At 61.6% G+C, this 56787-nt stretch carries 51 protein-coding genes and 4 tRNA genes (1 of these 55 only partly in view); 32 read left to right on the top strand and 23 right to left on the bottom strand.

The window, feature by feature from the left end; genetic code table 11:
- Positions 1–1290, bottom strand: the 5' portion of a protein-coding gene (locus LQ215_RS16655; protein WP_003205612.1) for an acetolactate synthase 3 large subunit. Its footprint begins 435 nt before the window's first position; the window shows 1290 of its 1725 coding nt (coding positions 1–1290); its start codon is at positions 1288–1290; its stop codon lies beyond the left edge, outside the window.
- A gap of 401 nt (positions 1291–1691) precedes the next feature.
- Here LQ215_RS16655 and LQ215_RS16650 point away from each other — a divergent pair, with 401 nt between their 5' ends.
- The gene (locus tag LQ215_RS16650) at positions 1692–2114 is read left to right on the top strand and encodes a DUF4124 domain-containing protein (RefSeq protein WP_230151507.1); all 423 of its coding nucleotides are present in this window, start codon (positions 1692–1694) and stop codon (positions 2112–2114) included.
- A gap of 6 nt (positions 2115–2120) precedes the next feature.
- Here the strand turns inward: LQ215_RS16650 and LQ215_RS16645 are convergent, their stop codons facing one another.
- From LQ215_RS16645 to mrcB, 3 genes are read right to left on the bottom strand one after another with little or no spacing between them, the layout of a single operon-like run.
- Complete coding sequence (locus LQ215_RS16645; protein WP_003205615.1) at positions 2121–2450, bottom strand: YqcC family protein; 330 nt, start codon at positions 2448–2450, stop codon at positions 2121–2123.
- Positions 2450–3169 carry a hypothetical protein gene (locus LQ215_RS16640; RefSeq protein ID WP_230151505.1) on the bottom strand — a complete coding sequence of 240 codons (720 nt, stop codon included), beginning with the start codon at positions 3167–3169 and terminating at the stop codon, positions 2450–2452. Before LQ215_RS16640 ends, LQ215_RS16645 begins: the two co-directional genes overlap by 1 nt.
- Positions 3170–3185: 16 nt before the next feature.
- On the bottom strand, positions 3186–5504 hold the full coding sequence (mrcB, locus tag LQ215_RS16635; RefSeq protein ID WP_003205618.1) for a penicillin-binding protein 1B: 2319 nt from the start codon (positions 5502–5504) through the stop codon (positions 3186–3188).
- Positions 5505–5622: 118 nt separating this feature from the next.
- Here mrcB and LQ215_RS16630 point away from each other — a divergent pair, with 118 nt between their 5' ends.
- The 3 genes from LQ215_RS16630 (at position 5623) to LQ215_RS16620 (ending at position 8115) form a co-directional block, all read left to right on the top strand.
- Entirely contained in the window at positions 5623–7179 is a 1557-nt protein-coding gene (locus LQ215_RS16630; RefSeq protein ID WP_230151503.1) for an AAA family ATPase, read from the top strand.
- Positions 7180–7269: 90 nt separating this feature from the next.
- Entirely contained in the window at positions 7270–7611 is a 342-nt protein-coding gene (locus tag LQ215_RS16625; protein ID WP_003205621.1) for a pentapeptide repeat-containing protein, read from the top strand.
- Positions 7612–7842: 231 nt separating this feature from the next.
- A complete protein-coding gene (locus tag LQ215_RS16620) occupies positions 7843–8115 on the top strand; it encodes a TfoX/Sxy family protein (protein WP_003205623.1) in 273 nt (90 codons plus the stop codon).
- A gap of 222 nt (positions 8116–8337) precedes the next feature.
- Here LQ215_RS16620 and LQ215_RS16615 read toward each other — a convergent pair whose 3' ends face one another.
- The 4 genes from LQ215_RS16615 to LQ215_RS16600 are packed head-to-tail and all read right to left on the bottom strand — an operon-like array spanning position 8338 to position 11888.
- Positions 8338–9186, bottom strand: a complete 849-nt coding sequence (locus LQ215_RS16615) for a ChaN family lipoprotein (protein ID WP_230151501.1) — start codon at positions 9184–9186, stop codon at positions 8338–8340.
- Positions 9187–9208: 22 nt separating this feature from the next.
- Complete coding sequence (locus LQ215_RS16610; protein WP_230151499.1) at positions 9209–9976, bottom strand: heme ABC transporter ATP-binding protein; 768 nt, start codon at positions 9974–9976, stop codon at positions 9209–9211.
- Positions 9976–10959 carry a FecCD family ABC transporter permease gene (locus LQ215_RS16605; RefSeq protein ID WP_230151511.1) on the bottom strand — a complete coding sequence of 328 codons (984 nt, stop codon included), beginning with the start codon at positions 10957–10959 and terminating at the stop codon, positions 9976–9978. The genes LQ215_RS16610 and LQ215_RS16605 overlap by 1 nt, the downstream gene beginning before the upstream one ends.
- A gap of 50 nt (positions 10960–11009) precedes the next feature.
- Positions 11010–11888, bottom strand: a complete 879-nt coding sequence (locus LQ215_RS16600; RefSeq protein WP_230151496.1) for a heme/hemin ABC transporter substrate-binding protein — start codon at positions 11886–11888, stop codon at positions 11010–11012.
- Between the two features lie 255 nt (positions 11889–12143).
- On the opposite strand from LQ215_RS16600, the gene LQ215_RS16595 reads away from it, so the two are divergent.
- Entirely contained in the window at positions 12144–12461 is a 318-nt protein-coding gene (locus LQ215_RS16595) for a Rieske (2Fe-2S) protein (RefSeq protein ID WP_003205632.1), read from the top strand.
- Here LQ215_RS16595 and sfsA read toward each other — a convergent pair.
- A complete protein-coding gene (sfsA, locus tag LQ215_RS16590; RefSeq protein WP_230151494.1) occupies positions 12417–13163 on the bottom strand; it encodes a DNA/RNA nuclease SfsA in 747 nt (248 codons plus the stop codon). The two genes, LQ215_RS16595 and sfsA, sit on opposite strands and share 45 nt — an antisense overlap.
- Positions 13163–14335, bottom strand: coding sequence for a pyridoxal phosphate-dependent aminotransferase (locus LQ215_RS16585; RefSeq protein WP_230151492.1), 1173 nt, complete (start codon positions 14333–14335; stop codon positions 13163–13165). The genes sfsA and LQ215_RS16585 overlap by 1 nt, the downstream gene beginning before the upstream one ends.
- Positions 14336–14686: 351 nt before the next feature.
- Here LQ215_RS16585 and dksA point away from each other — a divergent pair, with 351 nt between their 5' ends.
- From dksA to LQ215_RS16515, 14 genes are all read left to right on the top strand, one after another.
- Complete coding sequence (dksA, locus tag LQ215_RS16580) at positions 14687–15130, top strand: RNA polymerase-binding protein DksA (protein WP_058542230.1); 444 nt, start codon at positions 14687–14689, stop codon at positions 15128–15130.
- A gap of 222 nt (positions 15131–15352) precedes the next feature.
- On the top strand, positions 15353–16243 hold the full coding sequence (gluQRS, locus tag LQ215_RS16575) for a tRNA glutamyl-Q(34) synthetase GluQRS (RefSeq protein ID WP_230151491.1): 891 nt from the start codon (positions 15353–15355) through the stop codon (positions 16241–16243).
- 77 nt (positions 16244–16320) lie between these two features.
- Positions 16321–16497: a hypothetical protein gene (locus tag LQ215_RS16570; RefSeq protein ID WP_003176118.1), complete on the top strand. Its 177-nt coding sequence runs from the start codon at positions 16321–16323 to the stop codon at positions 16495–16497.
- Positions 16481–19435 (top strand): sensor histidine kinase, encoded by a 2955-nt coding sequence (locus LQ215_RS16565; protein ID WP_230151490.1) that lies wholly within the window; start codon positions 16481–16483, stop codon positions 19433–19435. Before LQ215_RS16570 ends, LQ215_RS16565 begins: the two co-directional genes overlap by 17 nt.
- 22 nt (positions 19436–19457) lie before the next feature.
- Complete coding sequence (locus LQ215_RS16560; RefSeq protein ID WP_230151489.1) at positions 19458–20891, top strand: sigma-54-dependent transcriptional regulator; 1434 nt, start codon at positions 19458–19460, stop codon at positions 20889–20891.
- A gap of 716 nt (positions 20892–21607) precedes the next feature.
- Complete coding sequence (locus LQ215_RS16555) at positions 21608–23005, top strand: polynucleotide adenylyltransferase PcnB (protein WP_018609287.1); 1398 nt, start codon at positions 21608–21610, stop codon at positions 23003–23005.
- Positions 23006–23008: 3 nt separating this feature from the next.
- Positions 23009–23494: a 2-amino-4-hydroxy-6-hydroxymethyldihydropteridine diphosphokinase gene (folK, locus tag LQ215_RS16550; protein WP_230151488.1), complete on the top strand. Its 486-nt coding sequence runs from the start codon at positions 23009–23011 to the stop codon at positions 23492–23494.
- A gap of 363 nt (positions 23495–23857) precedes the next feature.
- The gene (panB, locus tag LQ215_RS16545) at positions 23858–24658 is read left to right on the top strand and encodes a 3-methyl-2-oxobutanoate hydroxymethyltransferase (protein WP_230151487.1); all 801 of its coding nucleotides are present in this window, start codon (positions 23858–23860) and stop codon (positions 24656–24658) included.
- Positions 24655–25515, top strand: coding sequence for a pantoate--beta-alanine ligase (panC, locus tag LQ215_RS16540; protein ID WP_092225307.1), 861 nt, complete (start codon positions 24655–24657; stop codon positions 25513–25515). The genes panB and panC overlap by 4 nt, the downstream gene beginning before the upstream one ends.
- Before the next feature lie 377 nt (positions 25516–25892).
- A complete protein-coding gene (pgi, locus tag LQ215_RS16535; RefSeq protein WP_230151486.1) occupies positions 25893–27557 on the top strand; it encodes a glucose-6-phosphate isomerase in 1665 nt (554 codons plus the stop codon).
- A gap of 203 nt (positions 27558–27760) precedes the next feature.
- Positions 27761–29698: an acetate--CoA ligase gene (acs, locus tag LQ215_RS16530; protein ID WP_230151484.1), complete on the top strand. Its 1938-nt coding sequence runs from the start codon at positions 27761–27763 to the stop codon at positions 29696–29698.
- 242 nt (positions 29699–29940) lie between these two features.
- Positions 29941–30957 (top strand): class I SAM-dependent rRNA methyltransferase, encoded by a 1017-nt coding sequence (locus tag LQ215_RS16525; RefSeq protein ID WP_230151482.1) that lies wholly within the window; start codon positions 29941–29943, stop codon positions 30955–30957.
- Positions 30958–31077: 120 nt separating this feature from the next.
- The gene (locus tag LQ215_RS16520) at positions 31078–34011 is read left to right on the top strand and encodes a DUF748 domain-containing protein (RefSeq protein WP_230151479.1); all 2934 of its coding nucleotides are present in this window, start codon (positions 31078–31080) and stop codon (positions 34009–34011) included.
- Positions 34012–34308: a DUF2845 domain-containing protein gene (locus LQ215_RS16515; protein WP_230151477.1), complete on the top strand. Its 297-nt coding sequence runs from the start codon at positions 34012–34014 to the stop codon at positions 34306–34308.
- A 328-nt stretch (positions 34309–34636) separates the two neighbouring features.
- Here LQ215_RS16515 and LQ215_RS16510 read toward each other — a convergent pair whose 3' ends face one another.
- Together LQ215_RS16510 and LQ215_RS16505 are read right to left on the bottom strand one after the other, a co-directional pair.
- Positions 34637–34990 (bottom strand): BON domain-containing protein, encoded by a 354-nt coding sequence (locus LQ215_RS16510; RefSeq protein WP_025215523.1) that lies wholly within the window; start codon positions 34988–34990, stop codon positions 34637–34639.
- Between the two features lie 320 nt (positions 34991–35310).
- Entirely contained in the window at positions 35311–35742 is a 432-nt protein-coding gene (locus LQ215_RS16505; protein WP_230151475.1) for a pilin, read from the bottom strand.
- Between the two features lie 224 nt (positions 35743–35966).
- Here LQ215_RS16505 and pilB point away from each other — a divergent pair, with 224 nt between their 5' ends.
- From pilB to yacG, 5 genes are read left to right on the top strand one after another with little or no spacing between them, the layout of a single operon-like run.
- On the top strand, positions 35967–37667 hold the full coding sequence (gene pilB, locus LQ215_RS16500; protein WP_230151473.1) for a type IV-A pilus assembly ATPase PilB: 1701 nt from the start codon (positions 35967–35969) through the stop codon (positions 37665–37667).
- Between the two features lie 2 nt (positions 37668–37669).
- A complete protein-coding gene (locus LQ215_RS16495) occupies positions 37670–38887 on the top strand; it encodes a type II secretion system F family protein (protein WP_230151471.1) in 1218 nt (405 codons plus the stop codon).
- Position 38888: 1 nt separating this feature from the next.
- The gene (locus LQ215_RS16490) at positions 38889–39758 is read left to right on the top strand and encodes a prepilin peptidase (RefSeq protein WP_230151469.1); all 870 of its coding nucleotides are present in this window, start codon (positions 38889–38891) and stop codon (positions 39756–39758) included.
- Positions 39758–40381 carry a dephospho-CoA kinase gene (gene coaE, locus LQ215_RS16485; RefSeq protein WP_230151467.1) on the top strand — a complete coding sequence of 208 codons (624 nt, stop codon included), beginning with the start codon at positions 39758–39760 and terminating at the stop codon, positions 40379–40381. The genes LQ215_RS16490 and coaE overlap by 1 nt, the downstream gene beginning before the upstream one ends.
- A complete protein-coding gene (yacG, locus tag LQ215_RS16480; protein ID WP_230151465.1) occupies positions 40378–40578 on the top strand; it encodes a DNA gyrase inhibitor YacG in 201 nt (66 codons plus the stop codon). The genes coaE and yacG overlap by 4 nt, the downstream gene beginning before the upstream one ends.
- A gap of 147 nt (positions 40579–40725) precedes the next feature.
- On the opposite strand, the gene LQ215_RS16475 is transcribed toward yacG, so the two are convergent.
- A complete protein-coding gene (locus LQ215_RS16475) occupies positions 40726–40941 on the bottom strand; it encodes a hypothetical protein (RefSeq protein WP_013694234.1) in 216 nt (71 codons plus the stop codon).
- A gap of 63 nt (positions 40942–41004) precedes the next feature.
- Positions 41005–41691: an energy-coupling factor ABC transporter permease gene (locus tag LQ215_RS16470; RefSeq protein WP_214512607.1), complete on the bottom strand. Its 687-nt coding sequence runs from the start codon at positions 41689–41691 to the stop codon at positions 41005–41007.
- A 143-nt stretch (positions 41692–41834) separates the two neighbouring features.
- Between LQ215_RS16470 and LQ215_RS16465 the strand changes: the two genes are divergently transcribed.
- From LQ215_RS16465 to LQ215_RS16450, 4 genes are read left to right on the top strand one after another with little or no spacing between them, the layout of a single operon-like run.
- The gene (locus LQ215_RS16465; RefSeq protein ID WP_003205682.1) at positions 41835–42461 is read left to right on the top strand and encodes a DUF1780 domain-containing protein; all 627 of its coding nucleotides are present in this window, start codon (positions 41835–41837) and stop codon (positions 42459–42461) included.
- Entirely contained in the window at positions 42458–42985 is a 528-nt protein-coding gene (locus LQ215_RS16460; RefSeq protein ID WP_230151464.1) for an MOSC domain-containing protein, read from the top strand. Before LQ215_RS16465 ends, LQ215_RS16460 begins: the two co-directional genes overlap by 4 nt.
- Positions 42986–43037: 52 nt before the next feature.
- Complete coding sequence (locus LQ215_RS16455) at positions 43038–43211, top strand: DUF3094 domain-containing protein (protein ID WP_003205686.1); 174 nt, start codon at positions 43038–43040, stop codon at positions 43209–43211.
- Between the two features lie 60 nt (positions 43212–43271).
- The gene (locus LQ215_RS16450; protein WP_230151461.1) at positions 43272–44570 is read left to right on the top strand and encodes an NAD(P)/FAD-dependent oxidoreductase; all 1299 of its coding nucleotides are present in this window, start codon (positions 43272–43274) and stop codon (positions 44568–44570) included.
- Positions 44571–44699: 129 nt separating this feature from the next.
- Here LQ215_RS16450 and LQ215_RS16445 read toward each other — a convergent pair whose 3' ends face one another.
- From LQ215_RS16445 to rluD, 8 genes are all read right to left on the bottom strand, one after another.
- A complete protein-coding gene (locus LQ215_RS16445; RefSeq protein ID WP_230151458.1) occupies positions 44700–46325 on the bottom strand; it encodes a methyl-accepting chemotaxis protein in 1626 nt (541 codons plus the stop codon).
- A gap of 146 nt (positions 46326–46471) precedes the next feature.
- Positions 46472–46548, bottom strand: a tRNA-Pro gene (locus tag LQ215_RS16440).
- A 93-nt stretch (positions 46549–46641) separates the two neighbouring features.
- Positions 46642–46717, bottom strand: a tRNA-Lys gene (locus LQ215_RS16435).
- A 5-nt stretch (positions 46718–46722) separates the two neighbouring features.
- Positions 46723–46799: transfer RNA gene (locus tag LQ215_RS16430), tRNA-Pro, on the bottom strand.
- A 7-nt stretch (positions 46800–46806) separates the two neighbouring features.
- A tRNA-Asn gene (locus LQ215_RS16425) sits at positions 46807–46882 on the bottom strand.
- 300 nt (positions 46883–47182) lie between these two features.
- Positions 47183–49747: an ATP-dependent chaperone ClpB gene (gene clpB, locus LQ215_RS16420; RefSeq protein WP_230151455.1), complete on the bottom strand. Its 2565-nt coding sequence runs from the start codon at positions 49745–49747 to the stop codon at positions 47183–47185.
- 130 nt (positions 49748–49877) lie between these two features.
- On the bottom strand, positions 49878–50603 hold the full coding sequence (pgeF, locus tag LQ215_RS16415) for a peptidoglycan editing factor PgeF (RefSeq protein ID WP_230151452.1): 726 nt from the start codon (positions 50601–50603) through the stop codon (positions 49878–49880).
- Entirely contained in the window at positions 50600–51562 is a 963-nt protein-coding gene (rluD, locus tag LQ215_RS16410; RefSeq protein ID WP_003205696.1) for a 23S rRNA pseudouridine(1911/1915/1917) synthase RluD, read from the bottom strand. Before rluD ends, pgeF begins: the two co-directional genes overlap by 4 nt.
- Before the next feature lie 150 nt (positions 51563–51712).
- Here rluD and LQ215_RS16405 point away from each other — a divergent pair, with 150 nt between their 5' ends.
- The 4 genes from LQ215_RS16405 (at position 51713) to LQ215_RS16390 (ending at position 56009) form a co-directional block, all read left to right on the top strand.
- Positions 51713–52729 carry an outer membrane protein assembly factor BamD gene (locus LQ215_RS16405; RefSeq protein ID WP_072346113.1) on the top strand — a complete coding sequence of 339 codons (1017 nt, stop codon included), beginning with the start codon at positions 51713–51715 and terminating at the stop codon, positions 52727–52729.
- Positions 52730–52853: 124 nt separating this feature from the next.
- A complete protein-coding gene (locus LQ215_RS16400) occupies positions 52854–53087 on the top strand; it encodes a PP0621 family protein (protein WP_230151451.1) in 234 nt (77 codons plus the stop codon).
- A complete protein-coding gene (locus LQ215_RS16395; protein WP_230151449.1) occupies positions 53077–54666 on the top strand; it encodes a two-component system sensor histidine kinase NtrB in 1590 nt (529 codons plus the stop codon). Before LQ215_RS16400 ends, LQ215_RS16395 begins: the two co-directional genes overlap by 11 nt.
- Entirely contained in the window at positions 54663–56009 is a 1347-nt protein-coding gene (locus LQ215_RS16390; protein WP_230151448.1) for a sigma-54-dependent transcriptional regulator, read from the top strand. The genes LQ215_RS16395 and LQ215_RS16390 overlap by 4 nt, the downstream gene beginning before the upstream one ends.
- A 186-nt stretch (positions 56010–56195) precedes the next feature.
- Here the strand turns inward: LQ215_RS16390 and LQ215_RS16385 are convergent, their stop codons facing one another.
- Entirely contained in the window at positions 56196–56513 is a 318-nt protein-coding gene (locus tag LQ215_RS16385) for a DUF6124 family protein (protein ID WP_230151447.1), read from the bottom strand.
- Positions 56514–56787: the final 274 nt, after the last annotated feature.

Here is a 56787-nt window from a genome sequence, read left to right as displayed (position 1 = left end):
CGGAAAACCGAAGCCCATGGTGCCCAGGCCGCCGGAGTTGATCCAGCGATTGGGCTTGTCGAACTTGTAGTACTGCGCAGCGAACATCTGGTGCTGGCCCACGTCGGAGGTCACAAAGGCATCGCCTTTGGTCACTTCGCACAGGGTTTCGATCACGGTCTGCGGCTTGATCACGCTGCCGTCACCCTTGTCATAAGGGAACAGGCCACGATCGCCGCGCCATTCATCAACCTGCTTCCACCAACTGGCCACGGACTCCTTGTTTGGAACCTCGCCGATTTCCTTGAGGATGGCGACCATTTCGGTCAGCACGCTCTCTACAGGACCGACAATCGGCACGTCTGCCTTGATGGTCTTGGAGATGGACGCCGGGTCGATGTCGATGTGGATGATCTTGGCGTTCGGGCAGAATTTCGCCGGGCCATTGATGACGCGGTCGTCGAAACGTGCGCCGACCGCCAGGATCACATCGGCGTGGTGCATCGCCAGGTTGGCGGTGTAGCTGCCGTGCATGCCGAGCATACCGATGAACTGACGGTCGGTGCCCGGGAACGCGCCCAGGCCCATCAGTGTATTGGTGACCGGCAGGTTGAGCATTTTCGCCAGCTCGGTCAGCGGCGCGGAGCCACCACCGAGGATCACGCCACCACCGGAGTACAGCACAGGGCGCTTGGCCGCCAGGAGCATTTCGGCTGCCTTGCGGATTTGCCCGGAGTGGCCGCGTACGGCCGGGCTGTAGGAACGCAGCTTGGCTTTTTTCGGGAAGATGTATTCGAACTTCTCGGCCGGGTTGGTCATGTCTTTCGGGACATCGACCACGACCGGGCCCGGACGACCGGATTCTGCCAGGTAGAAGGCCTTCTTCATGACTTCCGGGATTTCCGACGCGTGCTTGATCATGAAGCTGTGCTTCACGATCGGCCGGGAGATACCGATCATGTCGGTTTCCTGGAATGCGTCGGTACCTACCATGGTGCTGGGCACCTGGCCGGAAATGATCACCATCGGGATGGAGTCCATGTACGCGGTGGCGATACCGGTGATGGCGTTCGTGGCGCCTGGACCGGAAGTCACCAGTACCACGCCGGCCTTGCCGGTGGCACGGGCATAGCCGTCAGCCATATGGGTGGCCGCCTGCTCGTGACGAACCAGGATGTGGGTCACTTCCGGTTCTTTGAACAGGGCATCATAGACATGAAGAAGAGCACCACCAGGGTACCCGTAGATATATTTGACGCCTTCGTCACGCAAAAAGCGGACGAGCATCTCACCGCCAGATAAAAGCTCCACGTTGTTCACCTCTAAAACGCCAGAATACCGACCCACAAGAAAGGGACGGGTCTTAATAGGTTTACTTCTCGGCAGAGCATGAGCGACGGTGGTCGCCGACTACGTCAGCACTGACTGAGCAAGTATTGGGATCGTCCCAAGTGTTGCGGGCCTTTCCCACCCAGCGCGAGGTAACGCGTTGCGGGTGTAACAGGTCGGCGCGGATGTGCGCCTCATGATCTGCTGAGTGGGTCTGCTTCTGGCAGTCCCTCTACAGCGGACTTTGGATTCTTCTGTTTCGCCTCCTTCAAGTCAAGTCGTCTATGTGCTTTATTCGAAGTAAGCGCATGAGAACGCAAGAAAAAACCTATAAACGGCAACTGTGTTAGCTTCAATTGCGCAACCCATGACAAGGAAACAGCATGCGAATGATCTTCTTGACGGCCAGCCTGCTGGTTGGCCTGAGCCCGATGTGCATGGCCGGTCAGGTCTACAAATGGGTGGACGCCCAGGGCGTTACCCACTTCGGCGCCCAGCCGCCCGAAGGCACGGAGGCCACGACCGTGATCAAGTCCACCCCGCCGCCCGCCAAACCGGCGGCACCGCCGTCTGGCGGAGTCATCGGCGACCAAAAGGCCATCGACCAACAGGTGAAGAAACAGATTGCCGAGCAGGAAGCCCAACTCAAGGCGTTCTGCGAACAGGCCCGGACCAACCTGGCGCAATTGCAGAACAACCCCAGGGTACGCGAAGACGTGGAGGGGGAAATGCGCCGCCTCACCGATGAGGAGCGGCGCCAGCGGATCGACGAGACCCGCAAGCAAATCGAGGAGAACTGTCAGTAACGCCGGTCAGCCGGCGTTGCTGATCAACTGATCGAACTGCGCCAGCAGCCGCTGCAACTCGATGCCCTGCCCTGGCCGCTGGGCATAGACCATCTCGGCCATGGCAAGGATGCCCGAGGCGTTGGGAAGCGGCAGGTCGTTTTCCAGGATGGCTTTCATCCTGGGCAGGAAAATCCACTGCAGCCATTGCTCGAAGTCCAGGGTGTCGACCGCGAACGGCTCGACACTGGCCAATGCCTGCGCCGAAGGCGACACATCGCTCCACCAGCCCTGAACCCGCAGCTCCCGCTCGATCAACAGCAACTGATCGGCGATCTGAGGAAAACGCGTATCCATCAGAGCGAAACCTTGGCCTTCTGACGGGCCAATGCTGCGCCCGCGGAATCGCCTTGTTTCTCACGGGCCTGGCCGATCAATTCCCACAGGCTGGCCTGAAGTGCCGGGCGACCACTGGAGAATGTCAGGCCACGACGGGCCAGCTGTTCGGCTTGCGGCGCATCGCCCTGGGCCATGCGCACCTGGGCCAGGCGATAAAGCACCTGGGGTTCGCGCGGCGCGACACGCTGGGCACGCTCCAGGCTGGAGGACGCACCGTTGAGGTCACCGCCGGCCTGTTGCTGTTGCGCCGTGGTCAGCAGGGCCAGCACCGGGCCGTCCAGTTGTTCATCGGCGGACAAACCACCGGAACTTGCCGAAGGAATGCGGCTCGGCGTCGAAGGCATGCTGTAGCTGCCCTGGTCGATCGGCGAGGTTTCGATTGGCCCGGGGGTAATCGGGCCCGGCGTGATCGGCGTGCTGCTGATCGGCGCCGAAGTCGTCGCGCCACCACCGGGCACCATCACGACGACACCGGTGTCGCCCTGGGGGATTGCCTGGACCTGGCCCTGCACCGGCCGTTTCACTGTCGTTTGACGGAAGCCGCCATTGGCCGAGACCCGCTCGCTGTTGGAAACAGCGGTGCCGGAATCAACGACCGGAATCGAACCGCGTTGTACGGTAGAGCAACCACTGAGCAAAGCCACGGCCGTTACCGCTGGAATCAACCACTTGTTCACTTGAAACCCTCTTTGCTTAATTCATCCAGTCCTTGACCCAATCCATCACCGATTCGGCGGGATTCGTGCCGCCACAGGCTGCACCGGGTGGCGGTTCGCTGCCGCGAATATACGGCATCTGCACGGCGCCCGGGCAATTGGCGTCGGAGCCTTGCCCCGTGCGCGAATCGACCCACGCCTGGACGATGTTGTCCGGTTGCGGCATGTCCAGCGGCAACGGGTCGGCCTTGCGCATGAAACTGGTCCAGACCTGCAGCGCACCGGTGGCACCGGTAAACGGGGTCTTGCCGTTGTCATCACGGCCGAGCCAGACCACCGCCAGCAGGTCCTGGCTGAAGCCGGCGAACCAGCTGTCGCGCGAGTCGTTACTGGTGCCGGTCTTGCCCGCCAGGGTCAAGGTCCGAGGCAGCACGTTATAGACCGAGCTGCCGGTGCCTTCACGCATGACCCGTTGCATCGCGCTCTGGATCAGGTAAATGGAGGCCGGATCGAAACGCTGCTGGATCTGGAACGGATAACGCTTGAGCGGCTCGCCATCGGCGGTCAGCACGCTGCGGATCCCGCGCATCGGCGTATTGAAACCGCCGTTGGCCAGCGTCTGGTACATGGCCGCCACTTCGATCGGCGTAAGGCCACCGGCCCCCAACAGCATCGATGGGAACGCCGGGAATTCGCGACTCACCCCCAGGCGCGCCAAGGTCTTGAGTACGTTCGGCACGCCGACTTCCAGCCCGAGACGAGCCGTCGACAGGTTGTAGGAATGCGCCAGCCCCTGGTACAGGAACACCGTGCCGTGGGAACGACGATCATAGTTCTGCGGTTTCCAGACCTGGCCATCGGCGCCCTTGACCGAGAACGTCTCGTCCGACAGCCAACTGGTCAGCGTGTATTGGCTCGGCTTCTCCAGGGCGGTGAGGTACACCGCCGGCTTGATCAGCGAGCCAATCGGGCGCACCGCATCCAGGGCCCGGTTGAAACCGGCGAAACTGGCTTGCCGGCTGCCGATCATGGCCTGGACTTCGCCGGTTTCCGGGTTGGTCACCACCATCGCCGCTTCAACTTCGTCAGCGCCCTTGCGCCCACCCAGCCGCTTGAAGGTGTCCTCGACCGAGGCTTCGGCCTTCATCTGCAGGATCGGGTCGAAACTGGTGAAGATGCGCAGGCCTTCTTCGGTCAAGTCTTCGTCGCGGTAGTCTTCCCGCAGCTGACGCTTGACCAGGTCCATGAAGCCGGGGAACGAACTGTCTGCCAGGCTGCCACGCTTGGTCACGCCCAACGGCATCTTTTTCGCTGCCTCGACTTGCTCGGCCGTCGCCACACCCTGTTGTTGCAGCAGGTCGAGCACCAGGTTGCGCCGTTCGAGGGCGCGCTCCGGATTACGACGCGGGTTGTAGGAAGACGGTCCCTTGACCATGCCCACCAGCAACGCCACTTGATGCAGCTTGAGCTCGGACAGCGGTTGGCTGAAGAAGAACTGGCTGGCGAGGCCGAAACCGTGCACCGCCCGTTGACCGTCCTGGCCGATAAATACCTCGTTGAGGTAGGCCTCCAGGATCTCCTGCTTGTCGTAGTGCAGCTCCAGCAACAACGCCATCATGGCTTCGGTCAATTTGCGGGTCAGGCTGCGCTCGTTGGTCAGGTAGAAGTTCTTGACCAACTGTTGGGTCAGGGTACTGCCACCCTGGCGCATGTGGCCCGAGGAGGTGTTGACCCAGATGGCCCGGGCAATCGACTTGGGCGAGACGCCGAAGTGATGGTAGAAGTCGCGGTCTTCGACGGCGATCAGCGTATCGAGCAGGAACGGCGGCACCTGGTCGATCTTGATCAGGATCCGGTCTTCGAGGTTCTTGGGGTACAGGCCACCAATGAGCAGCGGCTCAAGGCGCACCACCGACAGGCTTGCGTTGTTGGCGCCGGTCAGCGCAGCGACATAATCGCCGGAAAAACGCACCCGCACCGGTTGCGCCTGCTCCATGCCTTCATAGAACTGGAAGCCACGGGTATTGAGGTCGATGGTATTGCCATTGACCGAGGCCGCCCCCGGGCCATTGGCCACGCTTTCACGGCGATAACCCAAGGCATCGAGTTCGGTCAGGAAATCGTCCTTGCTCAGCTTTTGTCCGACGAACAGCTCCAACGGCCGGGCATAGACCTTGGCCGGAATGGTCCAGCGCTTGCCGGAGAACTTCTCCTGGACCACGGCATCGAGATAGACCGCAAAACCGGCGAGCACGACGAGGCCCACCAGGCTGAGTTTAAGGGCCCAGCCCAGCCAGGGCCGCAGGCGGCTGGCGGGTGGTTTCTTGGGGGTACGGGGGGATCGGGTACGAGTCATGGCGGCGGATTATACGCACTTTGCCTCGGTTCAACATGAGCCCGCCACGCGGTTTGCGTTAGCGCGGCTTGCGGCCATAATGACGGCCTTGAATTTTCCAGTCTATGAAGGACCGCCCGTGAGCCAATCCCTGATCGCTGCCCTGCAAAACCCGGCCCTCTACCCGCATCCCGTCGAAGGGTTCCAGGTCATCGAGACCCACATTTCCTGGGTATTGCTCACTGGGCCATACGCCTACAAATTCAAGAAGCCGGTCAACTTCGGCTTCCTCGACTTCACCAGCCTCGAGGCGCGCAAGCACTTCTGTGCTGAGGAGTTGCGCCTGAACCAGCGCCTGACCCAGGACCTGTACCTGGAGGTGTTGCCGATTACCGGCAGCGCCGAAGCACCACAGCTGGGTGGCGACGGCCCGGCCATCGAGTACGCCTTGAAGATGCGGCAGTTCCCGCAGAGCGAACTGCTCAGCACGCTGCAAGCCAACGGCGAACTGACCACCGCGCACATCGACGAGATGGCCGCGCAGATCGCCCAGTTCCACCTCTCCACGCCCAAGGTGCCCGTCGAAAACGCCGCCGGCACCCCGCAAAGCGTGATGGCGCCGGTGCTGCAGAACTTCGAACAGATCCGCCCGTTCCTCAACGACAAGGCCGACCTGTTGCAACTCGAAGCCTTGCAAGCCTGGGCCGAAAGCAGTTTCGAACGCCTCAAGCCGCTGTTCACCCAACGCAAGGCCGAAGGTTTCATCCGCGAATGCCACGGTGATATCCACCTGGGCAACGCCACCGTGATCGACGGCAAGGTGGTGATTTTCGACTGCATCGAGTTCAACGAACCGTTCCGCTTCACTGACGTCTACGCCGACACTGCGTTCCTGGCGATGGACCTGGAAGACCGCGGCCTGAAGTCGCTGGCACGGCGCTTCGTCAGCCAGTACCTGGAACTGACCGGTGACTACCAGGGCCTGGAGCTGCTGAACTTCTATAAAGCCTATCGAGCCCTCGTCCGGGCAAAAGTCGCGCTGTTCAGCATGCCGGCCGAAGCCGATCCGGTGCAGCGCGCCACCACCCTGCGCCAGTACCGCAACTACGCCAACCTGGCGGAAAGCTACAGCACCATTCCTTCGTGCTTCCTGGCCATCACCCACGGCGTCTCGGCCGTCGGCAAAAGCCATGTCGCGATGCGTCTGGTAGAGGCGCTGGGCGCCATTCGCCTGCGTTCGGACGTGGAGCGCAAGCGCCTGTTCGGCCAGCAACAAGTACCCAACGATCCACAGGCCGGCATTTATAGCAGCGACGCCAGCAACGCGACCTACACCCGCCTGCATGAAATCGCCGCGGTGATCCTGCGCGCCGGTTTCCCAGTGGTGATCGATGCCACTTACCTCAAGCACGATCAACGCGACGCAGCAGCGAAAATCGCCGAGGCCACCGGTGCTCCGTTCCTGATTCTCGACTGCAACGCGCCGCAAGCGGTCATCGAAAGCCGCCTGGCACAGCGCCAGGCCGACCAGAAAGACCCCTCCGATGCGAACCTGGCGGTGATTGCCGCACAACAATCCAGCCGTGAAGCGCTAACCCCAGCGGAAATTCTCTGCAGCAAACGGGTCCAAACCAACGAAAGCGGCACACTCGACATCGTGGTCGCGCAGATCCGTCAGCGCCTGCCAGGCCTGTAGATAATTTTTCGGCCGTGAAGCGATGCCCGGCTTCACGGCTGTTAAATAGTGGCACTACACTGGCGTCATAAAACCAACAGGTGATATGAAATGAGCCTTCCCAAGCTTCTCAACACCCCGCTTTATGCCTTGCTGCGCAAAGACGATATCGCCGGGTTCAACAACGAACGCCCACAAGGTCCAGTCGACATGCGTGGCGGCGACTTTCGTGGCCTTGATCTACGGGAACTGAATGCGGACGACGTTGACTTCAGCGACGCCTACTTCCGCTCCGCCGATCTGCGCGGTATCGATTTTCGCAAGTCGTCACTGGAAGGCGCGAGCCTGGCCCACGCGCAAATCTCCGGGGCCTACTTCCCACCGGAACTGTCTGCGGACGAGATCCTGATGTCGATGAACTTCGGCACCCGGTTGCGCTACCGCACTCGCTGAACCTGTTTGAAGCGGGTCGGCCAACGAGCGGACCTGCCATACACTGAACGGATCTCCAGCGCCCCCGCTTGCGCTGGAGCATATAGTTTGCAGCCCTTTCCCACCCCATCGTGCGTAATGCATTAGAAGCTTTTGCGTCGAATCCGACCAAACAATCACGCTTTTCCTACTGACCGCTACACTGCTCAGAAGCTTGCCCACCGCACTGATCGGCCGTCGCAAGGAGGCTCGATGAATGATGAACTGCAACACCTGAAGAATCTGGGCAAGACATCAGCCCAGTGGCTGCACGCTGTGGGCATCCACAGCGCTTCCGATCTACGTCGGCTCGGCGCGGTGGACGCCTATCGCGCCGTGCGTACGCGCGGTTTCCGGGCTTCCAAGGTGTTGCTGTACGCCATCGAGGGCGCGTTGATGGATGTGCATTGGAATGACATTCCCGCCGAGCGCAAAGAAGCTTTGAATAAACAGCTGGACGCCATTTCGACGCGCCACAAGGCCTGACGCCTCTTTCGTTTCCCGCACGAACCCTGGCCGGGAGGTTATTTAGGCGAATCGCAAAACAATGTTTGACATGGTAATGAGAATCGCTATGATTACCACATCCGGTCGCGAGACTGGTCGATATTTGAACAGCCCTTGGTTCGGACTCTCAGATATCTCCTCATCAGGCTAATCACGGTTATTTGACCCGGCTTTTGCCGGGTCTTTTTTTGCCTGCAGAAATCATTTTCCGGCGTGTTCACGCATCTGCGCGCAGTAATCCTGTGGCGGCATGGCCGGTGTGTACCACACGTAATCCGCCATGGCCGACGTCACCTCGCTGCCCTCCTCGGCCAGCATCAGGACGACGGGAGTCTCACTGGCGCCAAGATCCAACGCATGCAGCGGCGCACCGACATCCTTACGCGCATGCCAGGCGCCGGCGAACAACAGTGCCGGTGTCGGCGCTTGCAGCAAGCGTTCGGCCATGCGCCGGTCACGCTGTTGCTGCACGGCCAGCATCGCCGGCATTTGCGACTCGGGCAGCAAGCCGCAGTGGGATTCACGGATTTGCTCCAACAACTCGTCCTTCACCGTGGTTGCATTGGAGCGAGCGCCCATCAAGCCCGGTGCTTGTCGATAAAAACGCTGGATCTCGGCGGCGTCCAGATTGGCGGCCAGCAACGGATAACGTTGCGCCAGGGCAAACTCGACGACGGGGCCATACAGGCTCCAGTCCCAGCCGGGCGACCAGTCCAGCGCGCCGGGCAGATCCTTCGGCAAGGCGGGTAACTGGCGGACCGAATCAACGCGTGGCTGCTGGGCGGGGGTGAGCATTTCCAGCAACAGGCTGCCCTGGGCACGCTGCCCGGCCAGGGCCTGGAGCAGCCATAACTGAAGTGAGTGGTGATCGCGATTGTCGTGCTGCTCCCCCACCACCACCCGAGGCGCCGCTGCCAAGCGTTCGACCAATGCCTGGGGCGTCACGGCCTGGCCATTGTGCAAATCACGGATTCGTCCGCCGAGTGGGGACGGTGCGATGCTCTGACACGCCGTCAGTACACTCAATGCCAGAATCAGGAACAGACGCACGTCCGTATCCTCCAGGACGCCCTCAGCGGGCAATGATCAAAGGATGCCCACGCTCCGGATGGTCTTGCACCAGCACGTCCAGGCCAAACACCGCCTTGAGCGGTTCCGGGCGCAGCACGTGCCGGGGCGTGTCCAGGGCCACCGGCCGACCGGATGCGAGCAGCAACAGGCGATCACAATAACGCGCCGCCAGGTTCAGGTCATGCAGGATCACCAGCACGGCAGCGCCGCGACTGGCAAATTCACGTACCGCCAGGAGGATGGTGTGCTGATGCAGTGGATCGAGCATCGAGGTCGGCTCGTCCAGCAACAGGGTTTGCCCCGCTTCACCCGGCCACAACTGCGCCAACACCCGCGCCAGGTGCACCCGCTGGCGTTCGCCGCCGGACAACGCCAGGTAACTGCGACCGTGCAGATGCGCGGCGTCTGCGGCTTGCAGCGCCGCGGCGACGATGTGCTCGTCGCGCAGCCGACCACTGTGGTGCGGCAGGCGCCCCATGCCGACAACCTCCTCGACACGGAAGGCAAAATCCAGGGTCGAGGACTGCGGCAAGACCGCCAGGCGCCGGGCGCGCTCGGCACCCTGCCACTGGGCCAGTGGCAGGTCATCGAGCCAGACCTGCCCCTGGGCCGGGCGCAATTCACCGCACAGCCCCGCCAGCAAAGTACTTTTACCTGCGCCGTTGGGCCCAAGCACGCCGAGCACTTCGCCAGGGTTGAGTTCGAGATCGACGTCCGCCAGCACCGTCTTGCGGCCACGTTGAATGTGCAGGTTCTGCGCTCGCAGCATCAGGCGCGCCCTCGCACCAATAGATAAAGAAAGAACGGCGCGCCGATGAAGGCCGTGACAATGCCGATCGGCAATTCCGCAGGGGCCAGGGCCAGGCGCGCCACCAGGTCGGCGAACAACAGCAGGCTGGCACCCGCCAACACCGAAGCGGGCAGCAACACACGGTGGTCCGGGCCCGCCACCAGGCGCACCAGATGCGGCACTACCAGCCCGACAAAGCCGATCATGCCCGCTGCCGCCACCGCCGCGCCCACACCCAAGGCCGTACAAAACACCAACTCACGCTTGAGACTTTCGACGTTAACACCCAGGTGGGCAGCCTCGGACTCCCCCAGCAACAGCGCATTGAGTGCCTGGGCGCGGCGGGGCAACCAGAGCGCTACACCGGCGCTGACCAGCAACAGCGGCCATAACCGCGCATAGCTGGCGCCGTTGAGACTGCCCAGGTTCCAGAACGTCAGGGTGCGCAGGGTCGCGTCGTCCGCCAGGTAGGTGAACAGGCCGACCGCCGAACCGGACAGCGCGGTCAGGGCAATACCGGCCAGGAGCATGGTCGCGACATGGGTCTGGCCGTTGCGTCGACCGAGACGATAGACCAGCGCCGTCACGCCGAGCCCGCCAAGGAATGCACACAACGACAACACGTAGGGACCAAAGGCTGCGGGCAATCCACCCAGCGCCGAGCCACCGACAATGGCAAACGCGGCGCCCAGTGCCGCGCCGCTGGACACGCCCACCAATCCCGGGTCCGCCAGTGGGTTGCGAAACAGCCCCTGCATCGCCACACCGGACAACGCCAACACCCCGCCCACCGCCAACCCCAGCAAGGTACGCGGCAAACGGATCTGGCCGAGGATCAGTTCGGCCTGCTCCAAACCATCGGCGGCCACCGGCAAGCCCAACAGGCGCAAGGCGGCGCGCAAGGTGTCGAGCAGCGGCAAGCTCACCGGCCCCAGGGCCAGGGACAGCCAGGTTGCCAGCAGACACAGCAGGCCCAGTCCGATGAACAAGGTGCGTGGCTTGACCAATGAGGTCATGGCGCCGTGGCCGACGCAGCCGGATAGAAGCCTGCCGTCAGTGTCATCAGGCTTTGTGGCAACCGCGGGCCCAACCCGCCTACCAGCAGCGTCGGATCAAGCTCCATGACACGCCCGTCCCTGGCGGCCCGGGTCGAGGAAAGAATCGGATTTTCCCTGAACAACGCCTCACGCGCTTCTTCACCGCTCAAGGCACGGTCAGCAAAGACCAGCACTTGTGGATTGAGACTGGCAAGGGTTTCCACGGAAAAAGATTTGTAGCCGCTGTGGGTTGCCAGGTTGTGACCGCCGGCCTGCTGTAACAACCAATCAGCGGAAGTGCCCTTGCCCGCAACCAGTGGCTTGCCGCCGGAACTGCCCACCAATAGCAATACGCCGGGGGCCTTTTGTTTGCGCTGGGCCTCGGCCACCCGAGCCTGTTGTTGGGTGAGTTGCTTTTGATAAAGGCCGAACAACCGCGCCGCCTCGGCCTCGGCCCCCAACAACTGCCCCAGGTGCTGCAAATTGCCCTGCAGGGCCGGCAGGTCTGGTGTAGCCGAGAACAGTTCGACCTGCACCCCGGCACTGCGGATTTGCGCCAGCACCGGCGGAGGTCCCATTTCCTCGGTGCCCACCAATATCTGCGGACGCAGGCTCAGCACGCCCTCCGCCGACAGCTGACGCTGATAGCCGATACTGGGCAACGCCCGCAAGGATTCAGGATGCTGGCTGGTGGAGTCCACGCCCACCAGCTTCGACTCGCCCCCCAGCGCACTGACCCACTCCGAGACGGCGCCGCCGGCGCTGACCCAGCGTTGCGGCAATTGGGCCGCGCTGGTCCCCTGGTTGAGCAACAGTGCGACACAGAGCGCAACAACGCGGATATTCAGGCGCATCGGGCAGCTTCCTCTAAGAAGTTTTTCACAGGACCGGGCATGGCCAAGTATCCTCAGCCTCCTGCGAAGAAGGCTCCATTTGATAATTGTTTTCATTTGACCGTCAAGCGTGGATCTTTTGCCACACGAACCCTTGTGGGAGCGAGCTTGCTCGCGATAGCGGCGTGTCAGTCACTGAAATGTCGGATATGCCGCCGTCATCGCGAGCAAGCTCGCTCCCACAGTGGATTCACTCCGACAAATATTGAGACACACATGAAGTTTCTTTGTACCGCCGCCCAATTGCCCGACAACGGCAGTCGCGGTTTCGACCTCGATGGGCGCAAAGTGCTGGCTGTGCGGCGCGCCGGCCAGGTGTATGCCTATCTCAACCGCTGCCCGCACCGGGGCGTGCCGCTGGAATGGCAACCCGACCAGTTCCTCGACCCCAGCGCCAGCCTGATCCAGTGCGCCACCCACGGCGCGCTGTTTCTGATCGAGAGCGGTGAATGCGTAGCCGGCCCCTGCGCCGGTCAGTTCCTCGCTGCCCTAGACAGCCGGGAGGACGAGCAAGGCATCTGGGTCGAGCTCTAGCAGCACTGGCAACGCCCGGTCCACCCGCATCTGCTCGGGCGTCAGCGTGACCCCGTAGGCCAGCACCTCCACACCCGCCGCCACCGCATCACGCAGGGCAGCGGCGTACACCGGATCGATTTCCTGTGCCGGGCGCACCGCTTCGATGCCGCTCAGGTTCACACAATACAACTGCACCGCCCGCACACCCTCACGGGCCAGGCAGGCGAGTTCCCTCAGGTGCTTGGCCCCGCGCAGGGTCACCGCATCGGGAAACGCCGCCACACTCGTGCCATCGAACCCCAGCGTGACACTTTTGACTTCGACCCAGGCCGAGCCTCGGTCGTAGTCCAGGCGAAAATCGATACGGCTGTTTTCCACCCCATAAGCCACTTCCCGCTTGAGCCCGGTGAATCCGTTCAGTTCGCTGATGACCCCGGCACGCAAGGCTTCTTCGATCAACGCGTTGGCCCGCGCGGTATTGATGCAGGCGAGCCGCCCTTGAGGGGTTTCGCCAATTTCCCAGGTGCCGGGCAACTTGCGCTTGGGGTCGCTGGAGCGACTGAACCAGACGCGCGCGCCTTCAGCCATGCAATTGAGCATCGAGCCGGTGTTAGGGCAGTGGATGGTGAGCAGTTCGCCATGAACGGTCTCGATATCGGCGAGAAAACGCTTGTAACGTCGAATCAAGCGACCTTCTTCCAACGCAGGAAAAAAAAGCATCAGCCTTGCCAGCTCCGTAGTCCACGTTCGATTCGCGCCACCGCTTCCTGTAGCCGCGGCAGGCTCTGGGTGTAGGCGAAGCGTACGTGGTGACCGGCCTGATGCCGGCCGAAATCAAGGCCCGGCGTGAAGGCCACATGTTCGGTTTCCAGGAAGTGCTGGCAGAACGCAAAGGCATCGCCGCCGAACGCACTGATGTCGGCATAGAGGTAAAACGCCCCTTCGGGCTCCACCGCAATACCGAAGCCCAATTCACGCAAGGCCGGCAGTAGAAAGTCACGGCGCCGCGCAAACTCGGCCCGCCGCTGCTCGAAGATCTCGATGGTCGCGGGCTCGAAACAGGCCAGGGCGGCGTACTGAGCCATGCTCGGCGCACTGATGTAGAGGTTTTGCGCAAGCTTTTCCAGCTCGCCGACAGCCGCCGAAGGGGCCACCAGCCAGCCCAATCGCCAGCCGGTCATGCCGAAATACTTGGAGAAACTGTTAAGGACAAACGCATCGTCATCGACTTCCAGCACACTGGCGGCGTCGGTGCCGTAGGTCAGGCCGTGATAGATCTCGTCCACCACCAGATGGCCGTTATGGCCCTTGATGGCCTTGGACAACCCCGCCAGCTCGTCCCGGGTGAGAATCGTCCCGGTCGGGTTGGCCGGTGAGGCCACCAACGCACCGACGCTGTCCTGGTCCCAATGGCGGTTCACCAGGTCTGGCGTCAATTGGTAACGCACCTCGGGCCCCACTGGCACCAATTGCGCCGCCCCTTCGACCAGGCGCAGGAAATGCCGGTTGCACGGATAACCGGGGTCGGCCAGCAGCCAATGCTTGCCCGGGTCCACCAGCAAGGCGCTGGCCAGCAACAACGCGCCGGACCCGCCCGGGGTCACGAGGATGCGCCGGGGGTCAATCTGCACCCCATAGCGCTGGCCGTAGAAACCGGCGATGGCCTCGCGCAGCTCGGGAATGCCACGGGCCGCAGTGTAGCGGGTCTTGCCCGCCGCCAGCGCGGCCTGGCCGGCCTGGATGATTGGCTCGGCGGTGGTAAAGTCCGGTTCGCCGATCTCCAGGTGAATGACGTCATGCCCGGCGGCCTGCAGTTCGTTGGCACGGGCCAGCAACGCCATCACATGGAAAGGTTCGATGGCGCGGCTGCGCGCACTGTAGGGCTGAGCCATTGGCCTTCCTTCAGGGGAAAAAAGAACCGATTCTACCCAACTCTCCAGCCAAGTCAGAAACAACTGCGGGAACGCGCGCGAACCGCAAGTGGTCTGAGCCCGTGAATTGCAGGAAATGACTCCCGCGATTGGCCCAGGCTTGACTAGAATCAAGCATTGAGCAGGTTTAAATCCCCACCGAAGCGAACCCCGCCACGTTTTACAAGCCCCGGCCGCTGTAGGCTCGACAACCGGGAGTAGCGCGGCCCGATTTGATCTGGTAAGTTCGCCCGCTTGCAGCCGCAGGGCCGGCAGGTGTCGGTGATGGAGCAATCCTGCGTAGTGGATTACAAGAGTAGAGGCGGTCCATTCATGCCCACCCAAGCAAAGCAAAATCAAAATAACGCGCTCAGCGGGTTTGAGCCTTACGTCCCGCAAGCTGGCGAAGAGTACATGGGCGCCCCCATGCGCGCGCACTTCACCAAGATCCTGAACAAGTGGAAACAGGACTTGATGCAGGAAGTCGACCGCACCGTGGATCACATGAAGGACGAAGCGGCCAACTTCCCCGACCCGGCCGACCGTGCCAGTCAGGAAGAAGAGTTCAGCCTCGAACTGCGCGCCCGTGATCGCGAGCGCAAGCTCATCAAGAAAATCGACAAGACCCTGCAACTGATCGAAGACGAGGAATACGGTTGGTGCGAGTCCTGCGGCATCGAGATCGGCATTCGCCGCCTGGAAGCTCGCCCGACGGCCGACCTGTGCATAGACTGCAAGACCCTGGCGGAAATCAAGGAAAAACAGGTCGGCAAGTAACTGCCGGTGCTGTTACCGAAACGGAGCGTTCATACGCTCCGTTTTTTGTTTCCGATACTTTCAATATCCCTCTGGGAGCGAGCTTGCTCGCGATAGCAGTGGGTCAGCCAGCCTTGATGTGACAGATACACCGCTATCGCGAGCAAGCTCGCTCCCACAAGGGGATATGCTTCGGCATCAAGATTTGTATTCCTACCGCTCAGACTCAGTAACATTCGCCCTATGACTGCCACCGCCCCCTACATCGGCCGCTTCGCCCCCACTCCCAGCGGCCACTTGCACTTCGGTTCACTGGTCGCCGCCCTGGCGTCGTACCTGGATGCCCGCGCCGTGGGCGGACGTTGGTTGCTGCGCATGGAAGACCTCGACCCGCCCCGGGAGGAACCGGGCGCGCAAGCGGCGATTCTCAAGGCACTTGAGAGCTACGGGTTCGAATGGGACGGCGAAATGGTTCGCCAGAGCGAGCGCCATGACGCCTACGACCAGGTCATCAACCGGCTGTTCAGCCAGGGCCTGGCCTACGCCTGCACCTGTTCGCGCAAGCAACTGGAAGCGTACCAGGGCATTTATCCGGGCCTGTGCCGTAACGCCGGGCACGGCACCGAGGACGCTGCCATCCGCCTGCGCGTCCCCGAACTCGTGTACCACTTCACCGACCGGGTCCAGGGCGAGTTCCGCCAGCACCTGGGCCGTGAGGTCGGCGACTTCGTGATCCGCCGCCGCGACGGGCTCTACGCCTATCAATTGGCCGTGGTCCTGGACGACGCCTGGCAAGGGGTGACCGATATCGTGCGCGGCGCCGACCTGCTGGACTCCACGCCGCGCCAGCTCTACCTGCAAGAACTGCTCGGGTTGCCGCAACCGCGTTACCTGCACGTGCCACTGATCACCCAGCCCGACGGGCACAAGCTTGGTAAATCCTACCGTTCACCACCGCTGGCGGCCGATCAGGCCACGCCACTGCTGTTACGGGCGTTGCGCGCACTGGGCCAGCAACCGGGTCTCGAACTGGTCGATGCCAGCCCACGGGAACTGCTGGCTTGGGGCATTCGCCACTGGGATGCGGGCAAGATCCCGCGCACACTGAGCCTGCCCGAAGCGCAAATACGTTGACGGCGCTTGCAGCTTGGCGCCCATCCGTTACCATCGCCGCACGTTTTTGGGCACGCGCATAAATTAGAGAGGCCGGGATGTATATCTATCGCTTGGTCCTGCTCCTGGTAGTGGGGATTTATCTGTTCTCCCCGGCCATCATGGATTGGTGGATCGATGCCACGGGTGCCTGGTATCGGCCGTATCTGCTCTGGCTGATCCTGATTGTCGTGACCTTTATCCTGCAGAGCCAAAAAGATGCCGATGAGCTTTAGCCTGACCCAGATGGTCCTGATCAGCGCCGCCTACCTGGCAGTGCTGTTCGGCGTAGCCTGGATCAGCGAACGAGGCATGATCCCCCGGGCGATCATCCGCCACCCGCTGACCTATACGCTGTCGCTGGGTGTCTATGCCAGCGCATGGGCGTTCTATGGCACGGTCGGGCTGGCCTATCAGTACGGTTATGGTTTTCTCTCCAGCTACCTCGGCGTATCGGGCGCGTTCCTGCTGGCGCCGGTGTTGCTCTACCCGATCCTGAAAATCACCCGCACCTACCAACTGTCGTCGCTGGCCGACCTGTTCGCCTTTCGCTTTCGCAGCACCTGGGCCGGCGCGCTGACCACGATCTTCATGCTGGTCGGGGTGCTGCCGCTGCTGGCCCTGCAGATCCAGGCCGTGGCCGACTCCATCAGCATCCTGACCCGCGAGCCGGTGCAGCACCGGGTGGCGCTGAGCTTCTGCGTACTGATCATCCTGTTCACGATTTTCTTTGGTTCCCGCCACATCGCCACACGGGAGAAACACGAAGGCCTGGTGTTCGCCATCGCCTTCGAGTCGGTGATCAAGCTGATTGCCATCGGTGGCGTCGGTCTCTACGCCCTATACGGCGTGTTCGATGGCCCGCAGCAGCTGGAAGTGTGGCTGCTGCAGAACCAGACCGCCCTCGCCGCCCTGCACACGCCTTTGCAGGAAGGCCCATGGCGCACGCTGTTGCTGGTGTTCTTCGCCTCGGCCATCGTGATGCCGCACATGTACCACATGACCTTTACCGAAAACCTCAACCCGCGCTCGCTGGTAAGCGCCAGTTGGGGCCTGCCGCTGTTCCTGCTGCTGATGAGCCTGGCGGTACCGCTGATCCTCTGGGCCGGCCTGAAGCTGGGCGCCAGCACCAATCCGGAATATTTCACCCTGGGTATCGGCATCGCCGCCAACAGCAAGGCCCTGGCGTTGCTGGCCTATGTCGGCGGCCTGTCGGCGGCCAGCGGCTTGATCATCGTTACCACGCTGGCCTTGTCGGGCATGGCCCTCAACCACCTGGTGCTGCCGCTCTACCAGCCACCGGCCGAAGGCAATATCTACCGCTGGCTGAAATGGACACGGCGGGCGCTGATCGTCGCGATCATCATGGCCGGCTACGGTTTCTACCTGATGCTGGGTGAGGGACAGGACCTGGCCAACCTGGGCATCGTCGCCTTCGTTGCCACCTTGCAGTTCCTGCCCGGCGTGCTGTCGGTGCTGTATTGGCCGACCGCCAACCGCCGCGGCTTCATCGCCGGCCTGCTGGCAGGGATCCTGGTGTGGCTGGTCGCGATGCTGTTGCCGCTGATGGGCAACCTGCAGGGCTTCTATATCCCGCTGCTGAACATGATCTACGTGCTCGACGACACCAGTTGGCATATGGCGGCCATCGCCTCCCTGGCGGCGAACGTGCTGATATTCACCCTGATCTCGCTGTTCACCAACGCCAGCAGCGAAGAGGCCAGCGCCGCCGAAGCTTGCGCGGTGGACAATGTCCGCCGCCCGCAGCGCCGCGAACTGCACGCCGCCTCGCCCCAGGAATTCGCCACGCAACTGGCCAAGCCCTTGGGCGCCAAGGCCGCGCAAAAGGAAGTCGAACAGGCCCTGCGCGACCTCTACCTGCCCTTCGATGAACGTCGCCCGTATGCTCTGCGTCGCCTGCGGGACCGGATCGAGGCCAACCTGTCCGGCCTGATGGGGCCCAGCGTGGCCCAGGACATGGTCGAGACGTTCCTGCCCTACAAGGCCGGCGGCGAGAACTACGTCACCGAAGACATCCACTTCATCGAAAGCCGCCTTGAGGATTACCATTCGCGCCTCACCGGCCTTGCCGCCGAACTGGACGCCTTGCGCCGTTACCACCGCCAGACCCTGCAGGAACTGCCGATGGGTGTGTGCTCCCTGGCCAAGGACCAGGAAATCCTGATGTGGAACAAGGCCATGGAAGAGCTCACCGGGATCGCCGCCCAGCGCGTGGTCGGTTCACGCCTGAGCACCCTGGGCGAGCCGTGGAAAGGTTTGTTGCAAGGTTTCATCGACCTGCCGGACGAGCACTTGCACAAACAGCACCTGGCCCTCGACGGCCAGACCCGTTGGCTGAACCTGCACAAGGCGGCGATCGACGAGCCGTTGGCACCGGGTAACAGCGGCCTGGTGCTGCTGGTCGAAGACCTGACCGATACCCAGATGCTCGAAGACAAGCTGGTCCACTCCGAACGACTGGCCAGCATCGGCCGGCTGGCCGCCGGGGTGGCCCACGAAATCGGCAACCCGATCACCGGCATCGCCTGCCTGGCGCAGAACCTGCGCGAAGAACGCGAGGACGACGGCGAGCTGACGGAGATCAGCGGCCAGATCCTCGAACAGACCAAGCGCGTGTCGCGCATCGTCCAGTCGCTGATGAGCTTCGCCCATGCCGGCGGTCACCAGCACAATGACGAGCCCGTCTGTCTGGCCGAAGTGGCCCAGGATGCCATTGGTCTGCTGGCGCTCAACCGGCGCAATTTCGAGGTGCAATTCTTCAACCTGTGCGATCCGGAGCATTGGGTCGATGGCGACCCCCAGCGGCTCGCCCAGGTGTTGATCAACCTGCTATCCAACGCGCGGGACGCCTCACCGGCCGGCAGCGCGGTGCGGGTCAAGAGCGAAGCCTTCGAACACACGGTCGACCTGATCGTCGAAGACGAAGGCAGCGGTATCCCACAGAACATCATGGACCGATTGTTCGAACCTTTCTTCACCACCAAGGATCCTGGCGAAGGCACCGGTCTGGGCCTCGCACTGGTCTATTCCATCGTTGAAGAGCATTATGGACAAATCACCATCGACAGCCCGGCCGATGTACAAAGCCAACGCGGCACCCGTATCCGGGTGACTTTGCCGCGTCATGTCGAAGCGACGTCCGCTGTGAACTGAGACCGTCGAGAGAATCGAATCAATGCCGCACATTTTGATCGTCGAAGACGAAACAATTATCCGCTCCGCCTTGCGCCGCCTGCTGGAACGCAACCAGTACCAGGTCAGCGAAGCCGGATCAGTGCAGGAAGCACAAGAACGTTTCAGCATTCCCACGTTTGACCTGATCGTCAGCGACCTGCGCCTGCCTGGCGCCCCGGGTACCGAGCTGATCAAGCTCGGCCAGGGCACCCCTGTGCTGATCATGACCAGCTACGCCAGCCTGCGCTCGGCGGTCGACTCCATGAAAATGGGTGCGGTGGACTACATCGCCAAACCGTTCGACCACGACGAGATGCTCCAGGCCGTGGCCCGCATCCTGCGTGACCGACAGGCGGCGACCAGCAACCCCGCGGAACCCGTCGGCAAGGCCAGTGCCTCGGCGAAAGCCAGTGCCAGCAACAACAATGGCGAAATTGGCATCATCGGTTCCTGCCCGCCCATGCAGGACCTGTACGGCAAGATCCGCAAAGTGGCGCCGACCGACTCCAATGTCCTGATCCAGGGCGAGTCCGGTACCGGCAAGGAGCTGGTAGCCCGTGCCCTGCACAACCTGTCACGCCGGGCCAAGGCACCGATGATCTCGGTGAACTGCGCGGCAATTCCCGAAAGCCTGATCGAGTCCGAACTGTTCGGTCACGAGAAAGGTGCGTTCACCGGCGCCAGCGCCGGCCGCGCAGGCTTGGTGGAAGCGGCGGACGGCGGCACGCTGTTCCTCGATGAAATCGGCGAGCTGCCGCTGGAAGCCCAGGCGCGGTTGCTGCGGGTGCTTCAGGAAGGCGAAATCCGCCGGGTCGGCTCGGTGCAGTCGCAAAAGGTCGACGTCCGCCTGATCGCGGCAACCCACCGTGACCTCAAGAGCCTGGCGAAGATCGGCCAGTTCCGCGAAGACTTGTATTACCGCTTGCACGTGATCGCCTTGAAGCTCCCTGCCCTGCGCGAGCGTGGCGCGGACGTCAATGAAATTGCCCAGGCGTTCCTGGCTCGCCAGAGCGCACGGGTCAATCGCACCGATCTCAAGTTCGCCCCGGACGCCGAACAGGCCATTCGTCATTACGCCTGGCCGGGTAACGTTCGAGAGCTGGAAAATGCGGTCGAGCGGGCAGTGATCCTGTGCGAGAGCCCGGAAATCTCGGCCGACCTGCTGGGCATCGACATCGAACTGAGCGACCTGGACGACGAAGAGTTCATCGGCCTGGCCCCGCAACAGGGCGGCGCAGCCAACAACACCAGCCACGAACCCACCGAAGACCTGTCCCTGGAGGACTACTTCCAGCACTTCGTCCTGGAGCACCAGGACCACATGACCGAGACCGAACTGGCACGCAAACTGGGCGTAAGCCGCAAGTGCCTGTGGGAACGTCGCCAGCGCCTGGGGATTCCACGGCGCAAGACCGGAGCGACCAGCGAAAGCTGAGGTGTGGGGGTAACACCGCTGAATGTGAAAAAACTGTTACCTCAGTTTTTTCACGTAACAAAAGCCGGGGTTTACGGTAACGAAACCCCGGCTTTTTTTCGCCTCGGAAAAATGGCTATAACCTTAGAACCCCCGGTTTCGCTGGGCTTCGCAAAAGTTGGCACGCACCCTGCTATAGCTTTGGTACAAGAACAATAACAAGCAATGCAAAAGACAATAAAAATAAGACGAATCGACTCACGCACAATAAAAACAAGACGGCGAGAGGCGCAGCTAACTGATTCTTTTGGAGAGGCGTTGTATTTGGGGCTTGCCCCACAACCAGGCCGAGAACAATAAAAACTGTCTCAAGACAGGTGCCTGAACTGGTTGGATCGATTGATCACTGCAACACAGCGACCAAAGCAATCCGTTTGCTCTTGGCTCCCGATTGGGAGGGTCACGAAGGAAAAAACCTTGTGGCGTGGGCACTCAACAAAAACAAGAAGCCCGAAACCAATAATAAAAATAGAGCACGTAACTAATTCTGGGGGAGCTTCGGCTCCCCTTGTGGTTTCTGTCGTTCCGCTTCCCCTTAGCCTACAAGGCTTGTCGCTGAAGCTTGCAGCTCTAAACTGCTCCGTCCTACACCATCCCTCGACTAAATGCTAGAATCTCGGCCCATCATGCGGTCATTCTTCGTTTTTGGCCGAATATTCCTTCAAACAGTGCATCCCATGCTGAAGAAGCTGTTCCAGTCATTCCGTTCTCCCTTGCGTCGTACGCAACACATTCGCAGCACGCCTGAAGTGCTCAACAGCGGCCAGCATTCACTGCAAAAGGCCCAGTTCAGCCGTTATGCGGTGAACATCGTCGAACGTTTGCAGAACGCCGGTTACCAGGCTTACCTGGTCGGTGGCTGCGTGCGCGACATGCTGCTCAACATCACCCCCAAGGATTTCGACGTCGCCACCAGCGCCACGCCGGAACAGATACGGGCCGAATTTCGCAATGCGCGGATCATTGGCCGGCGCTTCAAGCTGGTCCACATCCACTTCGGTCGCGAAATCATCGAAGTAGCGACCTTCCGCGCCAATCACCCGCAAAACGATGAAGAGGAAGACAGCAACCAGTCTTCGCGCAACGAGAGCGGACGCATCCTGCGCGATAACGTCTACGGCACGCTGGAAGAAGACGCGCAACGCCGCGACTTCACCATCAACGCCCTGTATTACGATCCGGTCAGCGAACGCATCCTCGATTACGCCAACGGTGTACACGACATCCGCAATCGCCTGATCCGCCTGATCGGCGACCCCAAGCAGCGCTACCAAGAAGACCCGGTGCGAATGCTGCGGGCCGTGCGTTTCGCCGCCAAGCTGGATTTCGGCATCGAAAAACACAGCGCCGTGCCGATTCGCGAACTGGCACCGATGCTGCGGGAAATCCCTTCGGCGCGCCTGTTCGAGGAAGTGCTCAAGCTGTTCCTGTCGGGCAACGCGGCAGACACCTTCGAGATGCTGGTGGACCTGCAATTGTTCGACCCGCTGTTCCCCGCCAGTGCCGAGGCCCTGGAGCACAACCCGACCTACACCCACACCTTGATCAGCGAAGCACTGATCAACACCGACCTGCGCATCAAGCAGAACAAGCCGGTGACGCCCGCGTTCCTGTTCGCCGCGTTGCTCTGGCCTGCCCTGCCGGCCCGGGTGTTGCGCCTGCAAGAGCGTGGCATGCCGCCGATCCCGGCGATGCAGGAAGCTGCCCACGAGCTGATCGCCGAACAGTGCCAGCGCATCGCCATTCCAAAACGCTTCACGATGCCGATCCGCGAGATCTGGGACATGCAGGAACGCCTGCCACGGCGCAGCGGCAAGCGTGCCGACCTGCTGCTGGACAACCCGCGTTTCCGTGCCGGCTACGATTTCCTGCTGCTGCGTGAAAGCGCGGGCGAGCAGACCGATGGCCTGGGCGAATGGTGGACCGATTACCAGGACGCCAACGACAGCGAGCGCCGCGACATGATTCGCGAGCTCAGCGGCAAGGACGACGGCGCCAGCGGCCCGCGCAAGCGCCGTCGCAGCAGCGGTGCCAAGCGCAAGCGTGCCGGTGTACCGAGCGCATCGGGCGAGTAATCGATGGAACGCATCTACATCGGCATGGGCAGCAACCTGGCCGAACCCGCCGCACAATTGCGCAGTGCCATCCAGGCGCTGGCGCAATTGCCCGATACCCAACTGGTGGGGGTCTCGGCGTTTTATCAAAGCGATTCCCTACTGCCCGGCCAGCCGCGCTACACCAACGCGGTGGCGGCGCTGGACAGCCGCCTGGCCCCGCTGGACCTGCTCGATGCGCTGCAAGCCATCGAAACCGGACAAGGTCGCGAACGCCTGGAACGCTGGGGCCCGCGCACCTTGGACCTGGACATCCTGCTGTTCGGCGATCGCCTGATCGACGAGCCTCGCCTCAAGGTCCCCCACTACCACATGCAAACCCGGGCTTTCGTGCTGTACCCACTGGCGGAATTGGCGCCCGCCGACCTGCGCCTGGCCGATGGACGCTTGCTCAAGGATCTGCTCGCAGCGTGCCCGTTCGTTGGTCTGGAACGCTTGCCGCCTATCTGACGAAGACCATCCCCTGTGGGAGCGAGCTTGCTCGCGATAGCGGTGTAGCAATCGACATATATTGACTGGCCCGCCGCCATCGCGAGCAAGCTCGCTCCCACAGGATACGGACCCGGCAGTCAGATCCGAGACACGCCTCTACGCTGAAACGCATCAGTCACCCCGGTAACACCCGGCGGTAACACATCCAATTGACTTCCCGGGAGCTCCTCACGACTATAGGCGTCCCGATGCCGCCAACGCGGCGTTTAAAGGGCGCAATCCAGGCCTTACAAGCACCACACATAGAGGGTGCGCCTGTATAGATGACGATTCATGCGCGTTACTCGCAGTAGCTCAAGAGCGCCTAATGAGGACTTTTTCATGCCAGCTATTACCCTGACCACGCTGCAAGGTCTCAAGCAAAAAGGTGAGAAAATCGCCATGCTGACCTGCTATGACGCCACTTTCGCCCACGCCTGCAATGAGGCCGGTGTCGAAGTGTTGCTGGTGGGCGATTCCCTCGGCATGGTGCTGCAAGGTCACGACAGCACGCTGCCGGTGACCACCGCCGAGATGGCCTACCATGTGGCCGCCGTCAAACGCGGTAACACCGATGCACTGATTCTCGCCGACCTGCCATTCATGGCCTATGCCACCCTCGAACAAACCATGACCAACAGCGCCATGCTGATGCAGGCCGGTGCCCACATGGTCAAGGTCGAAGGCGCGTTGTGGCTGGCCGATTCGATTCGGCTGCTGGCCGAGCGGGGTATCCCGGTGTGCGCACACCTGGGCCTGACGCCACAAGCGGTGAATATCCTCGGTGGCTATAAAGTCCAGGGCCGCAATGAGAACCAGGCGCGGCAGATGCGCGCCGATGCGATTGCGCTGGAGCAGGCTGGCGCGGCGATGTTGCTGCTCGAATGCGTGCCCAGCGAGTTGGCGGAAGAAATCACCCAGGCGGTGAAGATCCCAGTGATTGGGATCGGCGCCGGCCACGCCACCGATGGCCAGGTGCTGGTGCTGCACGACATGCTCGGGCTGTCGATCACCGGTCGCGCGCCCAAGTTCGTGAAGAACTTCATGGCAGGGCAAACGTCCATCCAGGGCGCCCTGAGTGCCTACGTCGCCGAAGTCAAGGCCGCGACCTTCCCTGGCGCCGAACACGGGTTTTCTGCATGAACACCGTCAAGACCGTACGCGAACTGCGGGCCGCCGTGGCCCGTGCCCGCGGCGAAGGCAAACGCATCGCCTTCGTGCCGACCATGGGCAACCTGCACAGCGGCCACGTGGCGCTGGTCACCAAGGCCGCGCAACGGGCCGACTTCGTGGTGGCGAGCATTTTCGTCAACCCATTGCAATTCGGTGCCGGCGAAGACCTGGACAAATACCCCCGCACCCTGGCGGCCGACCAGGAGAAACTGCTCCAGGCCGGCTGCCATCTGCTGTTCGCGCCCAGCGTCGAAGAGATGTACCCCGACGGCATGGCCGGGCAGACCCGGGTCAGCGTCCCGCAATTGTCCGAAGGCTTGTGCGGCGCCAGCCGTCCAGGGCATTTCGAGGGTGTGGCGACGGTGGTCAGCAAGCTGTTCAACATGGTCCAGCCTGACCTGGCGGTGTTTGGCCAGAAAGACTTCCAGCAACTGGCGGTGATCCGCGCCCTGGTCCATGACCTGAACATGCCGATCCAGATCATCGGCGAGCCGACCGTCCGCGCCGAGGACGGCCTGGCGCTGTCCTCGCGCAACGGCTTCCTCAGCCCGGATCAACGTGCCGTCGCGCCCGTGGTCTATCGCGTCCTGAGCCAGATCGCCGAGGCCATCAAACAGGGCCGACGCGATTTCCCGGCATTGATCGATGAGCAGCTCAAGCAACTTGAAGCTGCCGGCCTGCGTCCCGATTACCTGGAAATCCGTCACGCCAAGACCTTGCGCCCGGCGTTGAGCGAGGACCGCGACCTGGTGATTCTGGTGGCGGCCTTCCTGGGCACCACGCGCCTGATCGACAACCTGCACCTGGACCTCGACACACCCGCCTGAACCTATGCACACCCCGCGGGACGAGGCCCGTGGGAGCATAGCTTGCTCGCGATAGCGGTCTGATAGTTGACATAGGTGTTGAATGTGACCGTGTCGTCGCGAGCAAGCTTTGCTCCCACAAGGCTCGCCCCCACAGCAATTCAGTTTGTCCGCAAGACCTCATCGCGTTTCCGTCTGTCGGCCCCTTCCCATCCTCGTTGTATAAAAAAGTACCGGGAACCGGTCAGACAAAGTCAAGACAGATCGCAACGCGAGGTTTACTGTATTCGCCCTGCGTCCGGCGATCGAGCCAATGCAGTGTCCGGACGCCCACCTCGAGCCGCGCCGGAATTTTTAGTGTACAAAAGGTCGTTCAAGTAAAAAGGAAACCCGCAGCGATGGCGTATTACCGAACCCCTCATGACGTGACCGCTCTGCCAGCCTGGCAAGCGCTGAATGACCACCGCAAAGCCATGCAGGATTTCAGCATGCGCGAAGCGTTCAATGCCGATCCGCAGCGTTTTACTCAATTCACCCTATCGAGCTGTGGCCTGTTTCTCGACTACTCGAAAAACCTGATCAACGCCCAGACCCGTGACCTGCTGGTGGGCCTGGCGAACGAAGTCGACCTCCAGGGCGCGATCAAGTCGCTGTTCGAAGGTGAAATCGTCAACGCCTCGGAAAACCGCCCTGCCCTGCACACCGCCCTGCGTCGGCCGGTGGGCGACAAGTTGCTGGTCAACGGCGTCAACGTGATGCCGGACGTGCACAAAGTGTTGAACCAGATCACCGACCTGGTGGGCCGCATTCACGACGGCCTGTGGCGCGGCTACACCGAAAAGCCCATCACCGACGTGGTGAACATCGGCATTGGTGGTTCTTTCCTCGGTCCGGAGCTGGTGTCCGAAGCGCTGTTGTCCTACGCGCAAAAAGGCGTTCGCTGCCACTACCTGGCGAACATCGACGGCAGTGAGTTCCATGAACTGACCATGAAGCTGCGCGCCGAGACCACGCTGTTTATCGTCTCGTCGAAATCCTTCAACACCCTCGAAACCCTGAAGAACGCCCAGGCCGCCCGCGCCTGGTACTTGGCCCAGGGTGGCTCCGAAGCGGAGCTGTATCGCCACTTCATCGCCGTGTCGAGCAACAACGCCGCCGCCGTGGCCTTCGGCATCCGCGAAGAAAACATCTTCCCGATGTGGGACTGGGTCGGCGGGCGTTACTCGCTGTGGTCGGCCATCGGCCTGCCGATCGCCCTGGCCATCGGCATGTCGAACTTCAAGGAATTGCTCTCCGGGGCCTATTCCATGGACCAGCATTTCCAGAGCGCCCCGTTCGAGCAGAACATGCCGGTGCTGCTGGCACTGCTGGGCGTGTGGTACGGCAACTTCTGGGGTGCGCAGAGCCATGCGATCCTGCCGTACGACCACTACCTGCGTAACATCACCAAGCACTTGCAGCAATTGGACATGGAATCCAACGGCAAGAGCGTGCGCCAGGACGGTACACCGGTGTCGACCGACACGGGCCCGGTGATCTGGGGCGGCGTTGGCTGCAACGGTCAGCACGCTTACCACCAGTTGCTGCACCAGGGCACCCAGTTGATCCCGGCCGACTTCATCGTGCCGATCGTCAGCTTCAACCCGGTTTCCGATCATCACCAGTGGCTGTACGCCAACTGCCTGTCCCAGAGCCAGGCACTGATGCTCGGCAAGACCCACGCGGAAGCCGAAGCCGAGCTGCGGGACAAGGGCGCCAGCGAAGAAGAGGTGCAGAAACTGGCCTCCCACAAGGTGATCCCGGGCAACCGTCCGAGCAACACCCTGGTGGTCGAACGCATCAGCCCACGTCGCCTCGGCGCACTGGTGGCGCTGTATGAACACAAGGTGTTCGTGCAGAGCGTGGTCTGGGGCATCAACGCCTTCGACCAATGGGGCGTGGAGCTGGGCAAGGAACTGGGCAAGGGCGTCTACAACCGCCTGGTGGGCAGCGAAGAAAGCCTGGCCGAAGATGCTTCGACCCAGGGCTTGATCAACTACTTCCGCGGGCGTCACCGCGGCTGATCGTTAAGTAGATCGCAAACCCTGCCTTACCTCTGTGGGAGCGAGCTTGCTCGCGAAGGCGATGTGTCAGTTGCTATTAATGGGGCTGACACACCGCTATCGCGAGCAAGCTCGCTCCCACAGTTGCTTCGTGCATGACTTGAACCGCCAGGCTACTGGGCGCATCTTTATGACTTGTCGCAAAACAAGAATAAGGAACCGTCATGTTCGATATCAGCCAGTACCCCCAAGCCGATGCCGTCCGCCGGGCTGCGCAACTGAGTCAGGACGAGTACAAGCGGCTCTATAAAGAATCCATCGAACACCCCAGCGCCTTCTGGGCAGAGCAGGCCACGCGCTTTCTCGACTGGATGACGCCCTGGCAAACCGTCCAGCGCTATGACCTCAAGAACGGCGACGCGAGCTGGTTCGCCGGTGGCAAGCTGAACGTCAGCGCCAATTGCATCGACCGTCACCTGCAAACCCGCGGCGACCAGACGGCAATCATCTGGGAAGGCGACAACCCCGCCGAATCGGCAGAAATCACCTACAAAAAACTTCACAACCATGTGTGCCGCCTGGCCAACGTGCTGAAAAGCCGTGGCGTGAAGAAAGGCGACCGGGTCTGCATCTACATGCCGATGATCCCCGAGGCGGCCTACGCCATGCTCGCCTGCACCCGCATCGGCGCCGTGCATTCGGTGGTGTTCGGCGGTTTCTCACCGGACTCGCTGCGCGACCGGATTCTCGACGCCGATTGCCGCACCGTGATCACCGCGGACGAAGGCGTGCGCGGCGGGCGCTTCATACCGCTCAAGCGTAACGTCGACAAGGCCCTGGAAAGTTGCCCGAACGTCAGCACCGTGCTGGTGGTCGAGCGCACTCAGGGCGAGGTGGGCTGGGTTGAGGGCCGTGACCTGTGGTACCACCAGTCCATGCACGAAATGAGCGACGACTGCCCACCGGAACCGATGGACGCCGAAGACCCGTTGTTCATCCTCTACACCTCCGGCAGCACTGGCAAACCCAAGGGTGTGCTGCACACCACGGGCGGCTATCTGCTGCAAGCGGCGATGACGTTCAAGTACGTGCTCGATTACCGCGACAACGAAGTTTTCTGGTGCACCGCCGATGTCGGCTGGGTCACCGGCCACAGCTACATCGTCTACGGCCCGCTGGCCAATGGCGCCACCACGCTGATCTTCGAGGGCGTGCCGAGCTACCCGAGCAGTTCGCGCTTCTGGCAGGTGATCGACAAGCATCAGGTCAACATCTTCTACACCGCACCGACCGCCCTGCGCGCGCTGATGCGCGAAGGCGCCGGACCGTTGCAGGAAACGTCCCGCAAAAGCCTGCGATTGCTCGGCAGCGTCGGTGAGCCGATCAATCCGGAGGCGTGGGAATGGTATTTCAACACGGTCGGCGAACAGCGCTGCCCGATTGTCGATACCTGGTGGCAGACCGAGACCGGCGGCATCATGCTCAGCCCGCTGGTGAGTGCCCCACGGCTCAAGCCAGGCTGCGCCACCCGGCCGATGTTCGGCGTGCAACCGGTCTTGCTGGATGAAGTGGGCAAGGAAATCAGCGGTGCCGGCAGCGGCGTACTGGCGATCAAATCCAGTTGGCCCGGGCAGATTCGCAGCGTCTACGGCGATCATCAACGCATGGTCGACACCTACTTCAAGCCCTACCCCGGCTATTACTTCACCGGCGACGGCGCGCGCCGCGACGAAGACGGCGACTACTGGATCACCGGGCGCATCGACGACGTGATCAACGTCTCCGGGCATCGCATTGGCACCGCCGAAATCGAAAGCGCCCTGGTGCTGCACGACAACATTGCCGAAGCCGCCGTCGTCGGCTATCCCCATGACCTCAAGGGCCAGGGCATCTACGCCTTTGTCACGCCGATGAACGGTGTGGAGGCCAATGACGAGCTGAAGAAGGAACTGCTGGCCCACGTCAGCAAGGAAATCGGCAGCTTCGCCAAACCAGAGCTGATCCAGTGGGCGCCGGCGTTGCCCAAGACCCGTTCGGGCAAGATCATGCGACGCATCCTGCGCAAGATCGCCTGCAACGAACTCGACAGCCTCGGCGACACCTCGACCCTGGCCGATCCAAGTGTGGTGGAGGGGCTGATCGACAAGCGCCTGAATCGCTAGGCCAAACGACTCGGTTGCCCTGAGGCATCGAGTCCTTGCGCCGCTGGACTGTGGGAGCAAAGCTTGCTCGCGAAACAGGCACCTCGATTCCTGAAAGACCGCATCGCCTTCATCGCGGGCAAGCCTTGCTCCCACAAAGCCCTTCGCCACAGGTCAGGGCCTGACTCAACAGCATGCAATACCAACCCGAGTATGCATAACTGCTAAACTCCCGCGCCTCATTTCTCTAAGGCGCGCCCGGCATGTCTTCCTTGAATCAGGCGCTGCGCGCCGCCCTCGACCAGCGTCAGGCGCTGCTCGGCCAATTGCATCAGCAAGGCACCGACTGCTATCGCCTGTTCCACGGCAGCCAGGAAGGCGCGCCCGGCCTGACCGTCGACCGCTACGGCCCGCAACTGCTGGTGCAGAGCTTCCACCAGTCGCTGGAGCGCGACGACCTGTTGCAACTGCACGGCATCGTCAACGAACGGCTGGGCCTGGAAACCCTGTTGGTCTACAACGACCGCGCCCGGGGCAATTCGCGCATCGACCGCCAGGACACCGTCTACCAGGCTGACGAGGCAGCCCTGCAAGACCTTGTGGGCCATGAATGGGGCTTGAATTATCGCGTTCGCGGTCGCCATGCCGGGCAGGACCCACTGCTGTTTCTCGACCTGCGAAACGCCCGGGGCTGGGTCAAGGCACACAGCCGCAACAAAAGCGTGTTGAACCTGTTCGCCTACACCTGCGGCGTCGGCCTGAGCGCTGCGGCCGGTGGTGCGCGGGAAGTGTGCAACCTGGACTTCGCCGAAGGCAACCTGGCGGTGGGCCGCGAAAACGGCCTGCTCAACCCCGATTTGCCGCCGATGGAATTCGTGCAGTCGGATTATTTTCCGGCGATCCGCCAACTGGCCGGCCTGCCCATCAGCCAGCGCCGCGGGCAGAAACTGCCCAGCTACGTGCGCCTGGAGCAACGCCAGTACGACCTGGTACTGCTCGATCCACCGGCCTGGGCCAAAAGTGCGTTCGGCACCGTCGACCTGTTGCGCGACTACCAAAGCCTGCTGAAACCGGCGCTGCTCACCACCGCCGACAATGGCGTGCTGATTTGCTGCAACAACCTGGCAAAAGTGCCCATGGACGATTGGCGCGAGCAGGTGTTGCGTTGTGCGGAAAAAGCCGGGCGCCCGGTGCGCGAGTGGAGTGTGCTGACGCCCGGCGGTGATTTCCCCTCCCGGGACCAGCAGCCGCCGCTCAAGACGTTGATCCTCCAGCTCTAGGCCAGACTCAGGATTCTTACGTGAAAAACGGACAAATCTGTTAAATCACAGTGGCTTCGGAACCGTAAACGCATGCCATACTCCAAGGCATTCCGAATTCACACCAAGATGAAGCCACACATGCCCAAAGGATTGATTCGCGCTATCGGCGCCCTGTTGACCGCACTGGCCCTCTACAGCCTGTTGGGCTTTCTGATTTTGCCGGGCATCGCCTTGCGCATCGCCAACCAGCAATTGGCTGCCCTTGCGACGGTCCCGGCCCAGATCCAGCGAATCGAACTCAATCCCTTCAGCCTGGAAGTCACCCTCTGGGGTTTGAATATCGGCGAACCGGGCAAGGAGCAGGTCGGCTTCGAACGGCTGTACGCCAATTTGCAACTCGACAGCTTGTGGTCCGGCGCCCTGCACCTGGTCGACATCGAGCTGGACAAGCCCAAGACCGAAGTGGTGTTCGCCAAGGACGGTCAGTTGAACCTGCTGGGCCTGTTCAAGCTGCCGGCCAGCGAACCGACGCCCGCCGACCCCGAGGCCAAACCGTTCCCGCTGCGGGTCGACCGAATCAAGTTGGCCGGTGGTTATGTGCATTTCCAGGACCTGCGCCCCAGCGAACCCATTGAGTTCCTCTACGACACCCTCGATTTCGAGCTGAAGAACCTCAGCACCCTGCCCGACGACAATGCCGACATGACCCTGGTGGCTGCTGGCCCCGAGGGCGGACAGATCGACTGGACCGGTAATTTCAGCCTCACGCCGATTGCCTCCCAAGGCACGCTCAAAGTCACTGGCGGCCAGATGAAAGCCTGGTGGCCCTATGTGCGCGACGCCGTACCGCTGGTTCTGGAAAACGGCGTCCTGAACCTCAGCACCGACTACAAGCTCAACCTGGCCAAAGGCACCGAACTGCTGCTCAACAACGTGGCGGTCAGCGTCGCGCCCTTCGCCATCAAGACACCCGATGGCCGCCCACTGGTGAAGCTCGAACGCCTGGACGTGAGCGAAACCACGTTGGACCTGGCCAAGCAGCAAGTGATCGTGGGCAAGATCCGCAGCCAGAAACTGGAAACCTGGGCCGCTCGCGAGGCGGATGGGCAGCTGGACTGGCAAAAACTCTTCGCCAGCCAGCCGGGCAAACCGCAGGTCAAGGCTGAACCGGCATCCGCCCCGGCAGCGGCAGACTCGCCAAAAGCTGAACCGGCACCGCCCAGCAAACCCTGGCAGGTGATGTTGAAGGATGTGCAACTGCGCGACTATAAGGTGCACCTGGCTGACCGTCAGGCCCAGCCCGCCGTGGCACTGGAAGTCGGCCCGCTGAACCTCGACCTGCAGAACTACGACACCCTCAACGGCTCGCCCTTTACCCTCAAGCTGGACACCGGGTTAGGCAAGCAGGGCAAGATCCTCGCCGACGGCGAGGTCAACCTGAACCCGATCAGCGCTAAGCTCAAGGTCAAGACCCAGGACATCGACCTGCGCGTCGCCCAGTCGTACATCAACCCGTTCATTCGCCTGGAGCTGCGCTCCGGGATGCTCGGCAGCGACCTGGCAGTGAACCTTAAAAGCACCGAACCGCTGGCATTTGCTGTCACCGGCCGCGCCCAGGTCGATCAGTTGCACACCCTCGACACGCTCAAGACCCGCGACTTCCTCAAGTGGCAGAGCCTGGTCCTCGAAGGCCTGAATTATCAGCATGGTGACAGCCTGTCCATCGACAAGGTCAATCTGTTCCAACCGTACGCGCGCTTCATGATCAACGACGACCGCACCACCAACGTCGATGACCTGCTGATCCCGCAACCGGCCGACAGCGGCACGAAGAACACCGCGGCGAAACCGGCGTCCCAGGAAAAACCGCTGGGCATCCACATCGGTGGTATCGCCATCAATGACGGTTCGGCCAACTTCGCCGACTTCAGCCTGACGCCCAATTTCGCCACGGCCATCCAGCAGCTCAATGGCCAGATCGGCACCATCGACAGCCGCCAGGCCAAACCGGCCAGCGTCGACATCAAGGGCAAGGTCGACCGTTACGCGCCTGTCACCATCAAGGGAGCGGTCAACCCCTTCGACCCGATGGCCAGCCTCGACATCGCCACCAGTTTCAAACGGGTCGAGCTGACCACCCTGACGCCCTACTCCGGCAAATTCGCCGGCTATCGCATTCGCAAGGGCCGGCTCAATCTCGACCTGCATTACCGGATCACCCAGGGCAAGCTCCAGGCAGACAACAAAGTCGTGGTCGAGCAACTGCAACTGGGGGAGAAAGTCGACAGCCCGGATGCCGTGAGCCTGCCACTCAAATTGGCCGTCGCATTGCTGAAGGATTCCGACGGCAAGATTTCCATCGAACTACCGGTGTCCGGCGATCTCAACGACCCGCAATTCAGCGTCATGCCAATCATCTGGCAGACCCTGCGCAACCTGGTGGTACGCGCGGCCCAGGCACCGTTCAAGCTTATCGGTGGGCTGGTGGCCGGCGGCGGCTCGGAAGACTTGGGCAGCGTGGCGTTTGCGCCGGGCTCCAGCGACCTGAGCAAGGACAATGAAGGCACGCTGCTCAAACTGTCCGAAGCCCTTGGCAAACGTCCGCAACTGCGCCTGGAGATCGAAGGCACCGCCGCCGAAAGCAGCGACGGTCCGCTGCTCGCCGCCCAGCGCCTGGAGCGCGAATACCAGTACAACTACTACAAGATGCTGCAGCGCCGGGGCGACAAAGTGCCGGCCCAGGCCTCGCTGATCCAGGTGCCCGAGGACGAAAAGGCACCGCTGCTCGAAGGCATCTACCGCACGCGCCTCAAGACCCAGCCGCCTGCCGAATGGACGCAATTGGATAAAAAGGCCCGTATCGAGAAGCTGCGTGAAGGCGTGATCAAGTTCTGGAGCGGCAGCGACGTGCTGTTGCGTCAACTGGGACAGGAACGGGCCAGCAGCATCAAGGATTTCCTGGTGGACAAGGGCCAGTTGGCCGATGACCGCGTGTATTTCATCGACGCCAGCCTCGGCCAGGCCGAGAGCGATGGGCGGGTGATTACCCCGTTGCATCTGGATGCCGAATAGATGAAACCCTGGTTAGGGCCCTGCCTGGGTCTATTGCTGGCCGCCGGCCAGGCCTCGGCTGCCGACACGCTGCGCTGCGGCAGCCAGTTGATCAGCGTCGGTGACCGCTCCAGCGAAGTGTTGCAAAAGTGCGGCCAGCCGGCGGCGCGGGATGACCTGGGCTACAAACGCAGTGTCAATCGCCGGGAAGAATACCCGGTGGAAGAATGGACCTACGGCCCCAACAGCGGCATGTATCAGTACCTGCGTTTCGAAGGGAATCGGCTGGTGCAGATCACCAGCAAGCGGGGGCGGTGAGCTTGTCCGCACAGATGTGTTGAATGTGCCGCCGCCATCGCGAGCAAGCTCGCTCCCACATTGTTTAGGGTGATCTCAAAATCCGTGTTCACCGCCGCCCCCTGTGGGAGCGAGCTTGCTCGCGATGGCGGCAACTCGGTTCTGACTCGTGTGTAAACGCTGACCCGCAGATTGATTCCCCAGAATAGAACAGGCCCCCGGCACGAATGCCGGGGGCCTGTAATGGCCACGTCCGTGTGGCCTTTCGCATGAACTCCAAAGCGACGGCAAACGTATATCCTGGCCCGCTTGCCGCGCCTTCTCCCAGTCCAGGCGAGAAGTCTTAGCCTTACTCGGCTTTCAGGCCGTCAGCCGATACGGCCTTGACGCCTTTGATTTTCTTGGCGATTGCCACGGCGGTGTCTTTTTGTGCATCAGTGACTTTGGTCATCGAAGACAGGGACACAACACCTTTGTTGGTTTCGACTTTGATGTCGCTGCCCGGAATGCCTTTTTCGGTGACCAAGTCAGCTTTGACCTTGGTGGTGATCCAGGTATCGGAGACGTCTTCTTTCGCCTCTGTCACTTCACCGGCAGCCAGCATCATTGGCGCCTGAGTTGCTTGAGTGGTCTCGGCGAATGCGCTAGCCATGGTCAGGGTCAGTGCGGTAGCAGCGGCGGCAGTGATAGCGAACTTCTTCATACGAGTAACTCCTGTTTTTCTCAAAGACTGCCGGAGGTGGATCCCGGCAGGGTTATCAGGAGTAGTGCGAACGCTGTGCCAGTTTTGAAACATTTAATAATTCCTTTTAAATCAGCAAGTTAAGCGAAACGGCAATTTTCGCGATCATGCAAAATGCATGAAGCGGTGATTCTCGACATGCAACTTGCGGGTTTTGGCCTATTTCTAAGTTTATGAATTGCGAAGGGTTTCTGTTGGACACGAGATTATTCCCGCCTGAGTACCTAACCTCCATAAAAAAGGGCTGCTAAGCAGCCCAGGCCAAGTCAAGTTCGAATTCATTAACCTCCGGTAGGAGCCGCAGCGCCACCGGTGCAACCGGCTGGTAAGAACTCTTGAGCGGCATCGGAACCACACGACCAGGCGCCCGCCGTCGACCGGGTGAGTGTGATCGTTTTACCCGCCACGGCTGCAGGCGACTTAACAAGTTTGCAAACGATGGTGCCTGACCCGGCCGAAGCGGAACCCGTGATTGTAAGTTCGCAGTTACTGGTAGGTGAAGTGACGTTCATGTTGGTCGTTGATGGGTCGGTACCTTGATTCATGGCGTCCTCATACGGCACCTTTAGCGCAGAAATTTCCGCCAGCCCCGCCGTCGCCTTCGCCCGCGCCTGATATTTGGAATATTGCGGCAACGCAAACGTCGCCAGAATGCCGATGATCGCCACGACGATCAGCAGCTCGATCAAAGTAAAACCACTCTGCTTATTCATAGACATCTCCCATGCATGAGTCGAAATCTCATGACCTGAAACGGCCACTGCAGGGCACATGCCAACCCTCAGGCTCCATCAATCAAGGGGTTTTAACCTGCACAACGGCAACGTCCTACCTCAACAACCGCACTATCTGACGTTTTTTGTCACCCTGCCCCGCTGGTTTGGCGTCGAGGCTTGACTAGGCTATAAGTCATGAATCGTTCGCCGTCGGGATTCCCATGAATGACATCGCCCTCAGCGGCCTGACCAAGCAATTGGTGTTGGCCGAACTGCTCACCGAGCAAAGTGCGCAACAGGCGTATCAACAGGCCCAACGTAGTCGCATCCCCCTGGTCAGCTATCTGGTGCAGAACAAACTGGTCCAGAGCCGCCAGGTCGCGGAGATCGCCTCGGAGCATTTCGGCGTCGCCCTGCTGGACCTCACTAGTCTGGACAAAGAAACCCAACCCACCGGCCTGGTCAGCGAAAAACTGGTGCGTCAGCACCACGCCCTGCCGCTGTGGCGGCGTGGCAACAAATTGTACGTAGGCATCTCCGACCCGACCAATCACCAAGCCATCAACGACATCCAGTTCAGCACCGGCCTGACCACCGAAGCCATCCTGGTGGAGGACGACAAGCTCAGCGACGCCATCGAAAAGTTCTTCGAGTCCAGCAGCACCGGCCTGGAAGGCATGGGCGACGTCGACCTCGACGGCCTGGACATCGAATCGATCGACGACACCAGGCAGGAGTCCATTGCCGGCCAGGACACCGACGACGCGCCCGTGGTGCGCTTCGTCAACAAGATGTTGCTGGACGCGATCAAGGGCGGCTCTTCCGACCTGCACTTCGAGCCCTACGAAAAAATCTACCGGGTGCGGGTGCGCACCGACGGCATACTGCGCGAAGTGGCCAGGCCACCGATCCAGCTGGCCAACCGTATCGCCGCCCGCCTGAAAGTCATGGCCAGCCTGGATATTTCCGAGCGACGCAAACCCCAGGACGGGCGCCTGAAAATGCGCCTGTCGAAAACCAAGTCCATCGATTTCCGGGTCAACACCCTGCCCACGCTCTGGGGCGAAAAAGTGGTGATCCGGATCCTTGATCCGTCCAGCGCACAAATGGGCATCGATGCCCTGGGCTACGAACCGAACCAGAAAGACCTGTACATGGCCGCCCTCAAGCAACCGCAAGGGCTGATCCTGGTGACCGGCCCAACCGGCTCGGGCAAGACCGTGTCGCTCTACACCGGGCTGAATATCCTCAACACCGTGGACATCAACATTTCCACCGCCGAAGACCCGGTGGAGATCAACATGGAAGGCATCAACCAGGTCAACGTGAACCCGCGCCAGGGGCTGGACTTCGCCCAGGCCCTGCGCTCGTTCCTGCGTCAGGACCCGGATGTGATCATGGTCGGCGAGATCCGCGACCTGGAAACCGCCGAGATCGCCATCAAGGCCGCCCAGACCGGTCACCTGGTGCTTTCCACCCTGCACACCAACAGCGCCGCCGAAACCCTGATCCGCCTGCAGAACATGGGCATTCCGGGGTTCAACATCGCCACCGCCGTGCACCTGATCATCGCCCAGCGGCTGGCGCGCAAGCTGTGCAGCCACTGCAAGAAGGCCATCGAGATCCCCGAGGAAACCCTGCTCAAGGAAGGTTTTCCTCGGGAACGCATCGGCACATTCACGATCTATGAGCCGGTCGGTTGCGAACAGTGCAACAACGGTTACAAAGGGCGCGTGGGGGTTTACGAAGTGGTCAAGAACACGTCCGAGCTGCAACAGCTGATCATGGCCGAGGGCAACTCGCTGGAAATCGATCTGCAAATGCGCAAGGACGGTTTCAATGACCTGCGCACGTCGGGGCTGCTCAAAGTGATGCAGGGCGTCACCAGCCTCGAAGAAATCAACCGGGTCACCAAGGATTGAACATGGCGGTCAAGGCAGTCAAAACCGATGTTTACACTTGGGAAGGCAAGGACCGCAAAGGCACGAAAATGACCGGCGAGCTGACGGGCCAGAGCCCGGCGCTGGTCAAGGCACAGCTGCGCAAGCAAGGCATCAACCCGCAGAAGGTACGCAAGAAATCCACCTCGATCTTCAGCAAGGGCAAGCGCATCAAGCCGCTGGATATCGCCCTCTTCACCCGCCAGATGGCGACAATGCTCAAGGCCGGTGTGCCGCTGTTGCAGGCGTTCGACATCATTGGCGAAGGCTTCGACAACCCCAACATGCGCAAGCTGGTGGACGAGGTGAAGCAGGAAGTCGCCGCCGGCAACAGCTTTGCTGCGGCGCTGCGCAAGTGTCCGCAATATTTCGACGAGCTGTACTGCAACCTGGTGGACGCCGGCGAACAGGCCGGTGCCCTGGATACCCTGCTGGACCGCGTCGCGACCTACAAGGAAAAGAGCGAAGCGCTCAAGGCCAAGATCAAGAAAGCCATGACCTATCCAGCGGCCGTGGTCCTCGTCGCCGCCGTGGTCACGGGGATCCTGCTGGTCAAGGTGGTGCCGCAATTCGAATCGGTATTCTCCGGGTTCGGCGCGAAACTGCCAGCCTTCACGGTGATGGTCATAAGCCTGTCGGAAATCATGCAGCAATGGTGGTGGGTGATGCTTGGCGGGGTGGTGGGGGCATTTTTTGGCGTGAAATATGCGCTCAGGCGTTCGGAGCGTTTTCGCGACTGGCGCGACAAATGGCTGCTCAAGCTGCCGCTGATAGGCACCTTGCTGTACAAGTCCGCCGTGGCCCGCTACGCCCGCACGCTGTCCACCACCTTCGCCGCCGGCGTGCCGCTGGTGGAGGCCCTGGATTCGGTGTCTGGCGCCACCGGCAACGTGGTGTTCAAACGTGCCGTGCAGCGCATCAAGCAGGAGGTCTCGACCGGCATGCAGTTGAATTTCTCCATGCGTGCCTCAGGGATTTTTCCGAACCTGGCGGTCCAGATGACCGCCATCGGCGAGGAATCCGGTGCACTGGACGACATGCTCGACAAGGTGGCGAGCTTTTATGAGGCCGAGGTGGACAATCTGGTGGACAACCTCACCAGCCTGATGGAACCCTTCATCATGGTGGTCCTGGGAGTGGTCGTCGGCGGCCTGGTGGTCGCCATGTACCTGCCCATCTTTCAACTTGGCTCTGCGATCTGACATGCCCCTGAGCGAATTTTTCGTGCTGTATCCCCTGGCTTTCGTGCTCGTTGCAGCCTTGCTCGGCCTGATCATCGGCAGCTTCCTCAACGTGCTGGTGTGGCGCCTGCCGCAGATGCTCAACCGCGAATGGCGCCTGCAAGCCCATGACCTGCTGGGCCTGCCGGCCGAAACCCCGGGCCCGGTCTACAACCTGATGCTGCCCCACTCCCAGTGTCCGCACTGCGGCCATCGCATCCGCGCCTGGGAAAACATCCCCGTACTCAGCTACTTGATGCTGCGCGGCCGCTGTTCGAGCTGCGCCGCGCCCATCGGCAGGCGTTACCCCCTGACCGAATTGGCCTGCGGGGCGTTATCGGCGTTCGTCGCCTGGCATTTCGGCTTTGGCTGGCACGCCGCGATGGTGATGGTGTTGACCTGGGGCCTGCTGGCCATGAGCCTGATCGACGCCGAGCATCAACTGCTGCCCGATACCTTGGTGCTGCCGTTGTTGTGGCTGGGCTTGATCATCAACAGCTTCGGTCTCTTCGTGTCCTTGAACCAGGCGATGTGGGGCGCGGTGGCCGGCTATCTGGCGCTGTGGTCGGTGTTCTGGGTATTCAAGCTGATCACCGGCAAGGAAGGCATGGGCTATGGGGATTTCAAATTGCTGGCGATGCTCGGCGCCTGGGGTGGCTGGCAGATTCTGCCATTGACGCTGCTGTTGTCGTCGCTGGTGGGCGCCGTTCTCGGGATGATTGTATTGCGCTTGCGTGATGCTCCCGGGTCGACGCAGATCCCTTTCGGACCTTATCTGGCCATTGCCGGCTGGATTGCCTTGCTCTGGGGTGGTCAAATAACCGACTTCTATTGGCAGTCTGTCGGTTTTTAATGAATAGCTCAGTGAAAAAACCCTGGATTCTCGGCCTGACCGGTGGCATCGGCAGCGGCAAGAGCGCCGCGGCCCAACATTTCATCGACTTGGGCGTGCACGTCATCGACGCCGATCATGCGGCGCGCTGGGTGGTCGAGCCCGGGCGCCCGGCGCTGGCGAAAATCGCCGAACACTTCGGCCCCGGCGTATTGCAGGCCGACGGCGCCCTGGACCGGGCGGCGCTGCGCAAGCTGATTTTCGAGAATGCCGATGAACGCCGCTGGCTCGAGGCGCTGCTGCATCCGCTGATCGCCGAGGAAATCGCCCATCATCTGGCCCAGGCACAATCGCCCTATGCGATCCTGGTATCGCCGCTGCTGATCGAGTCAGGGCAGTACACCATGACCCAGCGGATCCTGGTGATCGATGCGCCGGAACAATTGCAGATCGAACGTACGTTGCAGCGCGACCAGACCAACGAACAGCAGGTCCAGGCGATTCTCAAGGCCCAGTCCAGCCGCCAGGATCGCCTGAGCCATGCCGACGACGTGGTGGTCAACGACCGCGACCTCGCCTGGCTGCACAGCGAGGTCGAGCGCCTGCATCACTTTTACCTTACTTTGCGTGGAGGCCAATCATGAGCCAAGCCCCAACCGTTGATTGCCCAACCTGTGGCGCCCCAGTGGAATGGAGCCCGGAGAGCAAGTTCCGGCCGTTCTGCTCTGATCGCTGCAAACTGATCGACCTGGGCGCCTGGGCGTCGGAAGAACACAAGATTCCGGTCAGCCCCGACGCCGAGGACGAGCTGTTCAGCGAAGACTTCGAGCAACGCCACTAAGGCCCGGTCGAAACATTGTGGCGAGGGAGCTTGCTCCCGCTGGGGTGCGTAGCGCCCCCCAAAAAACGATGAGTGCTTCGCACTCAAGCGGGAGCAAGCTCCCTCGCCACGGGGCTCATTATCTTCTCAGGTAACGAAATTCACCCCCTAAGGCCGCATGAAACCGTAATCCTGTTCATCGTCGAGGTTTTCCGCCAGGAAACTCAACTCATCGGCCAGGTCTTCAGGGCTGCGCACTGTCTTGCTCTGTTGCACGATCGCACTGAGCAAGGCGCGCAGGCTCAAGCCTGGGTCAAAACCGATTTCCATTGCGGCGTCGTGGCTACGCCTGATCTCTTGTCTCGCCCACTCATAAACACTCATGGTTGTGCTCCTGGAAGTTTTCCAAAGCATGAAGGGCGTGTGGCGGTGCAGCCTTGACGTGAATCAAGGCTTGTCATCATCGTTCCAAGGGGCCGACAGGTAGCGCGTGCGGTTGAAGGTCTCCAGCCATTCGGGACTGAACACCACCAACGCACTGATCACCATGCCGTTGATGAAGGCCTCGGGGAAGATGATCAACCAGAGGTAGCCGACAAAATCTTCCAGCCAGTAAGGCATGGCGAATATGCCGTCGTACCACAGCAGGCCAAGCCCCAGCAGCAGGCACGCCAACGCCGAAAGCGCGGCGGCGAGAAAACCCGAACAGAAGATATACACGAACAGATTGCGCGGCTGGGCGCGCTCCACCAGGATCGCGCAACATTCGGTGACCAGCACCGGCAACAGGATCAGCAGCGCGCCGTTGACCCCTACCGCGGCCATGTCCTGACGGCCCAGCAGCACCAGTGCAAACTGCGCGCACAGCCCCCCCAGGATCGCCAATGGCCAGTCCAGCAGCAACGTCACGGCGGTCATGCCGATAAAGTGATACGAGACCCCCGTATCGAAATCCCGGCGCACCAGCCATAACATGAACAGCGCCAACACTGTGCCAAATAGCAAATGCTGGCGCCGGCTGTCGGTGAACAGCTCGACCCACGGCGCCCGCACCACGGCCCAGACCAACACCGGCACATACATCAGCCAACCGGCCGCCAGGGTCTGTGGTGAAAGCAGTTCGGCACCGATCATGGGACTCTTCCTTTCGCTTAGCCCTTGCAGCAAATTTTCTGTGGCGTGGGAATTTCAAGCCAACAGTCTACATCCCACTATAAAGCCCTATTAATCAACGCAACGCTTCCAGCTTGTCGCAATTGAACGCTAAGCTTGGGCCCATGGATGACTCCGATTACTTACGCCTGCTGACCATCGCGGCCGAGCAAGCCAACGCCTTTCTCTCCAATGCCCGCAAGTGGGAGCGTGAGCGTTGGGTTTGCCAGCGTCTGCTGCAAGGGCTGAACGTGCCTTATCGCGCCGACGAGTTCGCGCCGGCCGGCGAGCCGCCGGACGTGTTGTTTCGCGATGCCAATTTCGAGGTATTTTTCGTGCTCGACGAGGGTCGTCGCCTCAACGACGAATGGCGCGATGAATTGCAACGCCGGCGCAGCGCCTTCTCCCTGAGCCAGCTGGTGCGTCGCGAGGCCAAGCCGCGGCGGATCCCGGCCAATGAGTTCCTGATGCGGCTGGCCCCGACCCTGCGCAAGAAAGCTCACAACTACACCGAGCGCGGCATGGACCTGGGCGACCTGGACATCATCGCTTTCGCCAGCCTCAAGCGCGAAGTGCTGGACCTCAACAGTCACTTCCCACCGCCCACCGAGTACCTGCGCCAGGGCTGGCGCTCGCTGTCACTGGTGGGGCCGACATTTGCCCGGGTGCTGTTCGCCCACCCCGACGCGCCGGACTTCCTGCGCAGCAACCTGGGTCGCAGCATCGTGTTCGATGTCGGGATCAGCCTGTGAGCCCACTGCAGGAACTGATTGCCGCTGTGCCCCAGCAAGGCCGCGTACGCTGGATTGGCGTACGACCCCAGGGTCATGCGCCCATGATCGAGCTGGAGGCCGTGGAGGCCCGCCTGGAGGCTGGGCTGACCGGCGATCATGCCCGACCCGGCGTACGCAATGCGCGGCAAGTGACGCTGATCCAATGGGAGCACCTGGCCGTGATCAGCTCATTGATGGGCCGTCCCGAGGACCGGCCCGTGCTGCCACAGGAGCTGCGACGCAATATTGTGGTCAGCGGCATCAATCTGTTCAGCCTCAAGGGCCGGCGCTTTCGCATTGGCCAAGCCATCTTTGAAACCACCGGCTGGTGCCAGCCTTGCGCACGATTGGAGCGAAACCTCGGCGAAGGTACGTTCCAGGCCGTACGCGGCCATGGCGGAATCACCGCCCGGGTGTTAAAAAGTGGAATCATTCGCCTGGACGACAGCCTGATCGTCGAACCCGTTCCGGCGAGCGGCTACGCTACTTTCAATGCCGGCTAGCCGGACGCTGTAACGTCTTCACATTCCGCAACGTCTACCTGACGAGGCCTTTATGACCAGCCGCCTGAACCCAGAAGACCAGAAGCATGTCGAAGAGTACCTGCAACTGTCCCAGCACCGAGTCGAGCGCCGGCCTTTCCGGCCGTGGATGCTCCTGGTGGTGGTACTGGCCGTGACCATCGGCCTGGGCCTGTTGAGCCGACTGATCAGTTACCTGACGCTATGAGCCGCTTGAAGCTCGCGCAGGTGACGGCACCGAATTCCTTTAGCCTTGCGAGATATCCCCATGACTCATCGTATTGTCATCGTTGGCGGCGGCGCCGGCGGTCTGGAGTTGGCTACCCGTCTGGGTAAGACTCTGGGCAAGCGCGGCACGGCCAGTGTGATGCTGGTCGACGCGAACCTGACCCACATCTGGAAACCGCTGCTGCACGAAGTGGCCGCCGGCTCCTTGAACTCCTCCGAAGACGAACTCAACTACGTCGCCCAGGCAAAATGGAACCACTTCGAGTTCCAGCTGGGGCGCATGAGCGGCCTGGATCGCGAGCGCAAGAGAATCCAGCTGGCCGCCACCTATGACGAGGCCGGCGTCGAGCTGTTGCCGGCCCGGGAACTGGGCTACGACACCCTGGTGATTGCCGTCGGCAGCACCACCAATGACTTCGGCACCGAAGGCGCGGCACAGCACTGCCTGTTCCTTGACACCCGCAAACAGGCCGAGCGCTTCCATCAGCAACTGCTTCATCACTATCTGCGGGCCCACGCCGGGCAGACCGATATCGTCGAACGCATCAGCGTCGCCATCGTCGGCGCCGGTGCGACCGGGGTCGAACTGGCCGCCGAGCTGCATAACGCCGCCCACGAACTGCACGCCTACGGCCTGGACCGGATCAAACCGGAGAACATGCACATCACCCTGATCGAGGCGGGCCCACGGGTCTTGCCAGCCCTGCCGGAGCGTATCGGCGCACCGGTGCACAAGACCCTGGAAAAACTCGGCGTCAACGTCATGACCAACGCCGCCGTCAGCCAGGTGACCGCCGACAGCCTGATTACCGCGGACGGCAAAGTGATCGACGCGAGCCTGAAAGTCTGGGCCGCCGGGATTCGCGCCCCGGACTTCCTCAAGGACATCGACGGGCTGGAGACCAACCGGATCAACCAGTTGCATGTGCTGCCCACCTTGCAGACCACCCGCGACGAGAACATCTTCGCCTTCGGTGACTGCGCCGCCTGCCCGCAACCCGGCAGCGAGCGCAACGTCCCGCCCCGCGCCCAGGCCGCGCACCAGCAGGCCTCGCTGCTGGCCAAGTCCTTGAAACTGCGGATCGAGGGCAAGGCCCTGCCCGAATACAAATACACCGACTACGGCTCGCTGATCTCGCTGTCGCGGTTCTCGGCGGTGGGCAACCTGATGGGCAACCTGACCGGCAGCGTAATGCTCGAAGGCTGGCTGGCGCGGATGTTCTACGTGTCGCTCTACCGCATGCACCAGATGGCGCTGTACGGCCTGTTCCGCACGGCCATGCTGATGCTGGGCAGCAAGATCGGGCGTGGGACCGAGCCTCGGCTGAAGTTGCACTGAGTCAGCAGCACTGACATTGAATGATCCACCGTCATCGCGAGCAAGCTCGCTCCCACAGTTGATCGCGGTCATCCTGTGGGAGCGAGCTTGCTCGCGATGAGGTCGGTACAGCCAGTACTGAATCCTCGATCAAACCTGAAACCGCTGCACCATCGTGCGCAGCGAGTTCGCCAGCTGCGACAACTCATGGCTCGACGCGCTGGTCTGGTCCGCGCCGGAAGCCGAGCGCACCGACAAATCACGAATGTTCACCAGGTTGCGATCCACCTCGCGGGCCACTTGCGCCTGTTCTTCGGCGGCGCTGGCGATCACCAGGTTACGTTCGTGGATTTCATTGACCGACGCCGTGATGGTCTGCAGCGCGTCCCCCGCCCGCTCCGCCATGGCCAGGGTACTGGCGGCGCGACTGGAGCTGGCCTGCATGGAGTCGAGTGCCTGGGTGGCACCGCTGCGCATGCCCTGGACCATTTGCTCGATTTCCTGGGTCGATTGCTGCGTGCGATAGGCCAGCGCCCGCACCTCATCGGCCACCACCGCAAACCCACGTCCGCTCTCGCCCGCACGAGCCGCTTCGATGGCCGCGTTGAGGGCCAGCAGGTTGGTCTGTTCGGCGATGGCGCGGATCACATCCAGCACCTTGCCGATATCCTGCGACTGGTTGGCCAGGGCTTGCACCAGGCCGCCGGTCACCTGCACGTCGCTGGCGAGGGCGCCGATGGCGTCGACCGTGTCGCTGACCCGCTGCTGCCCAAGGGACGCGGACTCACTGGACTGACGCGTGGCATCGGAGGTGGAGACCGCGTTGCGGGCAACCTCCTCCACGGCGGTGGTCATTTCGGTGACGGCGGTGGCGGCCTGTTCGATTTCATTGTTCTGCTGTTGCAGGCTTTGGGTGCTGTCGAGCGTGACGGTGTTTAGCTCATCGGCTGCGGTGGCCAGTTGCGTGGCCGAACCGCTGATGCCCTGCAACGTCTCACGCAGATTCTGCTGCATGGCCGCCAACGCCTTGAGCAAGCGGCTCACTTCGTCGTTGCCATGGGTCTCGATAGGCCGGGTCAGGTCACCCCGGGCGACGTTCTCCGCAGCATCCAGCGCCTCGCCCAGGGGCTTGACGATACTGCGCGTGAGTAACATGGCCAGGGCCACCGTGGCCAGGGCGGCGAGCACAACGAACAGGCTGACGATCATGCGCGAATTGGTGTAGTGCGCCTGGGACTTCTGGCTCTCGATGGACACCTGCTTGGAGAACAGCTCCGCCAAGTCGTTGAGCTGCTTGCCGGAACCGTCCACCACGGTCTTCATGTCCACCAGCAGTAGCTTGATCAGCTCGTCCCGACGCCCTTGTTCTGCCAGGGTGAAGGATTGCGCGATACCCGTACGGTAAGCGGCAAAGGTCTGCTTGAACTGGTCGTAGAGGGCTTTGCCTTCAGGCGTCACGACGAGCTTTTCGTAGGCAGCTATTTTTTCGCCCAGCTCCTTGTCGCGCGTGTCCATCTGCCCGCGATACACCGCAATGTTCTTCGGGTCCTGGTCCAGGGCCATGCGCAGGGAAATGGTGCGGATCCGCAACATCCACTCGCGGATCTCGCCCCCCTCGCGAATGCTGGGCAGCCATTGGGTTTCCACTGCAACTTCACTGTCACGAATGCTCGACATCTGCCCCAGCGCGAACACCCCGAGCAATGCCACCAGCACGGCGATCAAGGCAAAACCCAATGCGGCACGGGGGGCGATATTCAACTGACGAAGAACCATAGGGAATGCCTTTTTTATCGTTGGCCTGAAGTGGGGCCAGGCCCCTGTCGGCGGGTTATCGGCAGGTTGTACGATGTCTTAAGTCAAATTCACTTTATCGCAGGCAAAAAAAATCCCCGTATCTTTCGATACGAGGATTTTTAATATGGTCGGGGTAAGGGGATTCGAACTCCTGACATCCTGCTCCCAAAGCAGGCGCGCTACCGGACTGCGCTATACCCCGGTAAAAAAAAGGCGACCTTCGCAAGTCGCCTTCTCGATCAGCGCTTTTGGCCTCTGATCTTAAGATTCGATTCCAGCGAGCTGGTTTCAAAAATGGTGGGTCGTGTGGGATTCGAACCTACGACCAATTGGTTAAAAGCCAACTGCTCTACCAACTGAGCTAACGACCCAAAAATGGTCGGGGTAAGGGGATTCGAACTCCTGACATCCTGCTCCCAAAGCAGGCGCGCTACCGGACTGCGCTATACCCCGATTGAAATGGCTCCGTGACCAGGACTCGAACCTGGGACCCAATGATTAACAGTCATTTGCTCTACCGACTGAGCTATCACGGAACTGATATTTCAAGCTACAACGTTGAAGCTAGCTTCAACCTCTTCTACCCTTACGCATCGCTGCGTTCGTGTGTCTGAGGCGCGCTATTCTACAATCTTCAAAACCTCTGTCAACCCCTTAAATTGCTTTCAAGACAATGATTTGCAACTTATTTTGGATTCCTTCTCAGCGAGAAGTAACCCTTGGGGTGACTGACTGCGGGGCGCACTTTACAAGCCTTTTCCTTTGAGTTCAACGGCCTGATGAAAAAAATGGCCTCGCAAAGCGAGGCCATCTCAATTGCCGGCAGTGCCGGCCTTTCAGTTGAAGACGATTTCGTCGTTCTCCACCGTTCCGGTCACTGTCTCGCCTGGCATGAAGCGACCGGACAGGATCAACTGCGCCAACGGGTTTTCGATCCAGCGCTGGATCGCCCGCTTCAGCGGCCGAGCGCCATAGACCGGGTCGTAACCCACCGCAATCAGCTTGTCCAACGCCTCATCGCTCAATTGCAGTTTCAGCTCACGTTCGGTGAGGCGACTGCGCAGGCGACCCAACTGGATCTCGGTAATGCCGGCAATCTGATCACGGGCCAAAGGCTCGAAGATCACCACTTCGTCGACCCGGTTGATGAACTCCGGCCGGAAGTGCGTAGAGATCGCGTCCATCACCGCCGCGCGCTGCGCCTCGCGGTCGCCCACCAGTTCCTGGATCTGCGACGAGCCCAGGTTGGAGGTCATCACGATCACCGTGTTGCGGAAATCCACCGTGCGCCCGTGGCTGTCGGTCAGGCGACCATCCTCCAGCACTTGCAGCAGGATGTTGAACACATCCGGGTGCGCCTTCTCGACCTCATCGAGCAGGATCACCGAGTACGGCTTGCGACGTACAGCCTCGGTCAGGTAACCGCCCTCTTCATAACCGACATAACCCGGTGGCGCACCGATCAGCCGTGCCACGGAATGCTTCTCCATGAACTCGGACATGTCGATGCGCACCATGGCCTCTTCAGTGTCGAAGAGGAACTCGGCCAGTGCCTTGCACAGCTCGGTTTTACCGACCCCGGTCGGGCCGAGGAACATGAACGAGCCGCTTGGCCGGTTCGGGTCCGACAGCCCGGCACGGGAACGACGCACGGCGTTGGACACCGCCACCACTGCCTCTTCCTGACCGATCACGCGCTGGTGCAGCAAGCTCTCCATCTTCAGCAGCTTGTCACGCTCGCCTTCGAGCATTTTCGAGACCGGAATGCCGGTCCACTTGGAGACCACTTCGGCGATTTCTTCCTCGGTGACCTTGCTGCGCAGCAACTGGTTTTCGCTCTTGCCATGCTGGTCGACCATTTGCAGGCTGCGCTCCAGGTCCGGGATCACCCCGTACTGCAGCTCGGCCATGCGGTTGAGGTCGCCTTTGCGGCGGGCCGCTTCCAGTTCCTGGCGGGATTGTTCGATCTTCTGCTGGATCTGCGCCGAGCCCTGGACTTCGGCTTTCTCCGAGTTCCAGATTTCCTCGAGGTCGGAATACTCACGCTCGTGACGAACGATTTCTTCCTGCAACCTTTCCAGACGCTTCTTCGCCGCTTCGTCGCTTTCTTTCTTCAGGGCCTGGGATTCGACCTTGAGTTGAATCAGGCGCCGCTCCAACCGATCCAGCACTTCGGGCTTGGAGTCGATTTCCATGCGGATGCGGCTGGCCGCCTCGTCGATCAGGTCGATGGCCTTGTCCGGCAACTGGCGGTCGGTGATGTAGCGGTGGCTGAGCTTGGCCGCGGCGATGATCGCGCCATCGGTGATCGCTACCTTGTGGTGAACTTCGTAGCGTTCTTTAAGGCCGCGCAGGATGGCGATGGTGTCTTCCTCGCTCGGCTCCTCCACCAGCACTTTCTGGAAGCGCCGCTCGAGGGCTGCGTCCTTCTCTATATATTGGCGGTACTCGTTGAGCGTGGTCGCGCCGACGCAGTGCAACTCGCCACGGGCCAACGCAGGCTTGAGCATGTTGCCGGCGTCCATCGAGCCTTCGCCCTTGCCCGCACCGACCATGGTGTGCAGTTCGTCGATGAACAGGATGATCTGCCCTTCCTGTTTGGACAGCTCATTGAGCAAAGACTTGAGCCGTTCTTCGAATTCACCCCGGTACTTGGCACCGGCGATCAACGCGCCCATGTCCAGGGACAACAGGCGTTTACCCCTGAGGCCGTCAGGCACTTCGCCGTTGATGATGCGCTGGGCCAAGCCCTCGGCGATGGCGGTTTTACCCACGCCTGGCTCACCGATCAGCACTGGGTTGTTCTTGGTGCGGCGTTGCAGCACCTGGATCGTGCGGCGGATTTCGTCGTCGCGACCGATCACCGGATCAAGCTTGCCTTCCTCGGCGCGCTTGGTCAGGTCGACCGTATATTTGTCCAGCGCCTGGCGCGACTCCTCGTGGTTGGCGTCGTTGACCGCTTCGCCGCCACGCAGGTTGTTGATGGCATTTTCCAGGGCTTTCTTGCTCACGCCTTGGCCGAGCAGCAATTTGCCGAGCTTGCTGTTCTCATCCATGGCGGCGAGCAGCACCAGCTCGCTGGAAATGAACTGGTCGCCCTTCTGCTGGGCCAGGCGATCGGCCTGGTTGAGCAGCCGCGCCAGGTCCTGGGACATGTTCACGTCACCGGTGGGGTTCTGGATCTTGGGTAACTGGTCGAGTTCCTTGGCCAGTTCCTTGCGCAGGCTGTTGACGTCAAAGCCGACCTGCATCAGCAGGGGCTTGATGGAGCCGCCCTGCTGTTCGAGCATGGCCTGCATCAAATGCGCCGGCTCGATGCCGGGATGGTCCAGGCCGACGGCCAGGGACTGGGCATCGGACAAGGCCAACTGTAATTTGCTGGTTAAACGATCAATACGCATGGGTCACCTTCCTAATGAGCAGGCCGGACCTTGGAAACATCCTGAATGAAGAAACCTGCCAGATACCGTTATAGATGTGGTCGATTCTGGAAGATTCAAGCCGGGCGCCCTTGATACAGATCAGAGAAGTCTAGTGTTCGATCCAGATCAACGAGGCGAAGCGACCAGTGCGCGGGTTGCGGCGGTAGGAAAAGAAACGAGGATCGGTCACGGTGCAGAGACCGCCACCGTAGACGGCCGTGACACCACGTGCAGCCAGGCGCAGCCGTGCCAACGCGTAGATATCGGCCAGGAACTTGCCAGCGTTGGGGCTCGCGGCAAAGGCTTGTGACGCCTGGGGCAGTTGCGCGATGAAGACTTCACGCACTTCCGGCCCGACTTCAAACGCTTGCGGACCGATGGCCGGGCCGAGCCAGGCGAGGATTTCATCCGCGGACACGGCCAGGCTGTCGAGGGTGGCCTCCAGCACGCCGTTCGCCAGCCCGCGCCAGCCGGCATGGGCCGCCGCGACGCGGGTGCCGGCGCGGTTGCAGAACAGCACGGGCAGGCAGTCCGCGGTCATCGCGGTGCAGGCGATACCGGGTGTGTCGGTCCAACTGGCATCGGCGGTCGCCACCTGGGCCGGGTCAGCCTCGACCACGGCAGTGCCGTGGACCTGCTGTAGCCAGGCCGGGGTGATGGCGAATTGATCAGTGAGGCGACGACGGTTTTCGGCGACGGCCACAGGATCGTCGCCCACATGGTCGCCCAGGTTGAGGCTGTCGAACGGCGCCAGGCTGACGCCGCCCTCGCGGGTGGTGACACAGGCCTTGACCCGGTCCGGCGCGGGCCAGTCGGGTGTCAGCCAGTCATTCATCCGATGAACGCCTCGCGGTCCTGCTTGAGCAACGTCAGCAGCCAGACGAAGTCATCCGGCAACGGCGACTCCCAGCTCATGCGCTTACCGGTCGTCGGATGATCCAGCTCCAGGAAACGTGCATGCAGCGCCTGGCGCGGGAAGTTCTTCAGCGATTCGACCATGGTCTGGCTGGCAGCCGGCGGAATGCGGAAACGACCGCCGTAGGCCGGGTCGCCCACCAACGGGAAGTTGATGTGGGCCATGTGCACACGAATCTGGTGGGTCCGGCCGGTTTCCAGCTTGACCCGCACATGGGTGTGGGAACGGAAACGCTCCAGCACGCGATAATGACTGACCGCCTGCTTGCCGCCCTCCATCACCGCCATGCGCTGGCGCTGCTGGCCGTGACGACCGATGGGGGCGTTGATCTTGCCACCGGCGGTGACGACCCCGATCACGATGCATTCATAGATGCGGCTGACGCTGCGGCTTTGCAGCTGTGTGACCAGCTGTGTCTGCGCCTGGATGGTCTTGGCCACCACCATCAGACCGGTGGTGTCCTTGTCCAGGCGATGGACGATGCCGGCACGCGGCACATTGATGATGTCCGGTACGTGGTGCAGCAAGGCATTGAGCAAGGTGCCATCAGCATGGCCGGCGGCCGGGTGCACCACCAGGCCCGCAGGCTTGTTGATCACCAGGATGTCATCGTCTTCATAGACGATGTCCAGGGCGATGTCCTGGGCGACCCATTCTCCCTGGGCCTCCTGTTCGGCAGTCAGCTCGAGAATGGCACCGCCGTGGACGATGTCGCGCGGGCGAATGACCGCCCCATCCACAGTCAGGCGGCCGTCCTTGATCCAGGCGGAAAGGCGCGAGCGAGAGTGCTCGGCAAAGAGTTGTGCGGCGACTTGATCGAGGCGTTGGCCGCCCAATTCGGACGGCACCTCTGCGCGAAGTTCTATTTTATCGGACATGCTCGGACTAGGCGTCGGCACAGCCTTTGGTTTCGGCTGCGCGCTTGTGGTTAAATACGGCGTCTTTTGCCCCGAGGCTTTCAACGGGGCGCTCATCATAACAGGACGGCCCCGCCCAAGACAGCGGCCGTCATAGGGACGCAAGCCGCCATGCAAGTGAAACACCTGCTGCTGATCGCCATCCTCGCATTGACTGCTGCTTGCTCGTCGAAGGAAGTCGTAGACGAAAACCTGAGCGAAGTCGAACTGTACCAACAGGCGCAGAACGACCTGGATAACAATAGCTATACCAGCGCCACCGCCAAGCTGAAGGCGCTGGAGTCGCGGTATCCGTTCGGTCGCTACGCCGATCAGGCCCAGTTGGAGTTGATCTACGCCAACTACAAGAACGCCGAACCGGAGGCCGCCAAGTCCGCCGCCGAGCGTTTCATTCGCCTGCACCCGCAGCACCCGAACGTCGATTACGCCTATTACCTCAAGGGCCTGACCTCCTTCGACCAGGACGTCGGCCTGTTGGCGCGCTTCCTGCCACTGGACATGACCAAGCGTGACCCGGGCGCCGCGCGCGACTCCTACAATGAGTTCGCCCAGCTGACCAGCCGCTTCCCCAACAGCCGCTACTCGCCGGACGCCAAGCAGCGCATGATCTACCTGCGCAACCTGCTGGCGTCCTACGAAATCCACGTGGCCGACTACTACCTGACACGTCAGGCCTACGTCGCCGCCGCCAACCGTGGCCGCTATGTGGTGGAAAACTTCCAGGAAACCCCTTCGGTGGGTGATGGCCTGGCGGTGATGACCGAAGCCTACCAGCGCCTGCACCTGGACGACCTGGCGGCCACCAGCCTGGAAACCCTCAAGCTGAACTACCCGGATCACCCCTCCCTGGTCGACGGCCAGTTCACCCCACGGGTCGACGAAGCGGACAACCGTTCGTGGCTGAGCAAGGCGACCCTGGGCCTGATCGAGTCCCGTCCACCGCTGCCGCCAGGCGAGACACGCGCCAACCAGGACGTACAGCGCCAGTTCCAGGATGCCAAGGAAGCCATCCCGAACGAACTCAAGCCCAAGGATGAAAATGGCGACGTGATCGAGGAAGAAGAACCTGAAAGCGAGTCCAGCGACCGCTCCTGGTTCAGCCACCTGACCTTTGGTCTGTTCGACTGAGACCAAGGCATTCACAAAAGGGAGACCCGACGGTCTCCCTTTTTTGTGCCTGGGTTTTATTGCGCTGTGCGCCGTTCCTGTCCTTGGCTAAACTGCCTGATCTCTAGCCAAAAAGCCGCCCATCATGCTTCGTTTACTGTTCTGGATCGCCCTGATTGCCGCCGCGGTATGGTTCTGGCGCAAGTTCAAGGGGGGCTCCTCCGCGCCGAACGCTCCCCGCGAGCAGGACGCACCGCCCATGGTCCGTTGCGCCCATTGCGGCGTACACCTGCCCCGTGACCGGGCGCTAGCCCTCGAACAACAATGGTATTGCAGCCAGGCTCACCTCGAGCAAGGCCCGGGCAGTCGTGAGCGCTGAGGCGTCAAGCCCGCGCGAAAAACAGGCGCAGCGCCTGCTGCGTCTCTATCACCTGTATCGTCTGAGCATCGGCATCACCTTGGTGCTGCTGATCTCCAGCAAACTGGATAACCGCCTGCTGGAGTTCGCCAACGACGACCTGCTGCGCAGTGGCAGTTGGTTGTACCTGGTGCTGAACATCCTGCTGGTGGTGTTCCTTGAGAACACCCGCCGCCCTGCCCGGCTGTTCGGCCTGGCCCTGACTGACGTGCTGCTGCTCTCGTGGCTGTTCTTCGCCGCGGGCGGTGTGCCCAGCGCCATCGGCAACCTGCTCATTGTCTCGGTAGCCATCGGCAATACGCTGTTGCGAAGTCGGGTCGGCCTGTTGATTGCCGCTGTCGCCACGATCGGTATCGTCGGGTCGACTTTTTCCCTCGGCCTGAGCGACTCAAACCGTCCCAGCAGTTATCTGCAAGCCGGCACCCTGGGGGCACTGTGTTTTGCCGCCGCCTTGCTGGTACAAGGCCTGACCCGGCGGCTGGAAGCCAGTGAAACCCTGGCCGAGCAACGGGCCAGCGAGGTGATCGGCCTCGAAGCGCTCAACGCATTGATCCTGCAACGCATGCGCACTGGCATCCTGGTGCTCGACCGCGAGCGGCGCGTGCAATTGGCCAACGAAAGCGCCTTGAACCTGCTGGGCATGCACGACCTGGTCGGCCAGCGGATCGATGACTATTGCACCGCCCTGGTCGAACGCCTGCAATTGTGGCTGAACAACCCCAGCCTGCGTCCCCCCAGCCTGACCGTGACCGGCACAGGCCTGACCCTGCAACCGAGCTTCATCGCCCTGGGGCATCACGATCAGCAACAGTTTCTGGTCTTCCTTGAAGACCTGGCCCAGGTTGCCCAGCAGGCCCAGCAACTGAAACTCGCTTCCCTCGGGCGCCTGACTGCTGGCATCGCCCATGAAATCCGCAACCCCTTGGGCGCCATCAGCCACGCAGCGCAATTACTGCGCGAATCCGAGGAACTGAACAATGCGGATCGGCGTCTGACGCAGATTATTCAAGATCACTCCCAACGAATGAATCGCGTCATTGAAAACGTCCTGCAACTGTCGCGCCGCCAGCAGACCACCCCCCAACGCCTCGACCTGCGGGCCTGGCTCGAACAGTTCGTCCGGCAGGCCCGCGAAAGCATGGCCGGGCACCAGCACTTGCACCTGAGCATCGACCCGGGTGACTACACCACGCTGATGGACCCCGACCAGTTGACCCAGGTACTCGACAACCTGCTGCGCAATGCCTGGCGCCACAGCGCCATGGCCCACGAACAGGCCGAGGCCTGGCTGAAATTGTTTATCGACCCACACAGCCAGCTGTCCACGCTGGACATCATCGACAACGGCCCCGGTGTAACCCCCGAGCAGCAGGCGCATTTGTTCGAACCCTTCTTTACCACCAGCAGCCAGGGCACCGGCCTTGGGCTCTATCTGTCCCGTGAGCTGTGCGAAAGCAACCAGGCCCGCCTAGACTTCAAACCACGCCAAGGCGGCGGCTGCTTTCGCATCACCTTTGCTCACGGACGGAAACAGATTTGAATAATCGCTCACGGCAACGAATCCTGATCGTCGATGACGAACCGGACATCCGCGAACTCCTGGACATCACCCTGGGCCGGATGAAACTCGACACCCGCAGCGCCAAGAACCTTGCCGAGGCCCAAGCCCTGCTGGCGGGGGAAGCCTTCGACCTGTGCCTGACCGACATGCGCCTGCCCGACGGCACCGGCCTGGAACTGGTGCAGCACATCCAGCAACGCTACCCCCAACTGCCCGTGGCGATGATCACCGCCTATGGCAGCCTGGAAACCGCCATCGACGCCCTCAAGGCCGGCGCCTTCGACTTCCTGACCAAACCGGTCGACCTGGGTCGGCTGCGGGAGCTGGTCACCAGTGCCCTGCGCCTGCCACCGGTCGTCACGCCGGGCACCACCCTCGAACGCAGCCTGCTGGGTAACTCGCCACCGATGCTCAGCGTGCGCAAGCAGATCGAAAAACTCGCCCGCAGCCAGGCACCGGTTTACATCAGCGGGGAATCGGGCTGCGGCAAGGAACTGGTCGCCCGGCTGATCCACGAACAAGGCCCCCGCGCCAACCTGCGTTTTGTACCGGTCAACTGTGGGGCGATTCCCACAGAGCTGATGGAAAGCGAGTTTTTCGGCCATCGAAAAGGCAGCTTCAGCGGCGCCATCGAAGACAAGCCCGGGCTGTTCCAGGCCGCCCATGGCGGGACCCTGTTCCTCGATGAAGTGGCCGACTTGCCCTTGGCGATGCAGGTCAAGCTGTTGCGAGCCATCCAGGAAAAGGCCGTGCGCGCCGTTGGCGGCCAGCAGGAAGAAGTGGTGGATGTGCGCATCCTCTGTGCCACCCACAAAGACCTGGACGGCGAAGTGTCCGCCGGGCGCTTTCGCCAGGATTTGTATTACCGGCTGAACGTCATCGAACTGCGCGTCCCGCCCCTGCGCGAACGCCGCGAAGACATCGAGCTGCTGGCTAACCACATGCTTCAGCGCCTGGCAGCCAACACCGGCAGTCCACCGGTCAGATTGCATCCCCAGGCGTTGGTCGCGCTCAAGAATTACCGTTTCCCGGGCAATGTGCGGGAACTGGAGAACATGCTCGAACGGGCCTACACCCTTTGCGAACAGCAGCAGATCGAAGCGGATGACCTGCGCTTGGCCGAGGGCAGTAGTGCTAGCGAGGCGGGTAACCCTGATTTGATGCAGGTCGACAACCTGGAGGATTACCTGGAAGATATCGAGCGCAAGCTCATCCTCCAGGCATTGGAGGAAACCCGCTGGAACCGCACGGCGGCGGCGCAGCGGTTGAAGTTGTCGTTTCGGTCGATGCGGTATCGGTTGAAGAAACTTGGGTTGGATTGAGCCGCGGTTTTGAGGCTCACGCTTACCCCTGTGGCGAGGGAGCTTGCTCCCGCTGGGCTGCGCAGCAGCCCCAAAAGCAGCGACTCAATCAACCTGACCCCGAGATGTCAGGTCAGGGTCTGCTTCGCAGCCCAGCGGGAGCAAGCTCCCTCGCCACAGATTAGGCGTTCACCCTCACGCCGCTCTCTAGCCCTCCGGTACGGGTACCCACTCGTCCAGAACACGATTGGCCAGCAATTCACTCAGCTCGATCAACTGCTGTACGCCCAAGGCGACATGCCGTCGCGAGCCTTCAAGTTCGAAGGCCAGGTCGCTGATCGTTGCGTTGGCGCAGGCCAGGGTTTCGCTGAGGTTGGTGAGGAGACATTCGGTGTCGATGCCGGCCACGACCGCCCGGACGCTGAATTGGCAGCGACGGGAAAAGATTAGCCAGAATTCTTCCCACCCGGCAACCGCCAGAGCTCGTCGGAAAATTCTTTTTGAATCAGATTTTTGTCCGACCATTCCCACAAATCCTGGTTGGCTGTGAGGGCGGGGTGTGTATCCGTTTCTGCGGTAACGGCGACTTAGGGTTCCGCCCTGACGGCGGCTCACTTTTGAAAAGCGCAAAAGTAAGCAAAACGCTCTTGCCCCACCACTCGGTGCCTCGCCTAGGCTCGGCATGCCCTCACTCCGGCATTGCTCCGTGGGCCCGCCGCGAAGGGCCATCCATGGCCCAGCGCGGCTATCCCGGCATCCATGCCGGGATGCCCACTCCACAATGCCTGCGTTCGGCCAT

The organism is Pseudomonas brassicacearum (assembly GCF_918698105.1).
GTDB classification, from domain to species: Bacteria; Pseudomonadota; Gammaproteobacteria; order Pseudomonadales; family Pseudomonadaceae; genus Aquipseudomonas; species Aquipseudomonas brassicacearum_F.
Note: the sequence above shows the minus strand (reverse complement) of the source record. Positions and strands in the feature narration are given on the sequence as shown.

What these genes read in the sequence shown, in the direction of transcription:
- LQ215_RS16650 (WP_230151507.1), top strand. Translation starts at nt 1,692, where the DNA reads ATGCGAATGATCTTCTTGACGGCCAGCCTGCTGGTTGGCCTGAGCCCG.
- LQ215_RS16645 (WP_003205615.1), bottom strand. Translation starts at nt 2,450, where the DNA reads ATGGATACGCGTTTTCCTCAGATCGCCGATCAGTTGCTGTTGATCGAG.
- mrcB (WP_003205618.1), bottom strand. Translation starts at nt 5,504, where the DNA reads ATGACTCGTACCCGATCCCCCCGTACCCCCAAGAAACCACCCGCCAGC.
- LQ215_RS16625 (WP_003205621.1), top strand. Translation starts at nt 7,270, where the DNA reads ATGAGCCTTCCCAAGCTTCTCAACACCCCGCTTTATGCCTTGCTGCGC.
- LQ215_RS16620 (WP_003205623.1), top strand. Translation starts at nt 7,843, where the DNA reads ATGAATGATGAACTGCAACACCTGAAGAATCTGGGCAAGACATCAGCC.
- LQ215_RS16610 (WP_230151499.1), bottom strand. Translation starts at nt 9,976, where the DNA reads ATGCTGCGAGCGCAGAACCTGCACATTCAACGTGGCCGCAAGACGGTG.
- LQ215_RS16600 (WP_230151496.1), bottom strand. Translation starts at nt 11,888, where the DNA reads ATGCGCCTGAATATCCGCGTTGTTGCGCTCTGTGTCGCACTGTTGCTC.
- LQ215_RS16595 (WP_003205632.1), top strand. Translation starts at nt 12,144, where the DNA reads ATGAAGTTTCTTTGTACCGCCGCCCAATTGCCCGACAACGGCAGTCGC.
- sfsA (WP_230151494.1), bottom strand. Translation starts at nt 13,163, where the DNA reads ATGCTTTTTTTTCCTGCGTTGGAAGAAGGTCGCTTGATTCGACGTTAC.
- LQ215_RS16585 (WP_230151492.1), bottom strand. Translation starts at nt 14,335, where the DNA reads ATGGCTCAGCCCTACAGTGCGCGCAGCCGCGCCATCGAACCTTTCCAT.
- dksA (WP_058542230.1), top strand. Translation starts at nt 14,687, where the DNA reads ATGCCCACCCAAGCAAAGCAAAATCAAAATAACGCGCTCAGCGGGTTT.
- gluQRS (WP_230151491.1), top strand. Translation starts at nt 15,353, where the DNA reads ATGACTGCCACCGCCCCCTACATCGGCCGCTTCGCCCCCACTCCCAGC.
- LQ215_RS16570 (WP_003176118.1), top strand. Translation starts at nt 16,321, where the DNA reads ATGTATATCTATCGCTTGGTCCTGCTCCTGGTAGTGGGGATTTATCTG.
- LQ215_RS16565 (WP_230151490.1), top strand. Translation starts at nt 16,481, where the DNA reads ATGCCGATGAGCTTTAGCCTGACCCAGATGGTCCTGATCAGCGCCGCC.
- LQ215_RS16560 (WP_230151489.1), top strand. Translation starts at nt 19,458, where the DNA reads ATGCCGCACATTTTGATCGTCGAAGACGAAACAATTATCCGCTCCGCC.
- LQ215_RS16555 (WP_018609287.1), top strand. Translation starts at nt 21,608, where the DNA reads ATGCTGAAGAAGCTGTTCCAGTCATTCCGTTCTCCCTTGCGTCGTACG.
- folK (WP_230151488.1), top strand. Translation starts at nt 23,009, where the DNA reads ATGGAACGCATCTACATCGGCATGGGCAGCAACCTGGCCGAACCCGCC.
- panB (WP_230151487.1), top strand. Translation starts at nt 23,858, where the DNA reads ATGCCAGCTATTACCCTGACCACGCTGCAAGGTCTCAAGCAAAAAGGT.
- panC (WP_092225307.1), top strand. Translation starts at nt 24,655, where the DNA reads ATGAACACCGTCAAGACCGTACGCGAACTGCGGGCCGCCGTGGCCCGT.
- pgi (WP_230151486.1), top strand. Translation starts at nt 25,893, where the DNA reads ATGGCGTATTACCGAACCCCTCATGACGTGACCGCTCTGCCAGCCTGG.
- acs (WP_230151484.1), top strand. Translation starts at nt 27,761, where the DNA reads ATGTTCGATATCAGCCAGTACCCCCAAGCCGATGCCGTCCGCCGGGCT.
- LQ215_RS16525 (WP_230151482.1), top strand. Translation starts at nt 29,941, where the DNA reads ATGTCTTCCTTGAATCAGGCGCTGCGCGCCGCCCTCGACCAGCGTCAG.
- LQ215_RS16520 (WP_230151479.1), top strand. Translation starts at nt 31,078, where the DNA reads ATGCCCAAAGGATTGATTCGCGCTATCGGCGCCCTGTTGACCGCACTG.
- LQ215_RS16515 (WP_230151477.1), top strand. Translation starts at nt 34,012, where the DNA reads ATGAAACCCTGGTTAGGGCCCTGCCTGGGTCTATTGCTGGCCGCCGGC.
- LQ215_RS16510 (WP_025215523.1), bottom strand. Translation starts at nt 34,990, where the DNA reads ATGAAGAAGTTCGCTATCACTGCCGCCGCTGCTACCGCACTGACCCTG.
- LQ215_RS16505 (WP_230151475.1), bottom strand. Translation starts at nt 35,742, where the DNA reads ATGAATAAGCAGAGTGGTTTTACTTTGATCGAGCTGCTGATCGTCGTG.
- pilB (WP_230151473.1), top strand. Translation starts at nt 35,967, where the DNA reads ATGAATGACATCGCCCTCAGCGGCCTGACCAAGCAATTGGTGTTGGCC.
- LQ215_RS16495 (WP_230151471.1), top strand. Translation starts at nt 37,670, where the DNA reads ATGGCGGTCAAGGCAGTCAAAACCGATGTTTACACTTGGGAAGGCAAG.
- LQ215_RS16490 (WP_230151469.1), top strand. Translation starts at nt 38,889, where the DNA reads ATGCCCCTGAGCGAATTTTTCGTGCTGTATCCCCTGGCTTTCGTGCTC.
- coaE (WP_230151467.1), top strand. Translation starts at nt 39,758, where the DNA reads ATGAATAGCTCAGTGAAAAAACCCTGGATTCTCGGCCTGACCGGTGGC.
- yacG (WP_230151465.1), top strand. Translation starts at nt 40,378, where the DNA reads ATGAGCCAAGCCCCAACCGTTGATTGCCCAACCTGTGGCGCCCCAGTG.
- LQ215_RS16475 (WP_013694234.1), bottom strand. Translation starts at nt 40,941, where the DNA reads ATGAGTGTTTATGAGTGGGCGAGACAAGAGATCAGGCGTAGCCACGAC.
- LQ215_RS16470 (WP_214512607.1), bottom strand. Translation starts at nt 41,691, where the DNA reads ATGATCGGTGCCGAACTGCTTTCACCACAGACCCTGGCGGCCGGTTGG.
- LQ215_RS16465 (WP_003205682.1), top strand. Translation starts at nt 41,835, where the DNA reads ATGGATGACTCCGATTACTTACGCCTGCTGACCATCGCGGCCGAGCAA.
- LQ215_RS16455 (WP_003205686.1), top strand. Translation starts at nt 43,038, where the DNA reads ATGACCAGCCGCCTGAACCCAGAAGACCAGAAGCATGTCGAAGAGTAC.
- LQ215_RS16450 (WP_230151461.1), top strand. Translation starts at nt 43,272, where the DNA reads ATGACTCATCGTATTGTCATCGTTGGCGGCGGCGCCGGCGGTCTGGAG.
- LQ215_RS16445 (WP_230151458.1), bottom strand. Translation starts at nt 46,325, where the DNA reads ATGGTTCTTCGTCAGTTGAATATCGCCCCCCGTGCCGCATTGGGTTTT.
- clpB (WP_230151455.1), bottom strand. Translation starts at nt 49,747, where the DNA reads ATGCGTATTGATCGTTTAACCAGCAAATTACAGTTGGCCTTGTCCGAT.
- pgeF (WP_230151452.1), bottom strand. Translation starts at nt 50,603, where the DNA reads ATGAATGACTGGCTGACACCCGACTGGCCCGCGCCGGACCGGGTCAAG.
- rluD (WP_003205696.1), bottom strand. Translation starts at nt 51,562, where the DNA reads ATGTCCGATAAAATAGAACTTCGCGCAGAGGTGCCGTCCGAATTGGGC.
- LQ215_RS16405 (WP_072346113.1), top strand. Translation starts at nt 51,713, where the DNA reads ATGCAAGTGAAACACCTGCTGCTGATCGCCATCCTCGCATTGACTGCT.
- LQ215_RS16400 (WP_230151451.1), top strand. Translation starts at nt 52,854, where the DNA reads ATGCTTCGTTTACTGTTCTGGATCGCCCTGATTGCCGCCGCGGTATGG.
- LQ215_RS16385 (WP_230151447.1), bottom strand. Translation starts at nt 56,513, where the DNA reads ATGGTCGGACAAAAATCTGATTCAAAAAGAATTTTCCGACGAGCTCTG.